This is a genomic window from Streptomyces sp. NPDC005722, from assembly GCF_040630935.1.
GTDB lineage: Bacteria > Actinomycetota > Actinomycetes > Streptomycetales > Streptomycetaceae > Actinacidiphila.
Genome location: NZ_JBEXYN010000007.1, coordinates 1 through 57,671 on the forward strand (window position 1 = coordinate 1; position 57,671 = coordinate 57,671).

The 57,671-nt window shown below is 73.1% G+C and carries 38 protein-coding genes, 1 rRNA gene and 1 pseudogene (1 of these 40 running past the window's edge); 22 read left to right on the top strand and 18 right to left on the bottom strand.

From position 1 onward, the window contains the following. Positions 1-163 precede the first annotated feature (163 nt). Positions 164-280 (top strand): 5S ribosomal RNA (rrf, locus tag ABZ479_RS10990). A gap of 149 nt (positions 281-429) precedes the next feature. Here the strand turns inward: rrf and ABZ479_RS10995 are convergent. From ABZ479_RS10995 to ABZ479_RS11015, 5 genes are read right to left on the bottom strand one after another with little or no spacing between them, the layout of a single operon-like run. Continuing rightward, positions 430-1,740: a DUF58 domain-containing protein gene (locus ABZ479_RS10995; RefSeq protein WP_500461302.1), complete on the bottom strand. Its 1,311-nt coding sequence runs from the start codon at positions 1,738-1,740 to the stop codon at positions 430-432. A gap of 18 nt (positions 1,741-1,758) precedes the next feature. After that, entirely contained in the window at positions 1,759-2,727 is a 969-nt protein-coding gene (locus ABZ479_RS11000) for an AAA family ATPase (protein ID WP_500461304.1), read from the bottom strand. Next, a complete protein-coding gene (locus ABZ479_RS11005) occupies positions 2,724-3,950 on the bottom strand; it encodes a DUF4350 domain-containing protein (protein WP_500461305.1) in 1,227 nt (408 codons plus the stop codon). The genes ABZ479_RS11000 and ABZ479_RS11005 overlap by 4 nt, the downstream gene beginning before the upstream one ends. Further along, complete coding sequence (locus ABZ479_RS11010) at positions 3,947-4,603, bottom strand: DUF4129 domain-containing protein (protein ID WP_500461307.1); 657 nt, start codon at positions 4,601-4,603, stop codon at positions 3,947-3,949. Before ABZ479_RS11010 ends, ABZ479_RS11005 begins: the two co-directional genes overlap by 4 nt. A 5-nt stretch (positions 4,604-4,608) precedes the next feature. Next, complete coding sequence (locus tag ABZ479_RS11015) at positions 4,609-5,862, bottom strand: DUF7847 domain-containing protein (RefSeq protein ID WP_500461309.1); 1,254 nt, start codon at positions 5,860-5,862, stop codon at positions 4,609-4,611. 143 nt (positions 5,863-6,005) lie between these two features. On the opposite strand from ABZ479_RS11015, the gene mtnA reads away from it, so the two are divergent. From mtnA to ABZ479_RS11050, 7 genes are all read left to right on the top strand, one after another. Continuing rightward, on the top strand, positions 6,006-7,136 hold the full coding sequence (mtnA, locus tag ABZ479_RS11020) for an S-methyl-5-thioribose-1-phosphate isomerase (RefSeq protein WP_500461310.1): 1,131 nt from the start codon (positions 6,006-6,008) through the stop codon (positions 7,134-7,136). Next, complete coding sequence (mtrA, locus tag ABZ479_RS11025; RefSeq protein ID WP_078620260.1) at positions 7,133-7,822, top strand: two-component system response regulator MtrA; 690 nt, start codon at positions 7,133-7,135, stop codon at positions 7,820-7,822. The genes mtnA and mtrA overlap by 4 nt, the downstream gene beginning before the upstream one ends. Before the next feature lie 28 nt (positions 7,823-7,850). Next, complete coding sequence (gene mtrB / locus ABZ479_RS11030; RefSeq protein ID WP_500461311.1) at positions 7,851-9,809, top strand: MtrAB system histidine kinase MtrB; 1,959 nt, start codon at positions 7,851-7,853, stop codon at positions 9,807-9,809. Continuing rightward, positions 9,809-11,641, top strand: coding sequence for an LpqB family beta-propeller domain-containing protein (locus tag ABZ479_RS11035; protein ID WP_500461312.1), 1,833 nt, complete (start codon positions 9,809-9,811; stop codon positions 11,639-11,641). The genes mtrB and ABZ479_RS11035 overlap by 1 nt, the downstream gene beginning before the upstream one ends. A gap of 169 nt (positions 11,642-11,810) precedes the next feature. Then, positions 11,811-12,635: a ComF family protein gene (locus tag ABZ479_RS11040; RefSeq protein ID WP_500461314.1), complete on the top strand. Its 825-nt coding sequence runs from the start codon at positions 11,811-11,813 to the stop codon at positions 12,633-12,635. A gap of 524 nt (positions 12,636-13,159) precedes the next feature. Next, positions 13,160-13,843 (top strand): ribosome hibernation-promoting factor, HPF/YfiA family, encoded by a 684-nt coding sequence (gene hpf / locus ABZ479_RS11045; protein WP_500461315.1) that lies wholly within the window; start codon positions 13,160-13,162, stop codon positions 13,841-13,843. Positions 13,844-14,022: 179 nt separating this feature from the next. After that, a complete protein-coding gene (locus ABZ479_RS11050; protein ID WP_499609693.1) occupies positions 14,023-14,775 on the top strand; it encodes a response regulator in 753 nt (250 codons plus the stop codon). Between the two features lie 47 nt (positions 14,776-14,822). On the opposite strand, the gene ABZ479_RS11055 is transcribed toward ABZ479_RS11050, so the two are convergent. Then, entirely contained in the window at positions 14,823-15,992 is a 1,170-nt protein-coding gene (locus tag ABZ479_RS11055) for a winged helix-turn-helix domain-containing protein (protein ID WP_500461317.1), read from the bottom strand. Between the two features lie 145 nt (positions 15,993-16,137). Further along, a complete protein-coding gene (locus tag ABZ479_RS11060; protein WP_499609687.1) occupies positions 16,138-16,728 on the bottom strand; it encodes a GNAT family N-acetyltransferase in 591 nt (196 codons plus the stop codon). Between the two features lie 207 nt (positions 16,729-16,935). Here ABZ479_RS11060 and secA point away from each other — a divergent pair, with 207 nt between their 5' ends. Then, positions 16,936-19,728, top strand: a complete 2,793-nt coding sequence (secA, locus tag ABZ479_RS11065) for a preprotein translocase subunit SecA (RefSeq protein ID WP_500461319.1) — start codon at positions 16,936-16,938, stop codon at positions 19,726-19,728. A gap of 76 nt (positions 19,729-19,804) precedes the next feature. On the opposite strand, the gene ABZ479_RS11070 is transcribed toward secA, so the two are convergent. After that, the gene (locus tag ABZ479_RS11070; protein ID WP_500461320.1) at positions 19,805-20,242 is read right to left on the bottom strand and encodes an Rv3235 family protein; all 438 of its coding nucleotides are present in this window, start codon (positions 20,240-20,242) and stop codon (positions 19,805-19,807) included. A 156-nt stretch (positions 20,243-20,398) separates the two neighbouring features. Between ABZ479_RS11070 and ABZ479_RS11075 the strand changes: the two genes are divergently transcribed. After that, entirely contained in the window at positions 20,399-20,905 is a 507-nt protein-coding gene (locus ABZ479_RS11075; protein WP_499609679.1) for a DUF6912 family protein, read from the top strand. A gap of 81 nt (positions 20,906-20,986) precedes the next feature. Next, a complete protein-coding gene (locus ABZ479_RS11080; RefSeq protein WP_499609676.1) occupies positions 20,987-21,643 on the top strand; it encodes an HAD family hydrolase in 657 nt (218 codons plus the stop codon). A 134-nt stretch (positions 21,644-21,777) separates the two neighbouring features. Here the strand turns inward: ABZ479_RS11080 and ABZ479_RS11085 are convergent, their stop codons facing one another. After that, positions 21,778-22,344 (bottom strand): DJ-1/PfpI family protein, encoded by a 567-nt coding sequence (locus ABZ479_RS11085; protein ID WP_089228808.1) that lies wholly within the window; start codon positions 22,342-22,344, stop codon positions 21,778-21,780. A 305-nt stretch (positions 22,345-22,649) separates the two neighbouring features. Here ABZ479_RS11085 and ABZ479_RS11090 point away from each other — a divergent pair, with 305 nt between their 5' ends. After that, positions 22,650-27,578, top strand: coding sequence for an NAD-glutamate dehydrogenase (locus ABZ479_RS11090; RefSeq protein WP_500461324.1), 4,929 nt, complete (start codon positions 22,650-22,652; stop codon positions 27,576-27,578). 73 nt (positions 27,579-27,651) lie between these two features. On the opposite strand, the gene ABZ479_RS11095 is transcribed toward ABZ479_RS11090, so the two are convergent. The 3 genes from ABZ479_RS11095 to ABZ479_RS11105 form a co-directional block, all read right to left on the bottom strand. Continuing rightward, entirely contained in the window at positions 27,652-29,175 is a 1,524-nt protein-coding gene (locus tag ABZ479_RS11095; RefSeq protein WP_500461326.1) for a hypothetical protein, read from the bottom strand. Positions 29,176-29,274: 99 nt separating this feature from the next. Beyond that, entirely contained in the window at positions 29,275-31,560 is a 2,286-nt protein-coding gene (locus ABZ479_RS11100; RefSeq protein WP_500461328.1) for a bifunctional glycosyltransferase/CDP-glycerol:glycerophosphate glycerophosphotransferase, read from the bottom strand. Positions 31,561-31,577: 17 nt separating this feature from the next. Then, a complete protein-coding gene (locus tag ABZ479_RS11105) occupies positions 31,578-35,267 on the bottom strand; it encodes a bifunctional glycosyltransferase/CDP-glycerol:glycerophosphate glycerophosphotransferase (protein WP_500461330.1) in 3,690 nt (1,229 codons plus the stop codon). A 136-nt stretch (positions 35,268-35,403) separates the two neighbouring features. On the opposite strand from ABZ479_RS11105, the gene ABZ479_RS11110 reads away from it, so the two are divergent. Continuing rightward, a complete protein-coding gene (locus tag ABZ479_RS11110) occupies positions 35,404-37,503 on the top strand; it encodes a bifunctional glycosyltransferase/CDP-glycerol:glycerophosphate glycerophosphotransferase (RefSeq protein WP_500461331.1) in 2,100 nt (699 codons plus the stop codon). A 28-nt stretch (positions 37,504-37,531) separates the two neighbouring features. Here the strand turns inward: ABZ479_RS11110 and ABZ479_RS11115 are convergent, their stop codons facing one another. From ABZ479_RS11115 to ABZ479_RS11135, 5 genes are all read right to left on the bottom strand, one after another. Continuing rightward, positions 37,532-39,745, bottom strand: a complete 2,214-nt coding sequence (locus tag ABZ479_RS11115; protein ID WP_500461332.1) for a bifunctional glycosyltransferase/CDP-glycerol:glycerophosphate glycerophosphotransferase — start codon at positions 39,743-39,745, stop codon at positions 37,532-37,534. A gap of 115 nt (positions 39,746-39,860) precedes the next feature. Further along, the gene (locus ABZ479_RS11120) at positions 39,861-40,781 is read right to left on the bottom strand and encodes a carbohydrate ABC transporter permease (protein WP_499609655.1); all 921 of its coding nucleotides are present in this window, start codon (positions 40,779-40,781) and stop codon (positions 39,861-39,863) included. Continuing rightward, positions 40,778-42,055: a carbohydrate ABC transporter permease gene (locus ABZ479_RS11125; RefSeq protein ID WP_500461334.1), complete on the bottom strand. Its 1,278-nt coding sequence runs from the start codon at positions 42,053-42,055 to the stop codon at positions 40,778-40,780. Before ABZ479_RS11125 ends, ABZ479_RS11120 begins: the two co-directional genes overlap by 4 nt. An 81-nt stretch (positions 42,056-42,136) precedes the next feature. Then, positions 42,137-43,519: an ABC transporter substrate-binding protein gene (locus ABZ479_RS11130; protein WP_500461336.1), complete on the bottom strand. Its 1,383-nt coding sequence runs from the start codon at positions 43,517-43,519 to the stop codon at positions 42,137-42,139. Between the two features lie 221 nt (positions 43,520-43,740). Then, entirely contained in the window at positions 43,741-46,809 is a 3,069-nt protein-coding gene (locus tag ABZ479_RS11135) for an FtsK/SpoIIIE domain-containing protein (RefSeq protein WP_500461338.1), read from the bottom strand. Positions 46,810-47,178: 369 nt separating this feature from the next. On the opposite strand from ABZ479_RS11135, the gene ABZ479_RS11140 reads away from it, so the two are divergent. The 5 genes and pseudogenes from ABZ479_RS11140 (at position 47,179) to ABZ479_RS11160 (ending at position 53,915) form a co-directional block, all read left to right on the top strand. Beyond that, entirely contained in the window at positions 47,179-48,951 is a 1,773-nt protein-coding gene (locus ABZ479_RS11140; RefSeq protein WP_500461340.1) for a serine/threonine-protein kinase, read from the top strand. A gap of 560 nt (positions 48,952-49,511) precedes the next feature. Next, positions 49,512-50,741: pseudogene (locus ABZ479_RS11145) on the top strand (serine/threonine-protein kinase); the annotation flags it as partial. A gap of 54 nt (positions 50,742-50,795) precedes the next feature. After that, on the top strand, positions 50,796-51,659 hold the full coding sequence (locus ABZ479_RS11150) for a DUF8189 domain-containing protein (RefSeq protein WP_500461512.1): 864 nt from the start codon (positions 50,796-50,798) through the stop codon (positions 51,657-51,659). Positions 51,660-51,743: 84 nt separating this feature from the next. Then, the gene (prfB, locus tag ABZ479_RS11155; protein ID WP_499609643.1) at positions 51,744-52,862 is read left to right on the top strand and encodes a peptide chain release factor 2; all 1,119 of its coding nucleotides are present in this window, start codon (positions 51,744-51,746) and stop codon (positions 52,860-52,862) included. A gap of 309 nt (positions 52,863-53,171) precedes the next feature. Next, positions 53,172-53,915, top strand: a complete 744-nt coding sequence (locus ABZ479_RS11160; RefSeq protein ID WP_500461342.1) for a hypothetical protein — start codon at positions 53,172-53,174, stop codon at positions 53,913-53,915. A gap of 157 nt (positions 53,916-54,072) precedes the next feature. Here ABZ479_RS11160 and ABZ479_RS11165 read toward each other — a convergent pair whose 3' ends face one another. Further along, positions 54,073-54,264, bottom strand: a complete 192-nt coding sequence (locus ABZ479_RS11165; protein WP_499609638.1) for a hypothetical protein — start codon at positions 54,262-54,264, stop codon at positions 54,073-54,075. Positions 54,265-54,539: 275 nt separating this feature from the next. On the opposite strand from ABZ479_RS11165, the gene ftsE reads away from it, so the two are divergent. From ftsE to smpB, 4 genes are all read left to right on the top strand, one after another. Beyond that, a complete protein-coding gene (gene ftsE / locus ABZ479_RS11170; protein ID WP_018564091.1) occupies positions 54,540-55,229 on the top strand; it encodes a cell division ATP-binding protein FtsE in 690 nt (229 codons plus the stop codon). Positions 55,230-55,273: 44 nt separating this feature from the next. Further along, a complete protein-coding gene (gene ftsX, locus ABZ479_RS11175; protein WP_018564090.1) occupies positions 55,274-56,191 on the top strand; it encodes a permease-like cell division protein FtsX in 918 nt (305 codons plus the stop codon). A 67-nt stretch (positions 56,192-56,258) separates the two neighbouring features. Then, positions 56,259-57,422: a S41 family peptidase gene (locus ABZ479_RS11180; protein WP_500461343.1), complete on the top strand. Its 1,164-nt coding sequence runs from the start codon at positions 56,259-56,261 to the stop codon at positions 57,420-57,422. A gap of 54 nt (positions 57,423-57,476) precedes the next feature. Continuing rightward, a protein-coding gene (gene smpB / locus ABZ479_RS11185; RefSeq protein WP_500461345.1) for an SsrA-binding protein SmpB crosses the window boundary here: on the top strand, positions 57,477-57,671 show its beginning. 288 nt of this gene lie beyond the right edge of the window; the window shows 195 of its 483 coding nt (coding positions 1-195); it begins with the start codon at positions 57,477-57,479; its stop codon lies beyond the right edge, outside the window.

The window sequence follows — 57,671 nt, forward strand, 5'->3', positions numbered from 1 at the left end:
TTAAGGCTCCCAGTAGACGACTGGGTTGATAGGCCGGATGTGGAAGCCCAGTAATGGGTGGAGCTGACCGGTACTAATAAGCCGAGGGCTTGTCCATAGGTTGCTCGCGTCCACTGTGTAGTTCTGAAACAACGAACCGTTGGTTCGTATGGTTTCATAGTGTTTCGGTGGTCATAGCGTTAGGGAAACGCCCGGTTACATTCCGAACCCGGAAGCTAAGCCTTTCAGCGCCGATGGTACTGCAGGGGGGACCCTGTGGGAGAGTAGGACGCCGCCGAACAATTTTTAGCCTCAGCCCCCGAGTTGATACTCGGGGGTTGAGGCATTTTTGCGTTCACCACCCAGTCGCCCGTGCTGGACTGTGAGAGGCCCCTGCGTGTACGCAGGGGTAGGCGGAACTCCTTCCCGCCCCTCCACCCCCTCCGTCCGCTACAGCCGGCCGGTGGCCTTCAGAGCGAGGTAGGCATCTGCCAGTGCGGGGGCGATGTCGGTGGGCGGGGCGTCGACGACGGTGATGTTGTGCCGGGAGAGGCGCTGGGCGACGCGTCGGCGTTCCGCACGTGCCTGCTCGGCCGCCGAGGCCGCGTACACGGCGTCGACGCTGCCACGGCCCTGTGCCATCTCTTCGATGCGGGGGTCCGCCACGGAGGCGATGAGGACGTTGTGGCGGTGGGTGAGCTGGGGCAGGACGGGCAGCAGGCCCTCTTCCATCGGTGCGGCGTCGAGTCCGGTCAGGAAGACGACGAGGGAGCGCTGCGTGGCCCGTTGGAGCACCGTGGAGACCATGCCGCGGGCGTCGGATTCGACGAGTTCGGCTTCGAGCGGCGCCATGGCGTTGACGAGCGCGGGGAGCATGTCGCGGGCGGCGCGGCCCTGGACGGAGGCCCGCACGCGGCGGTCGTAGGCCAGGAGGTCGACGCGGTCGCCCGCGCGTCCCGCGAGGACGGCCAAGAGCAGGGCGGCGTCCATGGCGGCGTCGAGGCGTGGGGCGTCCCCGACGCGGCCGGCGGCGGTGCGGCCGGTGTCGAGGACGATGAGGATGTGGCGGTCGCGTTCGGGGCGCCAGGTACGGACGGCGACGGTGGCCCGGCGGGCGGTGGCCCGCCAGTCGATGGAGCGGGTGTCGTCTCCGGGGATGTACTCGCGCAGCGAGTCGAATTCGGTGCCCTGGCCCCGGACGAGCACGGATGTGCGTCCGTCGAGTTCGCGCAGGCGGGCAAGGCGCGACGGCAGGTGCTTGCGGCTGTTGAACGGCGGGAGCACCCGGACGGTCCAGGGGACGCGGTGGGAGCCCTGCCGGGCGGCCAGTCCGAGGGGGCCGTAGGAGCGGACGGTCACGCGTTCGGCGTGCCGGTCGCCGCGGCGGGTGGGGTGCAGCACGGTGGTGACGCGTCGGCGTTCGGAGGGCGGGACCGTGAGCCGGTGGCGTGAGGCGGCGACCTCGGTACCCGGGTACCAGCTGCTGGGCGGCCAGGCGTCGCGGAGGTGGGCACGGAGCGAGCGCCGGCTGGGGTTGGTCACGGTGAGGATGACTTCCGCCGTGTCTCCGAGTCGAACTGACGTCTCACCGGATCGGGTGAAATGGAGCTTTCGTACTGGCGCGGCGAGCGCGAGGTCGCACAGAATTCCGAAGAGAAGGACGCCTTCGACGAGCAGGATGCCGTTCCAGCCGGGGAGCAGCAGGCCGACGGCGAGGGCGCCCAGGGCGGCCAGGAGGGCGGTGCGTCCGGTGAGTGCCATGGTCGGTCGTCGCCCGTCTCAGCGCGGTACGGGGACGCGGGCGAGGACCGAGGTGATGACCGAATCGGGTGTGGTTCCCTCCATCTCGGCTTCGGGCCGCAGCTGGATGCGGTGCCGGAGCGTGGGGAGGGCGAGGGCCTTGACGTCGTCGGGGATGACGTAGTCGCGGCCGGTCAGCCAGGCCCACGCGCGGGCGGTGGCGAGCAGGGCGGTGGCTCCCCGGGGGGAGACGCCGAGGGTCAGAGAGGGGGATTCACGGGTGGCTCGACAGATATCGACGATGTAGGCCGTGATGTCGGCGGAGACCTGCGTCTTGGCGACGGCGGCCCGGGCGGTGTCGAGGTCGGCGGTGCCGGCGACCGGTCGCAGACCGGCGGATTCCAGGTCCCGGGGGTTGAAGCCGTCGGCGTGACGGGTGAGGACGTCGATCTCGGTCTCACGGGAGGGCAGCGGCAGGATCAGCTTCAGCAGGAAGCGGTCCAGCTGGGCTTCCGGGAGCGGATACGTGCCCTCGTACTCGACGGGGTTCTGGGTCGCCGCGACGAGGAACGGCTCGGGCAGCGGACGCGGGATGCCGTCGACGGACACCTGGCGCTCCTCCATGGCCTCCAGCAGGGATGCCTGGGTCTTGGGCGGGGTGCGGTTGATCTCGTCGGCGAGCAGCAGGTTGGTGAAGACGGGTCCCGCCTGGAAGGAGAACTCGGCGGTGCGGGCGTCGTAGACCAGGGAGCCGGTGATGTCGCCGGGCATCAGGTCGGGGGTGAACTGGATCCGCTTGGTCTCCAGCTGGAGGGAAGCGGCCAGGGCGCGCACGAGGAGGGTCTTGGCGACTCCGGGGACGCCTTCGAGGAGGACGTGGCCCCGGCAGAGCAGGGCCACGACCAGGCCGGTGACGGCGGGGTCCTGGCCGACGACGGCCTTGGCGATTTCGGTGCGCAGGGCCTCCAGGGAGGCACGGGCGCTGTCGGCGGTCGGGGCGGCGCTCACGGGGTGGCTTTCCTCTCGTTGAGAAGGACGCGGCGTTCCAGTGCGTCGAGGTCGTCGGCGAGACGCAGCAGGGCCGCGTCGTCGGGGGGAGGCGGACCGTGCAGCAGGCCGTGCGGATCGACGGCGGGGTCGTCGAGCCGGCCGGCCACCGCGGTGGCCAGGACGCCCGGGTCGTGGGCCTGGGACGGGGGGACGCCGACCAGCGGGGCCAGTCGGTCGCGTGCGGCGGTTCGCAACACCTCGGCGGCACGGCCGCGGGCTCGGCCGTGGCGGTAGAGACGGGCGCGTCCCTCGGTCGCCTCCGAGGCGCGCACGGTGGCGGGCAGCCTCTCGGCGACGACGGGGCCGAGGCGCCGGGCCCGCCAGAGAGCGGCGAGGGCGGCGGCGATGAACAACTGGAGTACGGCCCAGCTCCAGCCGTCGGGGATGAGGTCGAGGAAGCTTTCCTGACCGCCGCCGAAGGCGGAGGAGTCGGTGAGTGAGGGGAGGTACCAGACGAGCTTCGGGTGGGCGCCGAGGATCTGCATGGCGAGCGAGGCGTTGCCCTGCTCGGCGAGGTTCTCGTTCTGCAGCAGAGTGTGGGTGCCCAGGACGACGGTGTCGCCACCGTCGGGGGCGGGGAGGCGCAGGAGGGTGAAGTCGCCCGCGGCGTCGGGGTAGCAACGGTCGGCGTTCTGCGAGGACGTCGTATAGCTGCCGCCTCCCGTCTCGGCGGCGCCGGCGGTGCGGGCGGCGGACAGACCGCAGCCCGGTTCGAGGACGCGGACGGGGACGGGTCCTGTGTAGCGGACGCCAGGGGCGAGCCGCCCGACGGAGGGCTCGCCGGGGGCGAGGAGGACGACGCGGCCGCCGGAGCGCTCCATCGCGTCGTGCACCGCGCTCTGCTGACGCTTCGTCAACAAGTCGGGCGCGGTCACGAGGAGGGTGGTGTCGGGACCGGCGGCGGCCACGGCCGCGTCGGTGGTGGTGACGACCGTGGTGGTCACACCGTGGTCCTGGAGGAGTTGAGCGACGGCCCGGCTGCCGGACGGGTCGGGAGAACGGGGGTCGAGTGCGTCGTGGTTCTCACCGGAACGCGCGGCGGCGTAGAGGGCGCCGAAGACGATCAGGGCGAGGAGCGCCGCGAGGAGGCCGCGAGAGCGGGTCCACATCTGGCCGGCGGTGGGGGAGGCCGAGGTCGTGGGCGGGGCGGGCACCTGCGCCGGAGACAGGGTGTCGGTCACGGGCGGGAACCTCCGGTGGCGGTTCCGCTCTCGGTCAACCGGGGCTTGGTGCGCTGCACTTCGGTGTCGAGTTCACGCAGGGTGGCATAGGCGTCCGGGGTGCCCGGGCGGTCGCCGTAGGTGACGTCGTCGAAGACGCGTGCGGCGTCCGCGAGGCGGCCGGCGAGACCGGGGAGGGGGCGGCCCGCTTCGGCGGCGGCCTCGTCCGCGGTCCGGCCGGGGCGCGGGTCGAGCAGGGCCCGTTCCTCCAGGGAGCGCACGATCGCGCGCATCCTTTCCTGGACGGCCGGGCCCCACCGACCGTGGTGGGCGTGTTCCTCGGCGGCGGCCCGGTGCTCGCCGGCGGTCCGCGGGACGTCGGCGAACAGCCTTCCGCCCGTCATGGGTTGGGCGCGCAGCTTGCCGAGCCGCAGCCGTAGGGCGACGACCAGCAGCACGACCACGACGATGATCGTCACCAGACCGGCGGTGCCTCCGGGGGTGGCCCCGGAGGCGGCGTCCATCAGGTGGTCGATCTTCTCCCAGAGCCAGTTCAGGGCACGTTCGAACAGGCTCGGGTCGTCGTGGTGGTAGATCCCCTTGGACAGTTCGTCCTCGGCGGCCTCGCGGGCGGGGCCGCGGGGAATGGTGACCGGTACGTCGTCCCCCGACACCGGCGTCAGCCCCCGGTGGGCGTGCTGTTGCCGGCTGCGGTGCCCCCGCCGGGGGCGTCGGTGGAGCCGGGGACGCCCGCGGCCCGGGCGAGTTCGATGTCGAGGGCCTCACGGCGGATCCGCTGATCCATGTAGAGGAGGGCGGTAACCCCGGCCTGGATGGGGAAGGTGATGGTGGATCCGATGACGGCGCCGATGCCGATGACGATCAGATACGTCCAGCCCAGACCGGCCTGGTCGCCCGAGGCGAAGGCCGACAGGCCGTCGCCGCCGGCGAGCATCCCCACCACCATGAAGGGAACCTGGATGATCGACGAGACGATGTAGACGAGGATCATGGTGAGCAACTGGATGCCCAGAATGCGCCACCACGAGCCCCGGACCAGCTTGACCGACCGGGCCATGGACTTCAGGACGCCCTGCTTCTCCAGCATGAGGGCAGGCGAGGAGAGACTGAAGCGGATCATCAGCCAGACGACCACGCCGAGGGCGGCCAGGCCACCGAGGAACGCCAGGCCGACACCCGCGGCTGTGGCGCCGCCGACCGCGACGAGGACGCCGGGGACGATGCCGATGGCGAAGATCCCGCCGCCGATCAGGCTGAGCAGCAGCGTCAGTCCCAACAGGCGCGGCAACTGGCCGCGGGCGTCCGACCATGCCTCGCCCAGCGTCACGCGGTGGCCGAGCACGGCCCTGCTGATGACCATGGTGAGCATCGCCGTGGCGATCACCGACCCCAGCAGGCTGATGACGATGGTGAGCCCCGCGGCGGCCAGGGTGCCGCCGACGGCGTTCATGATCTCGCCGAAGGAGAGGTCGGAACGTTCGTCCAGGGAGTTCAGGGTCGCGTTGTCGTTGAGCATGAAGCCCTGGAGCAGCAGCATCGCGCCCTCGGTCAGCAACGAGACCGCGAGGGCGATGGTGAGCACGGTGCGCCAGTGGGCACGCATCGTCGAGACCGCACCGTCGAGGATCTCGCCGATGCCCAGCGGCCGCAGCGGGATGACGCCGGGCTTGGGCGACGGCGGGGCTCCCCAGTGCGGCTGCTGCCAGCCGGAGGGGGCCGGGCTGCCCCAGACCGGGCCGCTGGGCGGGGGCGGGGCCCCCCAGCCGCCGGTGGCCTGCCACTGGCCGGCGGGTGGCTGCTGCTGGGACCAGTTCTGCGGCGCAGCATCCTGCGGCGTGCCGGGGCCGTCGGTGCGGCCCGGATCGCCGGAGGGTGAGGATCCGGGCGAGGCCCAGCCCGGAGAGTCGTTCATCGTCGCTCCTTCGTTACTGCGCTACCTACCCGTCCAACGGCGGGACGGTGGCCATCGTGCCATGGGTGCAGCGGGCGTGTACCTGCGGATGCGGACTGCCGCAACCGTTCAAAACGTGCTGCCGTTCACGGCAGACTGAGCAGATGGGTGATCAGCACGTGGTAACTCTGGCCAATGATTCCAAGGGCAATCCCGACGAGCCCCTGCCGGCGCTGCGGTGGGAGGAGCCGCCGGAGGGCCCCGTCCTCGTCCTCCTCGACCAGACCCGGCTGCCCGCCGAGGAAGTGGAGCTGGTCTGCACCGACGTCCCCGCCCTGGTCGAGGCGATCCGCGGCCTCGCCGTGCGCGGCGCCCCGGTGCTCGGCATAGCGGGCGCCTACGGCGTCGCCCTGGCCGCCGTACGCGGCTACGACGTGGACGACGCCGCCGAATCCCTCGCCCACGCCCGGCCCACCGCCGTGAACCTTGCCTACGGCGTCCGGCGGGCCCTCGCCGCCTACCGGGCCGCCCTCACCGGCGGCGGCGACCCCGAGCGCGCCGCCGCGGCGGCCCTGGCCGAGGCCCGCAGCCTCCACGCCGAGGACGAGGAGGCCAGCGCCGCCATGGCCCGCCACGGCCTCCAGCTGCTCGCCGAGCTCCTCCCCGGCGGCGGCTACCAGATCCTCACCCACTGCAACACCGGCGCCCTCGTCTCCGGCGGCGAAGGCACCGCGTTCGCCGTCGCCCTCGCCGCCCACCGCCAGGGCCAGCTGCGCCGCCTGTGGGTCGACGAGACGCGCCCCCTGCTCCAGGGCGCCCGCCTCACCGCCTACGAGGCCGCCCGCACCGGCATGGCGTACACCCTGCTCACCGACAGTGCCGCCGGCTCACTCTTCGCCGCCGGCAACGTCCACGCCGTCCTCATCGGCGCCGACCGCATCGCCGCGGACGGCTCCGTCGCCAACAAGGTCGGCAGCTACCCGCTCGCCGTGCTCGCCCGGTACCACAACGTGCCCTTCATCGTCGTCGCCCCCACCACCACCGTCGACCAGGGCACCGCCGACGGCTCGTCCATCGAGATCGAACAGCGCCCAGGGCACGAAGTGACCGAATCGGCCGGAATCCCTGTGGCGCCGCTCGGCACCCAGGCGTACAACCCTGCGTTCGACATCACACCCGCGGCACTGATAACGGCAATAGTCACCGAAAACGGCGTGGTTTCGCCGGTCACCCCCGATGCCCTGGCAGCTTTGTGCCCGTCTCGTGCTCCAGGTCACGATCAGGTAATGGGATGATGGTCGCTATGAAGGGACGCGTCCTGGTCGTCGACGACGACACCGCACTGGCAGAGATGCTCGGCATCGTGCTGCGCGGAGAAGGTTTTGAGCCGTCGTTCGTGGCCGACGGTGACAAGGCCCTCGCCGCCTTCCGAGAGACCAAGCCCGATCTGGTCCTCCTGGACCTCATGCTCCCCGGACGGGACGGCATCGACGTATGCCGCCAGATCCGGGCCGAGTCCGGGGTCCCCATCGTCATGCTCACGGCGAAGAGCGACACGGTCGACGTCGTCGTGGGCCTGGAGTCCGGCGCCGACGACTACGTCATCAAGCCGTTCAAGCCCAAGGAGCTCGTCGCCCGCGTGCGGGCCCGGCTGCGCAGGGCCGAGGAGCCCACCCCCGAGCAGCTCACCATCGGTGACCTCGTCATCGACGTGGCGGGCCACTCGGTCAAGCGGGACGGCCAGCCCATCGCGCTGACCCCCCTCGAGTTCGACCTGCTGGTCGCGCTCGCCCGCAAACCCTGGCAGGTCTTCACCCGCGAGGTGCTGCTCGAACAGGTCTGGGGCTACCGGCACGCCGCCGACACCCGCCTGGTCAACGTCCACGTCCAGCGCCTGCGCTCCAAGGTCGAACGCGACCCCGAGCGCCCCGAGATCGTGGTGACCGTCCGCGGCGTCGGCTACAAGGCCGGACCCGGCTGAGGTGGCCACCGCGTACGAGCGTGAGCGGATGGAGAGCCGGCACGCGGACCCCCTGACGGGTCTGCTGCCGGTACTCCGCTCGTTCGTGCGCTGGGCCCGGCGGCCGCTCCAGCCCGCCGTACGGCTCTGGCGCCGCAACATCCAGCTGCGCGTGGTCGCCACCACCCTGCTGATGTCCCTCGGTGTCGTCCTGCTCCTTGGCGTCGTCGTCATCGGGCAGGTCAAGAACGGCCTGCTCGACGCCAAGCGGCAGACCGCCCAGAGCCAGGCCGTCGGCGGCTTCGCCGTCGCCAAGGAGACCGCCCGCAACGTCACCGGCAACAGCGACACCGACGCCGGTGCCGACGGGCACAGCCAGACCGACACCGCCACCTGGCTCAACAACCTCGTCGAGAACCTCGCCAGCAGCGGCCAGGGCGTCTACTCCGTCGTCGCCCTCAGCTCCGCCCAGGAGCAGCCCACCAGCGTCGGCGTCGACAGCCCCGGCACTCACGCGCCCCGCGGCTCCGGCGGCGTCCGGCCCGAGGAGAGCGTCCCCGCGGACCTGCGCAAGGCACTCGACGAGGAATCCGACGTCTTCGAGCGCTACACCTCGATGAAGAGCGACAGCGTCCCCGACGGAGAGCCCGCCCTCATCGTCGGCCAGCGCCTCAGCGACCCCAACGGCAAACCCTTCCAGCTGTACTACCTCTTCCCCTTCGACCAGGAGGAGAAGACCCTCGGCCTGGTCAAGGGCACCCTCGCCACCGCCGGGATCTTCGTCGTCGTCCTGCTCGGCGCCATCGCCTGGCTCGTCGTCCGCCAGGTCGTCACCCCCGTCCGCATGGCCGCCCGGATCTCCGAGCGCCTCGCCGCCGGACACCTCCAGGAACGCATGAAGGTCACCGGCGAGGACGACATCGCCCGCCTCGGCGAGTCCTTCAACAAGATGGCCCACACCCTCCAGGTCAAGATCCAGCAGTTGGAGGACCTGTCGCGGATGCAGCGCCGCTTCGTCTCGGACGTCTCCCACGAGCTGCGCACCCCGCTGACCACCGTCCGCATGGCCGCCGACGTCATCCACGAGGCCCGCGAGGACTTCGACCCCGCCACGTCCCGCTCCGCCGAACTTCTGCAGAACCAGCTCGACCGCTTCGAGTCGATGCTCTCCGACCTGCTGGAGATCAGCCGCTTCGACGCGGGCGCCGCAGCCCTCGAAGCCGAGCCCATCGACCTGCGCGACGTCGTACGCCGCGTCGTCGACGGCGCCGAGCCGATAGCCGAACGCAAGGGCAGTCGCATCGTCGTCCACGGCGACGAACAGCCCGTCACCGCCGAAGCCGACGCCCGCCGCGTCGAACGCGTCCTGCGCAACCTCGTCGTCAACGCCGTCGAGCACGGCGAGGGCCACGACGTCCACGTCCGCCTGGCCTCCGCAGGAGGCGCCGTCGCCGTCGCCGTACGCGACTACGGCGTCGGCCTCAAGCCCGGCGAGGCCACCCGCGTCTTCAACCGCTTCTGGCGCGCCGACCCCGCCCGCGCCCGCACCACCGGCGGCACCGGACTCGGACTGTCCATCGCCCTGGAGGACGCCCGCCTCCACGGCGGCTGGCTCCAGGCCTGGGGCGAGCCCGGCGGCGGCTCCCAGTTCCGGCTGACCCTGCCCCGTACCGGCGCCGACAGCCTGCGCGGATCACCGATCGCCCTCGAACCCGAGGACTCCCGCCGCAACCGCGACCTCGCCACCGCGCTCTCCCACCGCGGCATGCCCGCGGGCGCCACCGCGCTCGACGCCGTCACGCCCCCGGCACCCGCACACCACGGTTTCCCGGCGCCGCGCTTCGCCGCGCCCGCCATCCCCTCCATGCCGTTCACGCCGCCGCGGCCCCCCGCCGCAGACCCCGCCGCCCTGCCCGGCAACGGCGCACGGGTCGTCGGGCACCGCGCGGGCGGCGACACGGTCACCCACCCCACGACAGAGGACGAAGCGCGGGAGGACGACGACTGATGCGCGCGAAGGGGGGCGGCCTCCGCAGGCCGGCCGTTGTGGGCCTGCTCCTGAGCGGACTCGTGCTGCTCACGGGCTGCGCCTCCATGCCCAGCGGCGGCGAGGTGCACAAGGTCGGCGGTGAGAAGCACGCCGACACCGACCCCCAGGTCCGGGTCTTCGGCGTCAAACCGCAGGGCGGCGAGGCCCCCAGCGAGATCGTCAGCGGCTTCCTCGAGGCCACCACCAGTGACGAGGCCGACTACGCCACCGCCAAGCTGTACATGACCGAGGACCAGGGCAAGCGCTGGAAACCCGGATCGGGGATCACCGTCCTCTCCGGTGCGCTGTCCCAACTGCAGGAGCCCGGCACGACGGCCGACGGCAAGGACGGCGACAGCACCCAGATCACCCTCACCGGCGCCAAGGTCGCCACCGTCGACGACCGGCACGCGTACCACGCCGAGAACGGCACCTTCAGCAGCGGCATACGCCTCACCAAAGAGGACGGCGAATGGCGCATCGCCGGCGTCGCCGACGGCCTGGTGCTGAGCGAGGCCGACTTCCAGCGCTTCTACCGCTCCGTCGACACCTTCTACTTCGCCGCCCCCGGGCCGGGCGTCAAGGACGCGGCCGCCAGCCGGGACGCCCTCGTCGCCGACCCGATCTACCTGCGCAAGCGCATCAACGCGCTCAGCAACGCCGTCAACGCCCTGCTCGCCGGACCCACCGACTGGCTGGAGCCCGTCGTCGTCTCGGCGTTCCCCACCGGGATCCGCGCCGAGGAGGTCGAACTCGACGACTCCCAGCGCGTGACGGTCAAGCTCAAGGGATCCCCCGGCGGCGACGGCACGCGCTGCGAACGGATGGCCGCCCAGCTGATCCAGACCATCCAGGGCATGTCGTCCACGCCCGTGCCCTCCGTCGCACTCCAGGCACCCTCCGGCCGCACCCTGTGCACGCTGCAGCGCGACGAGGCCCGCCGCGCCTACGCGCCCGACAAGCTCGTCGGGGAGAGCAAGGAGCAGTACTACATCGACGCGGAGCACCACCTCGTCAGCTTCGACAGCACGGACGAGAGCCCGCTGCCCGGCGAGGTCGAGGGACCGCTCGGCGCCGGGACGTTCAAGGTCGGCTCCGCCGCCGTACGGCGCGACGAGCAGTACGCCGCCGCCCTCAGCGAGGACGACGCGAGCCTCTACGTGACCGGTCTCAGCGCCGACGCCCAGCTCGGCCCCGTCGTCCTGCGCAGCCAGGCCACCGACCCGAAGAACCGGCTGACGACCCCCAGCTGGGACGGCTACGGCGACCTGTGGATCGCCGACCGCGACCCCGCGAAGCCGCACCTGTACATGCTGCCGGACGGCGTCGGCGGCCCCGTGCCCGTCGACATGCCGGAGCTCGGCGACGGGCGCATCGAGGCGCTGCGGGTCGCGGCCGACGGCGTGCGCATCGCCCTGCTGGTGCGCGACGGCGACCACACCACGCTGCAACTCGGGCGGATCGAGCGCACCGGTACCGCCGGCGACCAGAAGATCACGGTGGCCGGGTTGCGCAGCGTCGCACCGCAGCTCGAGGACGTCATAGCGGCCTCCTGGGCCGGGTTCAGCCGGCTGGTCGTCGTGGGACGCGAGGCCGGGGGAGTGCCGCAGATCCAGTACGTGGACGCCGACGGCTCGGGAACGTCGTCGTCGAGCCTGCCGGGCATCAGCGGCGTGGTGTCGGTGGCCGCCTCGGAACGCCAGGACCAGCCGCTGCTCGCGGAGCTCGACGGCGGCGTCTTCCGGTTGCCGCCCGACTCGAACTGGAAGGAAGTTGCGGGCAAGGGCGGCTCGCCCGTCTACCCGGGCTGACCGGCGGTCCCCGGCACGGGGTTCCTGCGCCGCGAGCGGGGCGCGGGGTGCGGGGCGCCTGGCGCCGGTGCTGGGGCCGTGGGGCCGCGCGGCGTAGGGCGCGGCGGAAGTTATCCACAGGCTGGGGACGGGGCTGGTCGTCGTCGCGAACTCCCGGCATCGTTGAGTCATGCGCGGAGCACGGGGGAGGCGGGGCCTGCGGTGCGGCCGCGCGGTGCGGTCATGGTGGCGGGAGATCGCGGGGCTGCTGCTGCCGGCCGAGTGCGCGGGGTGCGGGGCGCCGCGGACCGTGCTGTGCGAGGAGTGCGGTGCCGCGCTGCACGAGCCGGGGGCGCGGGAGGTCCGGCCGGAGGCACCGCCGCCCGGGCTGCCCGCCGTGTGGGCGTCGACCGTCTACGCCGACCAGCCGCGCGCGGTGCTGCTGGCGCACAAGGAGCGCGGCGCCCTGGGCCTGGCGCGCCCGCTGGGCGAGGCGCTGGCGGGGGCGGTCTACGCAGCGGTGCGGGGAGGGGGAGGGGGTGGGGCCCCCGAGACGCGGCACCGGCAGGACACCCTCCCGGTCCCCCCGCCCTTCCCCCCGGCCCTCGCTCTCCCCCCGGTACTCCTCGTCCCCGTCCCCTCCTCCCGCCGGGCGGTCGCCGCCCGCGGCCACGACGCGACCCGCCGCCTCGCCCTCGCCGCCGCCGCGGACCTGAGGCGGGACGGGCTGTCCGTCCGGGTGGCGGCGGTGCTGCGGCAGCGCCGGGCGGTGGCCGACCAGTCGGGCCTCGGCGCCCGGGCCAGGCCCGCGAACCTCGCCGGCGCCCTGACCGCCGTACGCGGGGCGGGCCGCCTCCTGCGGACCGCGCCGGTGGTGCTGGTGGACGACCTGATGACCACCGGCGCCTCGCTCGCCGCCGCGGCCCGCGCGGTCGAGGACGCAGGGGGGCAGGTCATGGCCGCGGCGGTGGTCGGCGGACCGGCACCGCTGCGCCACACCGAGAGCCGGCGGTAGCGCCCGGCACCCCCACGGCGGCCCGGCACCCGGCGACGGACGCGGTCCGAACCGCGGCCGGCAAGGCGGCCCGCACCACGCCGGACCGCGGCCCGGACAGCGCGGAGGACAGGCTCGTCGCGCGGCCGAACGGGCGGTCGAAAGGGCGGTCGAAAGGCAAGCGGAATCCGAAGGTCAGGGCCGATCTCGCAGGTGGCACAACGGTCATTTCACCCGAAGGGAGGTATAGCGCATCTGGGGGTGCCGACCCCGGGTCCGCGGGTCTATGTTCGGTGGTGAGGGGCGGCGGTGCCCATGGTGGGCCGCCGTTTCACGGACCGCGAGACGTGGTTCACCCACGGTTCAGTGGGTGAAGATCTGTCTCGCGGGGGAGGAGGAGGTGAGAGTCGCGGCTTCGCCGCCCGGAAGCCTCCGAGCGCGCGGAGCGGCAACGAACGTCGACGCCGGGCGGGACCTGGTGCCCGCCGGCCTCAGCGCAAGGGATCGCCCCGTGAGACCGAGGCGATCCGGGAACGGAGTTCTGCGTGGACATCGTCGTCAAGGGCCGTAAGACCGAGGTGCCCGAGCGGTTCCGGAAGCACGTGAACGAGAAGCTGGAGAAGATCCAGAAGCTCGACGGCAAGGTGATGAGCCTCGAGGTCGAGGTGTCCAAGGAACCGAACCCCCGGCAGGCAGACCGTTCCGACCGGGTGGAGATCACGCTGCGCACCCGTGGCCCGGTGATCCGGGCCGAGGCCGCCGCGACCGACCCCTACGCGGCGCTCGACGTCGCCGCGAGCAAGCTCGAGGCGCGGCTGCGCAAGGCGGCCGACAAGCGCCGGGTGCATCGCGGCGGCAGTCGGACGCCGATGAGCGTGGCGGAGGCGACGGCCGGACTGGCCACGACCGAACTGAACGGCACCCCGACCGCCGGGGAGACGTCCACGGGCGTGCCCACCACCAAGATCGGCGGTCGTCTCGAGGTCCAGGGTGAAGGACCCCTGGTGGTTCGCGAGAAGACGCACGCGGCAGCACCGATGACGCTCGACCAGGCACTCTACGAGATGGAACTGATCGGGCACGACTTCTACCTGTTCATCGACTCCGACACGGAACAAGCGAGTGTCGTCTACCGGCGGCACGGCTACGACTACGGCGTCATCCACCTCAAGGCGGACCCGTCCGTCGAGGACGCGCCGGCCGGCGCGGGCGGAGCGCTCCGCCGGTGAACTAGGGGTCAGGGGTCAAGGGCGGCGCTCCCGGGCGGGAAAACGACCATTGCCTGGGGGCGTCGTCGTGCCCGGACGTGAAATCATGGCCCGGCAGCCAATGGACGGGCCGCAGCGCCCGGTTGGCCTGGCAGGGACAGTGCGACTACCGCGGGCGCCGGCCCGAGGGAGGGGAACCGATGGCGGACAGCTTCGAGCCCGCGCCGGCCGGTGGCGCGGAGCCCGTGACGGGTGCCGCGGGGGACACGGGCGTCGCCGGCGCGCCACGCAAGGAGCCGATCAGGGTGCTCGTGGTGGACGACCACGCCCTGTTCCGCAGGGGTCTGGAGATCGTGCTCGCGCAGGAGGAGGACATCCAGGTCGTCGGCGAGGCGGGGGACGGCGCGGAGGCGACGGAGAAGGCCGCGGACCTGCTGCCGGACATCGTGCTGATGGACGTGCGGATGCCGCGGCGGGGCGGTATCGAGGCGTGCACCTCCATCAAGGAGGTGGCTCCCAGCGCGAAGATCATCATGCTGACGATGAGCGACGAGGAGGCGGACCTCTACGAGGCCATCAAGGCCGGGGCGACCGGCTACCTCCTCAAGGAGATCTCCACGGACGAGGTGGCCACGGCGATCCGCGCGGTGGCGGACGGCCAGTCGCAGATCAGCCCGTCGATGGCGTCGAAGCTGCTCACCGAGTTCAAGTCGATGATCCAGCGCACGGACGAGCGCCGACTGGTGCCCGCGCCCCGGTTGACGGACCGTGAGCTGGAGGTGCTGAAGTTGGTGGCCACGGGCATGAACAACCGCGACATCGCCAAGGAGCTCTTCATCAGCGAGAACACGGTGAAGAACCACGTGCGGAACATCCTGGAGAAGCTGCAGTTGCACTCGCGCATGGAAGCGGTGGTGTACGCGATGCGGGAGAAGATCCTCGAGATCCGTTGAGCCGGGACCGGCCCGTCCGCCGGTCAGCCCGTCCGCCGGTCAGTCGGTCAAGGGGTGGCGAGGGCTTCGGTCAGGGCCGCGGCGAGCTTGGGGTCGTCGAGCCGTTCGACGCGGACCTCCTCGCAGCCGACCCATGTGGCGGCCTCGCGCAGTGCCTGCGCCATGGGTTCGACGGCGCGGGCGGAGTCCAGCGAGACCTGACGGGCGATCAGGGTGCCTCCCTCGCGGGCCGGGTCGGCGCGGCCGACGAGCCGGCCGCCGGCCAGCAGCGGCATCGCGAAGTAGCCGTGTATGCGCTGGGGCTTGGGGACGTACGCCTCGAGGCGGTGGGTGAAGCCGAAGACGCGCTCGGTGCGGGGCCGGTCCCAGATCAGGGAGTCGAACGGGGAGAGCAGGGTGGTGCGGTGCCGGCCGCCGCGGGAGGCCTCGGCCAGGGCGGTGGGGTCGGCCCAGGCGGGTTTGCCGCCCCAGCCCTCGACCTGGACCGGGACGAGCCCGGTGTCGGCGACGACCGAGTCGACCTGCTCGCCCTTGAGCCGGTGGTAGTCGGCGAGGTCGGCCCGGGTGGCGACGCCCAGTGCGGCGCCGGCCTGGGCGACCAGGCGGCGCAGGCATTCCGCGTCGTCGATGTCGTCGTGGAGGAGGTCGTCGGGGACGGCCCGCTCGGCGAGGTCGTAGACGCGCTTCCAGCCGCGCCGCTGGGTGCAGACGACGTCGCCGGTGTCGAGGAGCCACTCCACCGCGATCTTCGTCTCGGACCAGTCCCACCAGGGGCCGCCGTTCTTGGCGCCGCCGAGTTCGGTGGAGGTCAGCGGGCCGTCGGTCTTGAGCCGGTCCAGGACTGCGGCGGTGGAGCGGTCGGCGTCCTGCAGCACGTGCCAGCGGTGGCCGCGGGCCCGCCGGGCGCGGCGGCGGAAGGCGAAGTGCGGCCATTCCTCGATGGGGAGGATGCAGGCGGCGTGCGACCAGTACTCGAAGGCGTGGTTCTCCGTCCAGTACGCGGCCTCGACGGCGGTGCGGCCGACGGCGCCGAGGCGGGCGTAGGGGATGAGCTCGTGGGAGCGGGCGAGCACGGAGATGGTGTCGAGCTGCACCGCGCCCAGTCGCCGCAGGACGCCGCGGACGCCGCCGCGGCGGTCGGGCGCGCCGAGGAAGCCCTGGGCGCGCAGGGCGGTGCGGCGGGCGTCGTCGGCGGAGAGGGCCACGGGCGTCGTCATGGGCCCACCCTAGAAGCCGCCACTGACAATCCGGTCCGTGCCGGGTCCGCGGCCCCCGCCCACCGGAGGCCCGGGGAGCGCGGGGGGTGCGGGGCCCCGGCCCCGTGGGGACCCGGGGGGTCTGCGGCCGGGCCGACTGCCGCGGTCATCCGCCCTGGTGCGGGAGGTAGGCCGCGCCGCCGCCCAGGCCGAGGTCGGAGGGGAGCAGGGAGCCGATCCAGGCGTCGCGGCGGGTGCCCTGGTGGACGATCTTGGCGCGCATGGTGCCCTCCATCCGGAAGCCGGCCTTGACGGCGACGGCGCGGGAGCCGGCGTTGCCCGCCTCGGCGAACCACTCCAGGCGCTCCACGCCGAGGTCGTCGAAGGCCCAGCGGGCGACGGCGCGGGCGGCCTCGGAGGTGAGGCCGCGGCCGCGCTGTTCCTTGGCGGTCCAGTAGCCGAGTTCGGCCTGCCGTTCCGCGGTGTTCAGCTGGGCCAGCCGCACCAGCCCCATGGCGCCCACCAGGCGTCCCTCGTCGCGCGTGGTGACGGCGAAGTTGTAGACGGTGTCGTCGCGCCAGCCGTCGGGGCAGGTCCGGGTGACGAATTCCTGCGCGTGTTCGTGGGTGTACGGCGACGGCACCGGGGTCCAGCGGGGGATCTCCGGGTCCTGGCAGGCGAGGCGGACGGCCTCGGCGTCGTCCGGTCCGAAGGGGCGCAGGACGAGGCGCTCGGTGGTGAGGGTTATCGGCTCCATGGGTCGGAGTATCCCCGAGCGGGGGGTGCGTTCTCGACCGGAAAGGACCGGATCGGGCGCGGGATCGGCAGGGAGAACCGCCCGGCTTGGCGACGGACCTCCCGGCCCGCTGGTGTCCTCGCTTACGATGGCCGTTGCAGCGGGGTGTGACCTGCTGTGCCAGCGCGAGAAACCGTGCCAGGCCCGACCGGCAAGGAGCCAGCCTACGTGTCCGTCCTCAACAAGATCCTGCGTGCAGGCGAAGGCAAGATCCTGCGCAAGCTGCACCGCATCGCGGACCAGGTCAATTCCATTGAAGAGGACTTCGTCAATCTGACGGACGCCGAGCTGCGGGCGCTCACGGACGAGTACAAGGAGCGCTACGCCGACGGCGAGAGCCTGGACGACCTGCTCCCCGAGGCGTTCGCCACCGTCCGCGAGGCAGCCAAGCGCGTCCTGGGTCAGCGGCACTACGACGTCCAGATCATGGGTGGTGCGGCACTGCACCTCGGTTATGTCGCCGAGATGCGCACCGGCGAGGGCAAGACCCTGGTCGGTACGCTGCCGACCTATCTGAACGCGCTGTCCGGCAAGGGCGTGCACCTGATCACCACCAACGACTACCTCGCCGAGCGCGACTCGGAGTGGATGGGCCGGGTGCACCGCTTCCTGGGCCTGGACGTCGGTTGCATCCTGGCGAACATGACCCCGGCGCAGCGCCGCGAGCAGTACGCCTGCGACATCACCTACGGCACCAACAACGAGTTCGGCTTCGACTACCTGCGCGACAACATGGCGTGGTCGAAGGAAGAACTGGTGCAGCGCGGCCACAACTTCGCGGTTGTGGACGAGGTGGACTCGATCCTCATCGACGAGGCCCGCACCCCGCTGATCATCTCCGGCCCCGCGGACCAGGCCACGAAGTGGTACTCGGACTTCGCGCGGCTGGTGACCCGCCTGAAGGCGGGCGAGGCGGGCAGCATGGGCAAGGCGGAGACGGGTGACTACGACTTCGACGAGAAGAAGCGCACCGTCGCCATCCACGAGGCCGGTGTGTCCAAGGTCGAGGACTGGCTGGGCATCGACAACCTCTACGAGTCGGTGAACACCCCGCTGGTGGGCTACCTGAACAACGCCATCAAGGCCAAGGAGCTCTACAAGAAGGACAAGGACTACGTCGTCATGGACGGCGAAGTCATGATCGTCGACGAGCACACCGGCCGCATCCTGGCCGGCCGCCGCTACAACGAGGGCATGCACCAGGCGATCGAGGCGAAGGAGGGGGTGGACATCAAGGACGAGAACCAGACGCTCGCCACGATCACCCTCCAGAACTTCTTCCGCCTGTACTCCAAGCTCTCGGGCATGACCGGTACGGCGATGACCGAGGCCGCGGAGTTCCACCAGATCTACAAGCTCGGCGTGGTGCCGATCCCGACCAACCGCAACGTGCAGCGCAAGGACCGGGCGGACCTGATCTACCGCACCGAGGAGGCGAAGTTCGCGGCGGTCGTCGAGGACATCGTCGAGAAGCACGAGAAGGGCCAGCCGGTCCTGGTCGGCACGACCTCGGTGGAGAAGTCCGAGTACCTGTCGCAGCAGCTGAACAAGCGCGGTGTGCCGCACGAGGTGCTGAACGCCAAGCAGCACGAGCGTGAGGCGTCGATCGTCGCGCAGGCGGGCCGCAAGGGCGCCGTGACGGTGGCCACGAACATGGCCGGCCGCGGTACGGACATCAAGCTGGGCGGCAACCCGGACGACCTGGCCGAGGCGGAGCTGCGGCAGCGCGGTCTGGACCCGGTGGAGCACGTCGAGGAGTGGGCGGCGGCCCTGCCGAGCGCGCTGGAGCGCGCGGAGGCGGCGGTCAAGGCCGAGTTCGAGGAGGTCAAGGAGCTCGGCGGGCTGTACGTGCTGGGCACCGAGCGTCACGAGTCGCGGCGCATCGACAACCAGCTGCGCGGCCGCAGCGGCCGTCAGGGCGACCCGGGCGAGTCCCGCTTCTACCTCTCCCTCGGTGACGACCTGATGCGTCTGTTCAAGGCGCAGATGGTGGAGCGCGTGATGGCGATGGCCAACGTGCCCGACGACGTGCCGATCGAGAACAAGATGGTGACGCGCGCGATCGCCTCCGCGCAGTCGCAGGTCGAGCAGCAGAACTTCGAGATCCGCAAGAACGTCCTGAAGTACGACGAGGTGCTCAACCGGCAGCGCGAGGTCATCTACGGCGAGCGCCGCCGCGTCCTGGAGGGCGAGGACCTGCACGAGCAGGTGCGGCACTTCATGGACGACACGATCGACGACTACATCGCGATCGAGACGGCCGAGGGCTTCGCCGAGGACTGGGACCTGGACCGGCTGTGGGGCGCCTTCAAGCAGCTCTACCCGCTCACGGTGACCGTGGAGGACTTGGAGGACGCCGCGGGCGACCGCGCGGGGATCACCGCGGACTTCATCGCGGAGATGGCCAAGGACGACATCCACGAGCAGTACGACAGCCGTGAGCAGCAGCTCGGCTCGGAGATCATGCGTGAGCTGGAGCGGCGCGTGGTGCTGTCGGTGCTGGACCGCAAGTGGCGTGAGCACCTGTACGAGATGGACTACCTGCAGGAGGGCATCGGCCTGCGGGCGATGGCGCAGCGCGACCCGCTGGTGGAGTACCAGCGCGAGGGCTACGACATGTTCAAGGCCATGATGGACGGCATCAAGGAGGAGTCCGTCGGCTACCTGTTCAACCTGGAGGTCCAGGTCGAGCAGCAGGTCGAGGAGGTGCCGGTGGACTCCGGCGCCCCGCAGGACGCCGCTCCGACGCTGGTCAAGCAGGACGCCCGTCCGGAGATCCGGGCCAAGGGCCTGGAGGCGCCGAAGCGGGCCGACCGGCTGCACTTCTCCGCTCCCACGGTGGACGGCGAGGGCGGTGTCGTCGAGGGCGACTTCGAGAGCGACGCCGGCTCGGAGTCGGACGGTCTGACGCGGGCGGAGCGCCGCCGCGCCGCCAAGGGCGGCCGGCGCCGCAAGAAGTAGCGGACGCGTTGACCGGGGCCGGACTCCTGACGGGGTCCGGCCCCGGCGCGTGTCCGGGACGCCTTCCGGGGCGCTGTCAGTGCGCCTCGACGGCGGCGCAGCGCCATCCGGCGCCGCTGCCCGTACGGACGGCGCCCTCGCGCCCGGGCACGGGGCCGTGGCCGGGGACAGGGGCCTCGCGGTCCGTGCGCTCCAGCCGGAAGGCGAGGGCCCGTACGACGTGCGGGGTGAGCAGGACGACGGCGCTGACCTCGACGGCCGTGCCGTCCGGCACGGGCGAGACGCGCGGCGGCTTGAGCAGCCGCGGCAGGTGGCCGCGGGAGACGTAGCGCCAGTCGGCGCGGGCTCCGGCCAGGTCCCAGAGCCGGTCGTAGGCCTCGGGCTGCATCCGTCCGGCGAGGCTGGTGATGGGCCGCCGTCCGGTGAGGACCTCCAGCAGCCGCCCGGCGAACCAGATGTGCGGCGGCAGGGCGGTGACGTGCCGTGTGGACGCGATGGACGCGGTCGTGGGCATGGGTGTGAGGACAGGCATGGTGTGGACCCCCGTGGTCTACCGGCTGGTAACCGGGTTCTACGGGGACGGGTGCCGTGGCGGGAAGCGGGGCCCGCGATGTCCGGGAGGCGGTGCGGGATTCACCTATCAGGGGTGGTGCGCCCGTATGCTGACGCCATGCGCGTCTACATCCCCACGACCCTCCCAGGCCTGGCCGAGGCGCACAAGGCGGGTGAGCTGGGCCCCGGCCCGCTGGACGCCTTCGCCGTGACCCCGAGCCTGCGCGAGTGGTACGTCTCCGACGACATCGAGGAACTGGAGTACGCCGCGCTGACCCGCGCCGCCCAGGCCTCCCTGCGCCAGCTCGCCGCCACGCCGGACGCCCCCAGGCGGCGCGTGGTGGTCGCGGTGGACGTCGCCGACGGCGCCGTCGCCTTCGACCCCGACCGCGGCCTGGACCCCTCGGCGCTGGGCGCGGTGCGCCTGGCCGCACCGGTGCCGATGACGCGGGCGGCCGCCGTGCACGCCGACGCCGACGAGGCCGAGCAGGACGTCACGGCGGCCGCCGACGCCCTCGGCGCGGCCGACGCGGGCGACGACGACGCGCGTTTCACCGTCGACGGCGCGGAGGACCACGAGCTGCTCTGGTACGCCACCCAGGAGATCCCCTCGCTCATCGCGTGAGGTGACCGCGCGAACACGCCGCGATTGTATTTGACCTGGGCACTTGCCTTGAGGACATGGGGTCTGGGTACGGTTTCGGGTGTGAACGCGCATCTCGTGTGGGACTGGAACGGCACGCTGCTCCATGACATCGACGCGGTGATCGAGGCGACCAACGCCTCCTTCGCCGAGATCGGGCTGCCGCGGATCACCCTGCAGCGCTACCGCGAGCTGTACTGCGTGCCGGTCCCGCTGTTCTACGAACGGCTCATGGGCCGCCTGCCCACCGACGAGGAGTGGGAGGTGATGGACGACATCTTCCACCGCCACTACTGGACCCTCGCCGGTACGTGCGGTCTCGCCGAGGGGGCGGCGGAGATCCTGGCGCGGCGCCGCTACGAGGGGCTGACGCAGTCGCTGTGCTCCCTGGCGCCCCACGATCGGCTGATACCGATCCTGCGCACGCACGGCATCGAGAACCACTTCCTGCGGGTGGACGGCCGCACCGAGGGCAGCCACAGCGGCAAGTCCGAGCAGATGGCGCGGCACGTCGCCGCGATGGAGGGCATAGCGGCGGACCGCATGGTGGTCATCGGCGACGCCGTCGACGACGCCGTCGCCGCCCGGCACGTCGGGGCCATGGCGGTGCTCTACACCGGGGGCTCGCACAGCCGGGCCAGCCTGGAGACCGCGGGGGTGCCGGTGGTCGACACCCTGGAGGAGGCCGTGGAGGCGGCCGAGGCCCTCATCGTCGCCTGAACCCGGCCGCCTGACCCGGGCCCACCCGAACCCGGCCGCCTGAACCCGGCCTTCCCCGACGACCCGGCCCCGCCCCGGGCCCGCCCGCGCGGCCCGGGTCCCCGCCGGGCTCCGGGCGGCGGTGCGGCGGGCCGTCAGGTCACCGGCGCCTTGGAGCGCAGCACCGTGAGGAACTCGCGCATCCACGCCGGGTGGTCCGGCCAGGCCCGGGCGGAGACCACGACGCCGTCGACGACGGCCTCGGAGTCCTGGAAGCTCGCGCCGGCCGCCTCCATGTCCATCTCCAGCGCCGGGTAGGCCGTGACGCGGCGCCCGCTGAGGGCGCCCACGGCGGCCGTGAGCAGGGGCCCGTGGCAGATCTGCGCGACGGGCTTGTCGGCGTCGAAGAACGCCTTGAGGACCTTGCGCAGCTCCGGGTCGTTGCGCAGGTACTCGGGGGCGCGCCCGCCCGGGATGACCACGGCCGCGTACTCGCCGGGCTCGACGTCCGCGAAGGACAGGTCGGCCTGCCAGGTGTAGCCGGGCTTCTCGGTGTAGGTGTCGAAGCCCTCCTCGAAGTCGTGGACGACGAACCTGAGCTTCTTGCGGCTGGGCGCCGCGATGTGCACCTCGTACCCCTCTTCGAGGAGCCGTTGGTAGGGGTACATGACTTCCAGCGATTCCGCCGCGTCGCCGGTCACGATGAGGATCTTGGTGGCCATGGCTGGGTGTCCCGCCTCTCGCCGTCTGCTGTCCGCCTGCTGTCCGTCCGCTGCGTACTGCCGCCGTGCCGTCCCGCGCACCGGTCGTGTGAACGTCCCGGAACATCCCCGCGACGTTCCCCTCCTCAACCTGCACCCGCCCGGCCGGACTGTCCAGTTCGTCAAAGATTGGTTCGTGGTTTTGTACACAAAGAGCCCCTGACAGCCCCCCCGGCCGTAGCGATAGCCTTACAGCGTGATCAGCGCTGATCCACCGATCTCCATCACCTACGTCACGCAATGGCGCGCGACAGGAGCATGAGGACATGCAGACCAAGCTGGACGAAGCAAAGGCCGAGCTGCTCGCACGGGCGGCCCGGGTAGCTGAGAACAGCCCGGCGGGGGGACAACCTGGCCAGGGCCTCGAGAAGGAGGCGCTGGAAGCGTTCCTCCAGCGCTACTACCTGCACAGCGCCCCCGAGGACCTGCTCGACCGCGACCCGGTGGACGTCTTCGGCGCCGCCGTCTCCCACCACCGCCTCGCCGAGGTGCGCCCGCAGGGGACGGCCAACGTCCGCGTGCACACCCCCTCGGTGGAGGAGAACGGGTGGACGTGCAGTCACACGGTCGTCGAGGTGGTCACCGACGACATGCCGTTCCTGGTCGACTCGGTCACCAACGAACTGTCCCGGCAGGACCGCGCGATCCACGTCGTCGTCCACCCGCAGATGCTGGTGCGCCGGGACGTGACCGGGAAGCTGCTGGAGGTGCTGGACGCCGTGCCCGGCGACGGCGCCGGAGTGCCGCACGACGTGCTGACCGAGTCCTGGATCCACGTCGAGACCGACCGCGAGACCGACCGCGAGGACCTCAAGCAGATCACCGCGGACCTGCGCCGGGTGCTGTCCGACGTCCGCGAGACCGTCGAGGACTGGCAGAAGATGCGCGACGCCGCGCTGCGCATCGCCGACGAGCTGGCCGCGACCCCGCCCGCGCTCCCCGAGCAGGAGGTCGGCGAGGCCTGGGAGCTGCTGCGCTGGCTGTCCGAGGACCACTTCACCTTCCTCGGCTACCGCGAGTACGCGCTGACCACGGAGACCACCCCGGAGGGCGAGGAGGACGTGCTCACCGCCGTCCCCGGCACCGGGCTCGGCATCCTGCGCTCGGACCCGCAGCACCGCGTGGAGGAGTCCGAGAGCGGCCAGGCGGTCTCGCCGTCCTTCAACCGGCTGCCCGCGGACGCCCGCAAGAAGGCCCGCGAGCACAAACTGCTGATCCTCACCAAGGCCAACAGCCGTGCCACCGTGCACCGTCCGTCCTACCTCGACTACATCGGGGTGAAGAAGTTCGACGCCGACGGCAACGTCGTCGGCGAGCGCCGCTTCCTCGGCCTGTTCTCCTCGGCCGCCTACACCGAGTCCGTGCGCCGCGTGCCGGTGATCCGCCGCAAGGTGCAGGAGGTGCTGGACGGCGCGGGCTTCTCCCCGGACAGCCACGACGGGCGCGACCTGCTGCAGATCCTGGAGACGTACCCGCGCGACGAGCTGTTCCAGACCGGTCCCGACGAGCTGCGCGAGATCGTCACCAGCGTGCTCTACCTCCAGGAGCGCCGCCGGCTGCGGCTGTTCCTGCGCCAGGACGAGTACGGCCGGTACTTCTCGGCGCTGGTCTACCTGCCCCGCGACCGGTACACCACGGGCGTGCGGCTGCGGCTGACCGACATCCTCAAGGAGGAGCTGAACGGCGTCACGGCCGACTTCACCGCCTGGAACACCGAGTCGGTGCTCTCGCGGCTGCACTTCGTGGTCCGTGTCGCGTCCGGCACAGCGCTGCCGCAGCTGACGGAACGCGACATCGAGCGGATCGAGAACCGGCTCGCGGACGCCGCCCGCTCGTGGGCGGACGGCTTCGCCGAGGCGCTGACCTCCGAGTGCGGCGAGGAGCGCGCGGCCGAGCTGACCCGCCGCTACGCGCACGCCTTCCCCGACGGCTACCGCGCCGACTTCACGCCCCGCGCGGCCGTCGCGGACCTGCAGCACCTGGAGCGGCTCAACGGCGAGGACTTCTGCCTCAGCCTGTACGAGCCGGTCGGCGCCGCACCCGACGAGCGCCGCTTCAAGATCTACCGCACCGGTGCCCCCGTCTCGCTGTCCGCGGTGCTGCCGGTGCTGCAGCGCCTGGGCGTCGAGGTCATCGACGAGCGCCCGTACGAGATGCGCCGCGCCGACGGCACCCGCGCCTGGATCTACGACTTCGGGCTGCGCATCGACCCCTCGCTGGGCGACCTCGGCGACGACGCCCGTGAGCGCTTCCAGGACGCCTTCACCGCGACCTGGACCGGGCAGGCCGAGAACGACGGCTTCAACTCCCTGGTGCTGCGCGCCGGGCTGTCCTGGCGCCAGGCGATGGTGCTGCGGGCGTACGCCAAGTACCTGCGGCAGGCCGGCACGGCCTTCTCGCAGGACTACATGGAGGACACCCTCCGCAACAACGTCCACACCACCAGGCTGCTGGTCAACCTGTTCCAGGCCCGGCTCTCCCCGGACCACCAGCGGGCTGGCAGCGAGCTGACCGACGCCCTGCTGGAGGAGGTGGACGCCGCCCTGGAGCAGGTCGCCAGCCTGGACGAGGACCGCATCCTGCGCTCCTTCCTGACGCTCATCAAGGCGACGCTGCGCACCAACTACTTCCAGCGCGCCGGCGGCGGCAAGCCGCACGCCTACGTGTCGATGAAGTTCGACCCGCAGGCGATCCCGGACCTGCCCGCGCCGCGCCCGGCGTACGAGATCTGGGTGTACTCGCCGCGCGTGGAGGGCGTGCACCTGCGCTTCGGCAAGGTCGCCCGCGGCGGTCTGCGCTGGTCCGACCGGCGCGAGGACTTCCGCACCGAGGTCCTCGGCCTGGTCAAGGCGCAGATGGTGAAGAACACCGTCATCGTGCCGGTCGGCGCCAAGGGCGGCTTCGTCGCCAAGCAGCTGCCGGACCCGGCCGCCGACCGCGAGGCGTGGCTGGCCGAGGGCATCACCTCCTACAAGACCTTCATCTCGGGTCTGCTCGACGTCACCGACAACCTGGTCGGCGGCAAGGTCGTGCCGCCCGCCGACGTGGTGCGCCACGACGGCGACGACACCTACCTGGTGGTCGCGGCCGACAAGGGCACCGCCTCCTTCTCCGACATCGCCAACGAGGTCGCCACCTCGTACGGGTTCTGGCTCGGCGACGCCTTCGCCTCCGGCGGCTCGGTCGGCTACGACCACAAGAAGATGGGCATCACCGCCCGCGGCGCCTGGGAGTCGGTCAAGCGGCACTTCCGCGAGACGGGCCACGACACGCAGAGCGAGGACTTCACCGTCGTCGGCGTCGGCGACATGTCCGGTGACGTCTTCGGCAACGGCATGCTGCTCAGCGAGCACATCCGGCTGGTCGCGGCCTTCGACCACCGGCACATCTTCATCGACCCCGCCCCGGACGCGGCGACCTCGTACGCGGAGCGCCGCCGGATGTTCGAGCTGCCGCGTTCCTCGTGGGCGGAGTACGACACCAAGCTGATCTCGCACGGCGGCGGGATCTTCCCGCGCAGCGCCAAGGCGATCACGCTCACCCCGCAGATCCGCAAGGCGCTCGGCATCGAGCAGCCGGTGGCGAAGATGACCCCGGCCGACCTGATGAAGGCGATCCTCAAGGCCCCGGTGGACCTGCTGTGGAACGGCGGCATCGGCACCTACGTGAAGGCGGCCACCGAGTCGCACCTGGACGTCGGCGACAAGGCCAACGACGCGATCCGGGTGGACGGCGGCGACCTGCGGGTGAAGGTCGTCGGCGAGGGCGGCAACCTGGGCCTGACCCAGCTCGGCCGGATCGAGTTCGCGCAGACCGGCGGCCGGGTCAACACCGACGCCATCGACAACAGCGCCGGTGTGGACGCCTCCGACCACGAGGTCAACATCAAGATCCTGGTCAACGCGGTCGTCGCCGAGGGAGACATGACGGTCAAGCAGCGCAACGCGCTGCTGGCCGAGATGACCGACGAGGTCGGCGACCTGGTGCTGCGCAACAACTACGCGCAGAACGTGGCGCTGGCCAACGGCATGGCGCAGTCCGCCAGCCTGCTCCACGCCCACCAGCGCTACCTGCGCAAGCTGGTGCGCGACGGCAAGCTGGACCGGGCCCTGGAGTTCCTGCCCTCCGACCGGCAGATCCGCGAGCGGCTGAGCGCCGGCCACGGGCTGACCCAGCCGGAGATGGCCGTCCTCCTCGCCTACACGAAGATCACGGTGGCCGAGGAACTGCTCGGCACGGGCCTGCCCGACGACCCGTACCTGCGGCAGCTGCTCGACGCGTACTTCCCGAAGGCGCTGCACGAGCGGTTCCACGCGCAGATCGACAAGCACGCGCTGCGGCGCGAGATCGTCACGACGGTGCTGGTCAACGACACCGTCAACACCGGCGGCACCACCTTCCTGCACCGCTTCAAGGAGGAGACCGGGGCCACCACCGAGGAGATCGTGCGGGCGCACACCGCGGCCCGCGCCATCTTCGGCCTGGGCGGCGTCTGGGACGAGGTGGAGGCGCTGGACACGGTCGTCGCGGCCGACGTCCAGACCCGGATCCGGCTGCACTCGCGGCGGCTGGTCGAGCGGGGCACCCGCTGGCTGCTGAACAACCGGCCGCAGCCGCTGGCGATCGCCGAGACGATCGGCTTCTTCCGCGAGGGCGTCGCCACCGTGTGGGCGGTGCTGCCGAAGCTGCTGCGCGGCGCGGACCTGGAGTGGTACCAGTCGATCCACGACGAACTGACGGGCGCGGGCGTGCCGGACGAGCTGGCGACGCGGGTCGCCGGGCTCTCCTCGGCCTTTCCGACGCTCGACATCGTCGACGTCGCCGACCGGACCGGCAAGGACCCGCTGGCGGTCGCCGAGGTCTACTACGACCTCGCCGACCGGCTGCAGATCACGCAGCTGCTCGACCGGATCATCGAGCTGCCGCGCGCCGACCGCTGGCACTCCATGGCCCGCGCGTCGATCCGCGAGGACCTGTTCGCGGCGCACGCGGCGCTCACCCAGGACGTGCTGTCAGTCGGCAACGGCTCCTCCACCCCGGAGCAGCGCTACCAGGCGTGGGAGGAGTCCAACAGCGCGCTGATCGGGCGGGCCAGGACGACCCTGGACGAGATCCAGGGCTCGGAGAGCTTCGACCTGGCGAACCTGTCGGTGGCGATGCGCACGATCCGCTCGCTGCTGCGCGCCCGCCGCTGACGCGTACGACCGCGGCAGGACGACGGCAGGGGCCGGGGAGCGGTGCTCCCCGGCCCCTGCCGCGTGGAAGGGATCAGCCGACCCGGTACAGCCGCTCGCCGGTGCGCGGGCCCCGGGCGACCTCGACGCCGCCCGGCGGTGCCGGGTCGCCGGAGCCGGTCATCACCCACTTCACGTGGTAGCGACGGGCGATGTCCAGGCGCTGCTCCGCGGGCGTCGCGGGGGACAGGTAGGCGCGTACGTCCTGCTCGCGGCGTGCGCGGTCGGCCGCCGTGGTCGACGGGTCGGGCCAGGCGGGTGAGACGAGGAACGCGCCGTAGGCGGGCATGACGTGCTTGGGGTCGTACCCGTCGGTCAGCAGGACGTCCCCGACGGCGACGTGCTCCTGCGCCCACAGGTAGCCGGGCCAGGTGCCCAGCCGCTGCAGGTGCAGCGCGGGCGGCACGTAGCGGGCCGGGACGACGGCGCCCGCCTGCGCCAGCAGTCCCGCGCAGGCCGCCACCGCCGCCAGCGGCGCCAGCACGGAGCGCAGCGGGGTCCACGGCGGGGCCTCGGCGAGTTCGATCGCCAGCGCGAGCTGCAGCGGCACCAGCAGCAGCCCGAAGATCCGCCCGAAGGAGTAGGAGCCGCTGAGCCAGCCGTACGCGGCGACGGTGCAGTCCGCGGCGAACATCAGCACCAGCGGGTCGAAGCGGTTGACCCGCAGCCGGCACAGCAGGGCCGGCAACCCGGCCAGGGCCAGGCCGTACCACTGCCACAGGTCGGCGTACAGCCGCCGGTGGACGTCGTCGACGGTGGGGTCGCCGAGCAGCGAGGAGAGGCTGAAGTACGGCCACCAGGCGGCGACCGCGAAGGCGACCGCACCGGTCAGCGCCCACCGGCCGAGGACCCCGGCGGCGACCGGCATGCGCTGCATGCCGATGACGATGGCGACCACGCCGATGACGGTGCCCATCGCCGTGAAGGGGTGGACCAGCAGCACGGTCCCGATGAGCAGTCCGAGCCAGGCGTGCAGCCAGGTCCCCGCGACGCCGCGGCGGGCGGCCCGCGCGGTGAGCGCCCACACCCAGAACGTCACGCCCACGGCGAAGGCACTGGGGTAGGTGAGCCCGCGGATCATCGACTGCAGGCCGAGGAAGCCGCTCCACTCCTTGTGCTCCGGCCCCCACAGCAGCACGAACGCGGCGAGCGCCAGCACCGGCGCCCAGCGGCGGCGGCTCAGGGTGCGGGTGAAGGCGCCGATGCCGGTGACGACCAGCGCCAGGTTGACCGGGCCGCAGCCCTTGAGCAGTTGCCAGCCCGGTACGCCGGTCAGCTTCGACAGCAGGCCCAGCAGCACGGTGTACGGGGTGAAGTAGGGGCTGCCGGTGCCCGGCACGTCGAGCAGCGGGTTGGCCGGGTGCCGCCAGTCCGCGGCGATCCGCTCGATCGCGGCGGCGTGCTGCCCGAAGTCGGAGGCGATCGGCGCCTGCCAGGTGCGGTAGGCCACGACCGCCCAGAAGAGGGTGCCGAGGATCAGGTACGGGGAGGGCCGGCGCACCTCCCGCAGCTCGTACGTCTGGATCCGCCAGTCCCGCTGGGTCAGCACGCCGGTCACCGCAGCCCTCCCGGCCCTCGTCGGCTCGTCACCTCGTCCTCTCGATGCTTGATCGTGACGGGCGCCGCTGCATCCCGGCGGGGCCCGTACGGGGCGCGGTCAGGGCCGTGCGGCGGCCTCCTGCGGACCGGAGCGCGGCTCCTCCTGCGGGGCGGCGCCGGCCGGGACTCCGGGCGCGGGCGCGGGGCTGCGCTCCTCCAGGGGCACGAAGGGCAGCGGATCGGTCTCGCCGAGGAAGACCCGCCGTACGACGCGCTCGGCGGCCCGGCCGTCGTCGAAGGCGCAGAAGCGGCTGCGGAACGCGGCCCGCAGCCGGGCCGCCTCGGGGCTGTTCCAGGCACCGTCCCGGAAGGTCGCGATCAGTTCGTCGTCACTGGTGGAGACCGCGCCGGGGGTCTCGCCCGGGGCGCCGGAGAGCAGGTCGAAGTAGACGCCGCGGCTGGCCCGGTAGACCGGCCAGTCGTCGGCGTGGACGACGATGGGGCGGTCGAGGAGCGCGTAGTCGAACATGATCGACGAGTAGTCGGTGACGAGGGCGTCGGCGGCCAGGCACAGCTGCTCGACCGAGGGGTGCCGCGACACGTCGACCAGCAGCCCCTCCTCGTGCAGCGCCTTCAGCCGGGCGTCCTCGCCGTGGAAGTAGTGGATGCGGGTCAGCAGGACGAAGTCCTCGCCGAGGGCGCGGCACACCCGCTCCACGTCCAGCCGTGGCACGAAGTTGCGCTGGTAGTCGCGGGTGGTGGGCGCGTACAGGAGCGCGGTGCGGCCGGGGGCGATGCCCAGGGCGGCGCGGGCGCGGGCGACCTCGGCGGCGTCCGCGGTCAGGAAGACGTCGTTGCGCGGGTAGCCGGTCTCCAGGTGCTGCCAGGAGGAGGGGTAGACGCGTTCCCACACCTCGCTGGAGTGAGGGTTGGAGGACAGGCTGTAGTCCCAGCGGTCGACCCGCTCCAGCAGCCGGCGGAAGCTCATGCCCTTGGCGGAGGCCGGGTAGCGCTGCTGGTCGATGCCCATCTTCTTCAGCGGGGTGCCGTGGTGGGTCTGCAGGTGGACGCTGCCGGGCCGCTTGCGCACGTCGTTGGGGAAGTTGACGTTGCTGATCAGGTACGTGGACCGGGCCATCAGCCGCCAGTAGCGCCGGGTGCGCGGTACGACGTAGTCCACGCCCTTGGGCACCCGGGGCACGTCGGACTTGCGGACCAGCCACACCCCGTGGACGCCCGGGGCGATCTCCCGCGCCTTGTGGTAGATCGCGGCCGGGTTGCAGAACACCCCGCGGTCCCAGTACGCCGAGTACACCGCGAGGCCGGGGTCGAGGGGCCGCCGCAGGTGGTAGGCGTACAGGGCGGTCTTGGCCCGCTGCGCGAGCTGCCGGCGCACCCGCCGCCTGCGCCGCGTCAGCTCCTTGCGGACCTCGCGCGGCACGTCGCCGAGCCGGGCCAGCAGCCAGCTGCCGCGGGCCAGCCGCCGGTAGCCGAGGGCCTTGTCCGCGGGGGCGGTGAAGCCCTCCGGGAGGTGGCTGGCGTACCAGCGGGCCGCGAGCCGGAAGAACGCGCCGCGCAGCCGCGGCGGGATGCGGTCGGGGTTGCCGAGGCAGAACAGGAAGTGGCTGACGGCCCGTTCGAAGAGCATCGGCCGCAGCGGCGCGAGGTGCTCGCGGCCTGGCGCGTCGAGGAACGCGAAGAGCCGGGTGTACTGGTCGAGGATGACGAAGTGGTTGCGGCCCGGGCTGCGGGTGCTGGCGCCGCTGCGCCGCTGCCGGTACTCCAGCACCGCCCGGGCCAGGCAGGAGATCCGCTCGGCGCTGAGCATCGTCACGTAGGAGACGAGGGCGTCCTCGTAGATGCCGTCGCTGAAGGAGAAGCCGTGCTCCCGGTAGAAGGCGCGGCGGTAGACCCGGTTGGAGGTCATCGCGAACAGCCGCAGGAACTCGGGGCGTTCGGTGATCCGGAAGACCTCGGTGCCGGCGGAGGCGAGCAGGTCCCCGAAGACGCTCTTCTCGGCCGCCTCCCACCAGTAGGTGCGCACGTGGTCGAAGTAGAGGATGTCCGGGTCGCCGTCCTGCTTCAGCCGCTCGGCGACCGCCTCCAGGGAGCCGGGGGCGAGGGTGTCGTCCCCGTCGAGGAAGAGCAGGTAGTCGCCGGTGGCCCGCTCCGCGCCGGTGTTGCGGGCCCGTCCCACGCCCCGGTTCTCGTCGTGGTGCAGCGCGACGACCCGGGAGTCGCGGGCCGCGTACTCGTCGAGGATGCGGCCGCAGTGGTCCGGCGAGCGGTCGTCGACCGCGATGACCTCGAGGTCGGGCAGTGACTGCGACAGCACCGAGTCGAGGCAGGCGCGCAGGTAGCCCTGCACCTTGTGGACCGGGACGATGACGGAGAAGCGGGGCATGTGGATCCTGGGTTCCCTCAGGGTCGGTGACGGTCGGGTTCGAGCAGCCGGTCGACGGCACGGGCCGCCGCGCCGCCGTCGTCGAGGTGGCAGAACGTCGCGCGGAAGTGGGCGTACGCGTCGGCGCTGTGCCGTGCCACGGCGTCGAGGTCGCGCAGCGCGCCCGCCAGTTCGGCGGTGGACTGCAGCAGCGGGCCCGGGGCCTGCGCCTCGAAGTCGGGGTAGAAGCCGCGCAGGGTGTCGCGGAAGTGCTCCAGGTCGGGGACGAGGAAGAGCATCGGGCGGCCGGTGTTGGCGAAGTCGGCCGCCGGTGACGCGTAGTCGGTGACCAGGACGTCGGCGAGCAGCAGCAGTTCGGCGACGTCCGGGTGGCAGGACACGTCGCGCACGAACCCGGAGCGCGGGGTGCGGACGCGGTCGGCGACCAGCGGGTGGGAGCGGTAGAGCAGCACGTGGTCGGCGCCCAGGGCGCGTTCGGCCTCCGCCGCGTCCAGGTACGGCGACATGCGGTAGTGCTCGCCGTCGTACGCCTGGTCGTCGCGGCGCGTCGGCGCGTACAGCACGACGGTGCGGTCCGCGGGGATCCGCAGCCGGTCGCGCAGCGCGGCGGCGACCTTGTCGCGGTCGTCGGCGAAGAGGACGTCCGTGCGGGGCAGCCCGGTCTCGGCGACCGGGCCGTCGTAGCCGAGCGCGCCGCGCAGCAGTGGGGTGCTGGGGGCGTTCGGCGACAGCAGCAGGCTCCACTGGGCGCCCGGGTCGCGTGGCGGGCGGGGCAGGTGCACCAGGTCGGCGCACAGGGTGCCGGCGAGGTCCCGGCCGGTCCGCTTGAGGGGGGTGCCGTGCCAGGTCTGCAGCACGGTCTGGTCGGGGCGGCGCACGAACCACGGCGGCAGGTGCGTGTTGGTGACGACGTAACGGGCGCGGGCGAGCGCCTCGTACCAGGCGGCGCTGTGCAGGACGACCGGGCGGGCGGTCGCCGGCGGCGGTGCCTGGCCGTCCCTGACCACCCACAGGTGTTCCAGGCCGTCCGCCGCGCGGCGGCGCAGCAGCTCCTCGTGGACGGCGCGCGGGGAGTCCCCGTACGCCCGCCCGTCGAAGGCGCTGTAGAGCACCGCCTCGCGGCGCGGCAGGCCGCGGGTGCGCGGGTGGTGCCTGTCGCGCAGCACCCGCTGCCGGTACGGGCCGCGCTGCGGCTCCGGCACCGTGGGCCGGGAGTCGAGGAACAGCCGGTCGTGGAAGCGCCGGTCGACGGAGAAGGACTTGCCGCCGGCCTCCGCCGCCATCGGCAGCGCCTCGAACACCCCGGGCGCGACCCGCACCGGGGCTTCCGTGCCGGCCCCGTCGCGCAGGTGCAGGTACCAGCGCCCGGCGGGCAGCGGGACGGTGCCGGCGAGGGAGTCCAGCGCGCCGGGGCGCAGGGTGGCGGTGAAGCGGCGCCCTTCGTGCGGGCCGGGCCCCGCGGCGTCCTCCGGCGCCTGCGGCAGCGCCGGGATGGCGCTGGACGGCGGAGGGAATCCGGGCCGCCGCCCCGGGACGCCGTCGGCCTGGACCGGGACGGCGTGCTCCACGCGGTGGGTGCCGTGGCGCAGCACCAGTTCGGCCGGGCCGGGCGCGGAGCCGGGGGCGAGGCGGCCCGCCACGACCAGGGCGCCCTCGGCGGTCCAGCCGATCGCGTCGGCCACCGGCTGCGGGGTGCGGTCGCGCAGCACCAGCTTCCCCGACGCCTTCGCCTCGACCAGCAGCCGCCGCGGTGTGCCGCCGAGGCGGGGGTCGGTGCCCAGGTCGTAGTGCCCGGCGGGCAGCGCGCCGTCGAGGTGGACGGGGTCGGCGTGCCCGGGGCGCAGCAGCGCCACGTCCCAGCTGTCGGTGTCCTCGGGGCGGATCTCCTTGGGCCCGGCGTCCAGCGCGGGCCGGGCGGCCGCCAGGGCGGCGAGGGGCACGAGGGCCCGGCGGACGCCGTCGTCCGCCTCCCCGGAGGCCAGGGGCCGCAGCGGGTACTCCAGCACGGTGGGTGTCCCGGAGTGCGTCAGCCGTACCGCCGTCGCCTGCGGTGCGCCCGTGAAGTCCAGCTCCACCGCGGTGCCGTCGGCGGTCGCCCGGTGCGCGGTCAGCCGCCGTACCTCCGGCTCCACCGACAGGTGCAGCCGTCCCTGCCGGTAGTACGGCACCAGCCGCAGGCCGCCGCCGGCCGCGTACGACGGCGGGGACGCGCCCGAGCCGGTGTCCGCGGCCCGCAGACCCGCCGTGCGGATGACGCCCTTCGCGGCGACGACCACCCCGAGCCGCCAGCGGCCGGTCCCCGGTTCGCCCTGGCGGCGGCCGCCGGTCAGCCGCGCCGGGTCGATCGTGATCTCGAAGCCCGACCAGTCGTAGCAGTGTTCCTCCTGGCGCGAGTTGAGGGTCGCGGCGGGCTCCTGCCGGATCCTGACCGGCAGCAGCACCACCTTGGCCCGGCGGCCGTGGCCGTGGACGGCCACGGCGGTGATGTGGGCCGCGCCCTTGCGGTCCGCGTCGATGTTGCGCAGGTAGGCGTAGCCGCGCAGGACGAGCCGGCCGTTCTCCCGCACCACCTCGCGCACCCGCGCCCGGACCGGGAAGTCCGAGCGCCGCAGCCGGGCGGCCGCGGCCGGCAGGGCGATCCGGCTGCCGTCCGCGCCGCGCAGCACCGCCCGCTTGCGCAGCGGCGGGCCGGCGACGGCGAAGCCGGCGGAGTTGTGCTGCTCGTGGTCGAGCACCGCCAGCAGGTCGTCGAGGCGGTCCTTGAGGATGAGGTGCCACTTGATGCGCAGCGCGGCGGGCAGTTCGGGGAAGAGGGCGGGGTCGACCCGGGTCAGCCAGTCGCGGCAGCGGGCCATGAAGACGCGCCGGTACTCGGGGCCGGCCATCGGCAGGGCGTCGATGAAGTACAGCAGGTCGTCGGTGAGGACCGAGCGGTCGTAGGCCCGCTTGAAGGTGGTCCAGCGGGTGCGGGCCGGGTCGCCGAGGAAGCGGCTGACGTGGTCGACGGCGGCGATCCGGTCGCGCACGCCCCTGACGTCGGTGCGGCGCCGGGTGATGGAGCCCTCGCGGATCCGCCAGTAGTAGACGTGCTCGTGGGCCACGTCGACGGCGTCGGCGAGGAAGTGCGCGGGGATGGTGAGCGGGGTGTCCTCGTAGAGCACGCCCTCGGGGAAGGCGAGCCGGTGCCGCTCCCAGAAGGTGCGGCGGAAGACCTTGTTCCAGGCGACCCGGTCCGAGAGCAGGCTCAGGTCGCGGGTGATGTGGGTGCCGGTGACGGTGCGGGTCATCTCCCGGTGCTGCCAGGCCTGGCTGCGGCCGTCGGCGGTCAGCCGCCACACGTTGCCGGTCGCGAGGTCCGAGCCCGAACCGTCCAGCAGGCCCACCAGCGTCTCGTAGGCGCGCGGCGGCAGGACGTCGTCGCTGTCGAGGAAGCACAGGTACTCGGTGCGCGGGTCGGCGTGCCGGGTGCCGGTGTTGCGGGCGTGGCCGAGTCCGCCGTTGTCCTGCCGGACGAGGCGGAAGCGCGGGTCGCGGTCGGCGAAGCCCTGGGCGATCTCCGGACCGGAGTCGGTGGAGCCGTCGTCGACCATGACGACGTCGAGCGCGTCGAAGGTCTGCGCGGCCACCGAGCGCAGGCACTCCTCCAGCCAGCTCTCGACGTTGTGGACCGGAACGACGACCGTGAGGCGGGGCGTGCGCGACACCATGGTGACGTGGCCCTTTCCGGACGAGGGCGACAGGGGGCGAGGGGTTCAACTCGCGACCGCCTCCTCGGTCACCTCGCCTGCGCCTTTCGGGTGATCCACCGGGCGCCGGGGGCCGCCGCTGCTTACGCTCGGCGCTATGCCTCGGTTCAGCGTGATCGTCCCGGTGTGGAAGGCCCAGGGCTACGTCCGTGCGTGCCTGGAGTCGGTGCTCGGGCAGCGGTACGCGGACCTGGAGCTGATCGCCGTCGACGACTGCTCGCCCGACGGGTCGGCCGCCGTCGTCGAGGAGGTCGCCGCCGCCGACCCGAGGGTGCTCCCGCTGCGGCGGCCCCGCAACGGCGGCGCGGGCCCGGCCCGGAACGCCGGCGCGGCCCGCGCCAGCGGCGACTACCTGCTCTTCCTCGACGCCGACGACCTCCTCGCGCCCGGCGCCCTGGCCGCCCTGGACGCGCGGCTGCGGGCCACCGGCGACCCGGAGGTGCTGCTCTTCGACCACGACCGGCTCGACGTGTGGGAGCACCGCGCGGAGAGCGGGGACGGCCCCTTCCTGCAGGCGGCCGCCCTCGCCGGGCACGCCGTCTTCCGGGCCACCGAGCGCCCCGAGTGCCTGACGGTCTTCCCGGCCGCCTGGAACCGGGTGGTGCGGCGCGACTACTGGGCCGGCTTCGGGTTCGGCACCGGGCCGTACGAGGACGTGCCGGTGGTGTACGAGACGCTGCTCGCCGCCCCGCGCATCGCCTGCCTGGACCGGGTCTGCGTCACCTGGCGCAGGCGCCGCCACGGCAGCTTCTCCAGCACGCCGGGCCCGCAGCACCTGGCGCTGGCCGACCGGTACGACGCCCTGCTGGCCCGGCACGACCTGCCGGTGCTGCGCGCCGAGCGGGACCGGCGGCTGACGGCCGTCCTGGACGATCCCGGGCGGCTGCGCCCGCAGGACCGCGCCGCCTTCTTCCGCCGCGCCGGGCTGCCCGGCAGCTTCGCCGCGCACCGCGCGGCGGAGCTGCGCGCCGACGCGGCCCGGCGGCTGCGGGTCCGCCGCAACGCGGCGGCCCGCGAGGTGTACCGCCGCTGGTACGCCCTGGAGCGCCGCCGCCCGCTCGACGACGACCTGGTGGTGTACGCGGCGTACTGGAACCGGGGGGTGCTGTGCAGCCCCGCCGCGATCCACCGCAAGGCCCGGGAGATCGCCCCGCACCTGCACGGGGTGTGGGTGGTCCGGCGCGGCGCCCGGGACGCCGTCCCCGAGGGCGTCGACCGGGTGGAGGTGAACTCCCGCCGCTACTGGGAGCTGCTGGCCCGCGCCCGCTTCCTGGTGAACAACGCCAACTTCACCGGGGAGGTCGTCAAGCGCCCCGGCCAGGTCTACCTGCAGACCCACCACGGCACCCCGCTCAAGCACATGGGCATGGACCTGCGCGCCCACCCGGCGGTGGCCAAGGGCATGAGCTTCCGCCGGCTGCTGGACCACGCCGACCAGTGGGACTACTCCCTGTCCGCCAACCCCCACTCCAGCGAGGTGTGGGAGCGGGTCTACCCCGGCGGCTACCTGACGCTGCCCACCGGATACCCCCGCAACGACGCCTACTTCACGGCCGGCGCCGACGACGTGCGCCGGATCCGGGCCCGGCTGGGCGTCCCGGACGGCGTCAGGGCCATCCTGTACGCCCCCACGCACCGCGACTACCAGCGGGAGTTCGTCCCGCAGCTCGACCTCGCCCGGCTGTGCCGGGCGCTGGGCCGGGAGTACCTGGTGCTGGTCCGCGCGCACTACTTCCACCCGGGGGCCGGGCCGGCGGCGCTGCCGGAGGGGGCGCTGGACGTCTCCGCGCACACCCCGCTGGAGGAGCTGTGCCTGGCCTCCGACGCCCTGCTCACCGACTACTCGTCGCTGATGTTCGACTACGCGGGCCTGGACCGCCCGATCGTGGTGCACGCCGCCGACTGGGAGGTCTACCGGGCCGCCCGCGGGGTCTACTTCGACCTGGTCTCCGGGCGCCCCGGCGACACACCGGGCGTCGTCGCCCGCGACGAGGCCGGCATCGCCACCGCCTTCCGCTCGGGCGCCTGGTCCTCGCCGGAGGCCGCCGAGCTGCGGGCGGCCTTCCGGGCCCGTTTCTGCCCCTGGGACGACGGCCGCGCAGCCGAACGGGTCGTGCGCCGCGTGCTGCTGGGCGAACGCGAGCTGCTGCCCGTCCTCAAGCCGGACGAGCGCACCCCGGCGCCGCCGCCGGGGTGAGCCCGCGGTGGCCGGGGCGCGGGCGGCGCTATGGGCAGGCCGGCGGGGCCGGGGTGCGGCGCTCCGGGGGGAGGGCGCAGGGCTGTCCGCCGTCCTCGCCGAGGAAGACGCGGCGCACGACCCGCTCGGCGGCGTGGCCGTCGTCGTACGGGCAGAAACGGGCCCGGAACGCGGCGCGCAGCTGGGCCGAACGGGGGCCGCGCCAGGTGCCGGTGGTGAGGATGGACAGGAGCTCGTCCTCGCTGCGGGCGACCGGCCCGGGCGCCTCGGCGGTGATGTCGAAGTAGGTGCCGCGGGCGGCCCGGTAGGCCGTCCAGTCCTCGGCGTGGACGACGATCGGGCGGTCCAGGCCCGCGTAGTCGAACATCAGCGACGAGTAGTCGGTGACCAGGGCGTCCGCGGCCAGGCACAGTTCCTGGACCGAGGGGTGGCCGGAGACGTCCAGCACGGTGTCGGGCAGTTCCTCGGGCAGGGTGGCCGTGCCGGCGTCGCCGTCCGGCGCGCGGTACAGGACGACGTGGCCGGGGCCGAGTTCGCGGACCAGCCGGACCAGGTCGACGGGCGGGTGGAAGCCGCGCCGGTAGTCGCGGTGCGCGGGCGCGTACAGGAGTGCGGTGGACCCGGCCGGGACGCCGAGGCCGGCGCGGATGCGCCGCACGTCGTCGGTGTCGGCGCGCAGCAGGACGTCGTTGCCGGGCCGGCCGTGCTCCAAGGTGGTGTAGCCGGCCGGGTAGGCCCGTTCCCAGACCACCGTCGAGTGCGGGTTGGCGGACAGGCAGAAGTCCCAGCGGTCGGTGTGGGCGAGCATCCGGGCGAAGTCCCGGCCCGCCGAGGCGGCCGGGTGCCCCTGGACGTCCAGGCCCGTGCGGCCGAGCGGGGTGCCCTGGTGGGTGTGGAGGTTCACCTGGCCGCGCCGCTTGCGGTAGGCGTGCGGGAAGTTGACGTCGTTGACCAGGTAGGTGGCGCGCGCCAGCGCCGTCCAGTAGGCGGGCGAGCCGGGCTGGAGCCGGCGTACGCCGCGCGGCAGCGTGTGCGCGTACGCCGGGGTCGTGATCCACGCGGTGCGGACGTGCGGGGCCAGGTCGCGGACGGCGGCCTCCAGGGCGGCGGGGTCGCCGCCGTAGCCGCCGTACCGGCGGGCCGCGAAGACCGCGAGGTCCGGGTCGAGGGAGCGGTGCCGCTGGATCCGGTAGTGCAGCCGCAGGCCCGCCTCCCGGGCCGCCCGGGAGGTGTCCTTCGCCAGCCGCCGCAGCCTCCTGCGCAGCGCGTTGGCGGTGCGTACGGCGTCGAAGACCTGCCGCGCGCCGAGCCGCACCATCAGCCGCCGGACGCCGCCGGTGACACCGTGCGCGCGGCTGCCCGGCTCCTGCGGGCGGTAGCGGCGGAAGTGGACGCTGCAGCGCTGGAAGTAGACGCCCCGGGACGAGCGGGGCAGCCGGCCCGGGGTGTTGTAGACCGCCAGGAGGTGGTCGGTCATCCGGCCGAAGAGGGCGGGCCGCCAGCCGTCGAGCGCGGGGTTGCGGTCGAGGAAGGCGAAGACCCGGTCGTACTGGTCGAAGACGTCGAAGTGCCGGCTGCTGGTGGTGCGCAGGATGCTGCCCCTGCGGCGCTGCCGGTAGTGCACGCAGACCCGGTCGAGGACCGCGATGCTGCGGGCGGCCAGCAGCAGGGGGTAGGTCCAGGGGACGTCCTCGTACCAGCCGGGCGGGAAGGCGGCGTCACGGCGCTGCACGAACTCCCGCCGGTACGCCTTGTTCCAGGCGACGGGCAGCAGCCGCAGCAGGTCGGGGCGGTCGTCGAGGGGTCCGGCGGGGCGGCCGTCCTGGGCGAGCAGCGCGGCGCGCTGGTTGCGCACGACGCGGCCGTCCCAGTAGGTGCGGGCGTAGTCGTAGACCAGGACGTCCGGCTCCGCGGTCTCCTTCAGGCGGTCGGCGAGGGCCTGCAGGGAGCCGGGGGCGAGGGTGTCGTCGCTGTCGAGGAAGAGCAGGTAGTCCCCGGTGGCGCGGGCCGTTCCGGCGTTGCGGGCCGGGCCGAGGCCCACGTTCTCCTTCAGGTGCAGGACGGTCACCCGGCGGTCGCGGGCCGCGAAGGCGTCGAGGATGGCACCGCTCGCGTCGGGGGAGCGGTCGTCGACGGCGATCACCTCGAAGTCCGAGAAGCTCTGGCCGAGCACGGACTCCAGGCACTCGTGCAGGTAGGCCTGCACCTTGTGGACGGGCACGATGACGCTGAACCGGGGCAAGGCAGCACATCCGTAATGTCGGCTTACGCGGCGTATGCCCGTTATATCCCGGGCATGCGCCGCGCACGGCGACCCGTCCGGCGACGGAGTGTTGCCCCCTCTGACCTGCGCGGGGCTACTTGACGGCGCCCGCCATGACGCCGGAGACGAACTGGCGCTGGAAGGCGAAGAAGACGACGAGCGGGACCACCATCGACACGAAGGCCCCCGGCGCCAGGACGTCGATGTTGTTGCCGAACTGCCGGACCTGCTGCTGCAGGGCGACGGTGATCGGCTGCGAGCCGGTGTTGGAGAAGATCAGCGCGACCAGCATGTCGTTCCACACCCACAGGAACTGGAAGATGCCCAGCGAGGCGATCGCCGGGCCGCCCAGGGGCATGATCACGCGGGCGAACAGCCGCAGCTCGCCCGCGCCGTCCAGCCGGGCCGCCTCCAGCAGCTCCCGCGGGATCTCCGCGAAGAAGTTGCGCAGCAGGAAGACGGCGAACGGCAGGCCGAAGCCCACGTGGAAGAGCACCACGCCGATGATGTCGCCGAAGATCCCGATCTCCCCGAACAGCTTGGCCACCGGGATGAGCGCGATCTGCACCGGCACCACGAGCAGCCCCACCACCACGAGGAACAGCCAGTCCCGGCCCGGGAACTCCATCCAGGCGAACGCGTAGCCCGCCAGCGCCCCGATCACCACGACCAGCACGGTGGCCGGCACCGTGATCAGCGCGGTGTTGACCAGCGAGGAGGTGACGGCGTCGTTGCCCAGCAGCTCCCGGTAGTTGGTGACGGTCAGCTGCGAGGGCGCGGTGAAGACCTTCCACCAGCCGGAGTCGGCGATGTCCACCGGCCCCCGGAAGGAGGAGATCAGCAGCCCCACGGTCGGCATCAGCCAGAACAGGGCCACCAGGACGAGGAAGACCCTCAGCACCCCGCCGCCGGTACGGGCCGCGACCCGTGCGGCGAAGGACTCCCGGGCGGCGGCCGTGCCGGTCCGCGCCCCGGCCGTGCCCGCGGGTTCCGCTGTGCCTGCGACGGTCGTCATCGCCGGGCCTCCCTGCGCAGTCGGCGGATGTTGAAGACCATGACCGGGACGACCAGCAGCAGCAGGACCACGCCGATCGCGCTGCCGACGCCCTGGTCGTTGCCGGCCCCGAAGGAGGACAGGTACAGCTGCAGGGCCAGCACGTTGGCCTCGTCCTTCGAGGTGTCGGGCGCGACGATGTAGACCAGGTCGAAGATCTTCATCACGTTGATCATCAGCGTGACGACGACCACGACCAGCACGGGGGCCAGCAGCGGCACGGTGATCCTGCGGAAGACCTGCCACTCGTTGGCGCCGTCGATGCGCGCCGCCTCCATCAGCTCCCGCGGCACCCCGGCCAGACCCGCCGCGATGAGCACCATCGCGAAGCCCGCCCACATCCACAGGTACGACCCGATGATCGCGGGCGTCACCAGGGTGGGGCCGAGCCAGTCGACACCGTTGTACGGCTCCGCGAAGTTCGAGGCGGGCAGCCGCAGCCGGGCCCCCTCGGCCGAGGCGGGCAGCGCATAGGTGCCGTCCTTGCCGGAGGTCGCGGAGGCCACCACCCGTCCGTCCCGTACGGCCTCGACCTTCACGCCCTCCAGGGCCTTCTCACCGGGGTCGATCACCCCGGGCCTGCCGCCCCCGCCCGGCTTGAAGTCCAGCCACACGGTGCCGGTCACCCCGGGCCCCGCGGGTGCCTGACCGGCGTCGGCGGTGCCCGCGGGCAGCTTCGCGGCGGGGACGCCGATCAGCGGCAGCCCCACCGCCGTCCCCGCCCCGGCGGCGTCCCGGGTGGTGAAGGAGCCGCCGCCGGAGGCGGCCAGCGAGCCGTTCGGGCGTGGCCGGGCCCCCGGGTACGCCGAGGACTCGGTGAAGGTGTCGTGCACCCCGACCACGACGGCGTTGGCCGCGCCGCGCGCCGGGTCCTGCTCGTACACCAGACGGAAGATGATCCCGGCCGCCAGCATCGAGATCGCCATCGGCATGAAGACGACCAGTTTGAAGGCGGTGCCCCAGCTCACCCGTTCGGTCAGCACCGCGAAGACCAGCCCGAGGGCCGTGGCCAGCACCGGCGCCACGACCACCCAGACCGCGGTGTTCCGCAGCGCCGTCAGCGTGCCGTCGTCGCTGAAGACCGAGGCGTAGTTGTGCAGGCCCACGAAGCCCGAGCCCGCCTTGTCGAAGAGGCTGCGCCAGGTGGTGTACGCGATCGGGTACACCACCAGCGCGCCCAGTAGCACCAGCGCGGGCAGCAGGAACAGCCCCGCCACCCAGCGCCGGGTACCCATGACGCTCCTGCCCCGGGCGGTGGGCGCGCCGCCGGGAGCGGCCGGCCCCTTCGCCGTGGCCGCCGTCGCCATCGCGGCCGCCTATCCCGCGTACGCCTTGGCGGCGTCCGCTTCCAGCTTGGCCTGCGCGCCGGCGACGTCGGAGGGGTTCCGCAGGAAGTCCTGCAGGTCCTTCCACTCGCCCTTGCCCGCGGTGCCGCCGAAGGCCGCCGGGGCCTGGTCGGACATGTCGAAGCGGAAGTCGTCGCCCGCCGCGACCAGGCCCTGCGCGATGGAGCGGGAGACCTCGTCCGGATAGGCCGACAGGTCCAGCGACTTGTTCGGCGAGACGAAGCCGCCCGAGGAGGCCCACACCTTCGCCGCGTCGGTGGAGGCGAGGAAGGTCAGCAGCGCCTGCGCGCCCTCGCCGTCCTTCAGGGCCACGCCGACGTCACCGCCGCTGACCACCGGCGCCTTGCCGGAGCCCACCGCGGGGAAGGGGAAGACCTTGGCGTCCTCGCCCACCTTCGCCTTGGTGTTGTCGCCGATGAACGCGCCGACGAAGTCGCCCTCGTAGACCATGGCGGCCTTCGGCGGGTTGCCCGTGAAGGTCTGCGTCACCGACGTCGGGAAGTCGGTCTTGAGCGCGCCGTTCTGGCCGCCGGCGATCAGGTCCTTCTTGCCGAAGAGCTGGGCGAGGGTGGTGAGCGCGTCCTTCACCGAGGGGTCGGTCCACTTGATCTTGTGCTCGGCCAGCTGGTCGTACTTCTCCGGACCTGCCTGCGAGAGGTAGATGTTCTCGAACCAGTCGGTGAGGGTCCAGCCGTCCGCGCCGCCGACCGACACCGGGGGAGTGCCCGACTCGAAGAGGGTCTCGGCGGTCTGCAGGAAGTCGTCCCAGCTCCCCGGCGGTTCGGTGATCCCGGCGTTCTCGAAGGCCGCGGTGTTGTACCAGACCAGCGACTTGTTGGCGGCCTTGGCGTACACGCCGTACTGCTTGCCCTCGTACGCGCCGAGGTCCTTCCAGCCGGTGGTGAAGTTCTTGTCGAGCTGCGCCTGCACGTCGGAGGAGAGCGGCTTGAGCCAGCCCTTCTGCGCGAACTGCCGCAGCACGCCGACCTGGGGGAGGAACGCCACGTCCGGCGGTTGGCCGCCCTCGATCTTCGTACCGAGGAAGGTGGAGACGTTGTCCCCGGTGGGCACGAAGCCGACCTCGGCCCCGGTGCGCTGGGTGAACTCGTCCAGCACCTTCTGGAAGTTCTTCTGCTCCGGCCCGGTCCACACCGCCGCGACCTCGAGCTTCTGGCCCTTGAGGTCCGGCAGCGGAACGCTCCCGCTCGCGCCGGAACTGCTCCCGCCGCCGTCGGGGGTGCCCTTGTCGTCGTCGCCACCGCCGCACCCGGCGGCCGTCAGCGCCAGGGCCGCCGCCACGGCGGCGATCACCGTCCGGCGTGTACGTCGCGTGCGCCTGCTGGATGTCCGCATCTGCCTGCCCATCCCCTCAGCGCGGACCCGCGCCGCGGTGGCAGCCCGCCGCATGGCCGTGGCAGCTGCGCCGGGCGTCCCGTCCCCGCGTCATCCGCTGTTCCGCGTTCAGTCCTACGCCCTGTCTGATAACCGCCGCAATAGCGCCTCAGCGCACGGCGGTTGGATCGTGACCGTCATGTGACCGGCCGTTCGGACCGGCGTACGGGACCGGGACGGATTCAGAGCAGCGGCGGCACCGGATCGGCCGCCGCGGACTCCGCGGCACGCTGCAGGGCACTGGCCAGCAGGGCGAGGTCGGTGGGGCCGTTGCCCAGTTCGCGCACCGGCCGGCGGGTCGGCGGGTCGCCCATGCGGTCCCACTCCAGCGGGACCACCGTCGGCCGCAGGGTCGCCGTCCGGGGGATCCGGCCACTGACCCGGCCGGCCTGGAAGGCGGTGACCGCCCCGTCCGGCCGGCGCAGGTAACCGCGGCCCGGCAGCGCGTCGTCGACGGTCGCCGGCTCCTCGACGGCGACCAGCAGCGCGGCCGACTCCGGCTCCTCGGTGCGCAGCGCGATCCGCAGCCGCGCCGCGTCGTCGGCGTCGGTGCCCGAGGTGCGCTCGGGGCGGCCGGTCGCGGCGACCAGGTGGACGCCGAGCCGTTCGCCGTCGCGCGCCACGGCCTCCAGGGCGCGCACCACCGAACCCGCGGCGGGCCGGCCGGGACTGCCGAGGGCGGGGGCGACCAGGGCGTCGAAGTCGTCGACCACGACGACCAGCCGGGGCAGTGGCTCGGTGGTGCGGGTCCGTACCCGCACCGCGCCGCGCACCTGCGGGTCCGCCGCGACGGCGGCGGCCGGGGCGTGGCCCGGCTCGGCCTGCCGGGGCACGACGGGCAGCCGGCGGCGCTCGTGCCACTGCGCGAAGTCCGTACCGTCCAGCAGGTCGTCACGGCGCTTCAGCTCCGCCGAGAGCGCCTGCGCGAACTCGCGCATCCGCACCGGGTCGGTGGCGGACAGGTAGGTGGAGACGTGCGGCAGATCGGTGCAGCTGCGCAGCCCCTCGCCGCGCTCCGCCCCGGCGCCGTCGACGAGGACGAGGGCCAGCCGGTCCGGGCGCTCGCCCGCGGACAGCGCGGCCGCCACCGAACGCAGCAGCTCCGTCTTGCCGGAGCCCGCCGCGCCGCCGACGAGCAGGTGCGGTCCCTCGGCGACCAGGTCGACCAGGATCCGGCCCTCCGGCCCGGCGCCCAGGACGGCCGCGGCGGCACCGCCGGAGGGGGTGGGTGCGGCCCAGCGGGTGGAGATCTTCGCCGGGGTGGCGAGCGCCAGGTCCAGCTCGTCCAGGAGCCGGGCCGTGGGCGGCAGCGCCGAACGCGTACGGCGCGGCGCGGAGTCGCCCTCGCGCAGGGGGGCGAGGGCCCGCGCGAAACGCTCGGCCCAGGCCGCCGACACCGCCTCCATCGTCATGTGGCCGGGGCCCTGCGGTTCCATCCGCAGCGTCGTCGCGACGTCGCCCTCCAGCACGGCGACGGCGCCGCACCGGGCGGCCAGCCGCTCCGGGCTCTCGGCCAGGCACAGCAGGTGCACCCCGACCGACGGCCCTGCGGCCGCGATGCGGTCGGCGGCCTCGCGCAGGTAGGCCGAGCCGGGATCGCCGTCCACCACCAGCAGGGTGTACGGGCCCTCGCGGCGTGCCGCGGCCTCGGCGACCTCCTCGGGGGTCGCCGTCGCCCAGCCCGGGCCGAGCGGGCCCTCCTCGATGCGGCGGACCACCTCGGCGATCCGGGCCTCGGCCTGTTCGCGGTCGGAGGCCGTGAGCAGCCGGCAGTCCTGGCCGTGGGCCGGGCGCAGATGCGGCAGCCAGTACAGCCAGCCCCACTCCTCGGCCCGCTGCTCGGCGGGACGGGAGCGGTCGGCGCTGATCAGCACGACCTCCAGCACGCCGGGCGCGTGCAGGGCGCACAGCTGGGCGATCACCGACCGGGCCAGCCCGGACAGCCGGGGGCGCGGTCCGGTGAGGCCGAGCACCTGGGTGTGCGGGTCGCGCAGGTCGACGGTGAACGGCACGGCGGGCAGCGTCCGGAAGCCGTCCTCCGCGGTCAGGTCGGCGGTGCCGAGCCGGACCGTGAGCAGGTCGGGGTGGCCGGGGGCGCGCTCCCACAACCGCGGTCCCGGCCCCAGGGCGGTGAGCAGGACCGCCGCCGGGTCGGGCCAGCGCTCGCGCAGCGCCGCGGCGTCGGCCCGGTCGTACGGGGTCCCGCCGCCCTCGGACCCGTCGGCGTCCGGGGCGCCGCGTCCGGTGGTCAGGCGCCTGGCCCAGTCCCCTATCGCGCCGGCCATCCGGGTGCCGCCGCGCCGGCCCTGGGGCGGCTCGACGGCGCGGGTCTGCTCGGACAGCCCGCGCTGTGGGGTGTCCCGCCGGGCCGGGGTGCCCGCGGCGGCGTCCGCACGGTCCTCCCCGGGCGCGGGCGCGGGGCCGGCGTCCGCGCCGACGCTCCCGGACCCGGTGCCGGCGGTCGTCGCGCCGTCGGCGGGCGCCGCCTCGCGCGGGGCGGTCCGCTGCGCGGCACCGTCGCCGGGCCGGGCGGGACGCCAGGTCGCCACGCGGCCCGTCTCGGGCCAGGAGGTCGGAGGGAGGGCCACCTGGAGGTGCCCCTCGGCGTCGGGGACGGCGGGGACGGAGGCGGGCGGCGGGGGCACCGTCGAGCCGGGGGGCGCCGGCTCCAGCCGGAGGGTCGACTCGCCGATCCGCAGCAGCGCGCCGGCGGGGAGGGGGACCGCGCGCTCGCCCACGGGAGCGCCGTCCAGGAAGGTGCCGTTGGTGGAGCCGAGGTCGGCGACGGTGACGCGGCCCTCGCCGTCCACGGTGACGGCGCAGTGCAGCCGGGAGACGTCGGGGTCGTCCAGCGGCACGTCCGCGTCGGCGGAGCGGCCGACCCGGATCCGGCCGCCCTGCAGCAGGTGGACCCCGCCCGCGTCGGGGCCGCCGACGACGTGCAGCCGGGCGGCGGCCGTCGGGCGGCCGCCCTCGTGCCCGTCGGCGGGGGCGTGCAGCGACAGCACCGCGCCGTCGAGCAGCGGCGGAACCCCGAGGACGGCGGTCGCCGGGTCCAGCCGCTCGGCGCCCGCGTAGAGCGGCGGCGTGGACTTGCCGGCCCGCGCGGGCTGCCCCGAGCCGCCCGAGCCGGACGCCAGGGCGCCGGCCACGGCACTGAGGGGTGTGCCCGCGGGCGCGGTGACGAGCACGTCGCAGGAGCGCGCCGCGCGGCCGCCGCGCGGCCCGAGAACGGTCAGCCGGATCTGCATCTCCGTCCACGGTCCCTTCTGCCCGGATCCACCGCGGCGCGGGCCCCCGACCCCACCCGCCGCCCTGCCCGGGACGTCGACACGTACAAGAGCGGAACGGTTGCCTCCCCTTGCCCGGCAGGCCCAGCCCGCCCGGCGAAGTGCGATCCGCGACAGGCATCCTCCCACTCGCCGCCGACAGCTCGCCGCCGGTGCCCACCTTTGCGATCTTGAATGGTCGGCTTTGGGCGGAAAGAGCAACCAAACGACCGTACTCCGCGTCCTAACCCCACACCCGCCCCGTACCGGAACGCAGCCCCGCTCCCACGTGGCGGCACTACAGTGGGCGAAACAGGCCACGGACCAGGCCAAGATCCAGGGAGCGCGAACGTGCGGCCGGTAGGCAGCAAATACGAACTGGTGGAGCCGCTCGGGCGCGGAGCCACGGGCACCGTGTGGCGGTCCCATGTGCGGGACACCGGCGAGACCGTCGCGATCAAGGTGCTCAAGGAAGAGCTGGCGAGCGACCCCGACATCGTCATGCGCTTCCTCCGGGAGCGCTCGGTCCTGATGCGGCTGCGCCACCCGCACATCGTCCGGGTCCGCGACCTGGTGGTGGAAGGCGAGCTGCTCGCCCTGGTGATGGATCTGGTCGACGGTCCCGACCTCTACCGCCACCTGCGCGAGAACGGCCCGTTCTCGCCGGTCGGCGCCGCCCTGCTGACCGCCGCCGTGGCCGACGCGCTGGCCGCCAGCCACGCCGACGGCGTAGTCCACCGCGACCTGAAGCCCGCCAACGTCCTGCTCGCCACCGTCACGGGCCCGGACGGCACCCAGCAGATGCACCCGATGCTGACCGACTTCGGCATCGCCCGGCTGGCGGACTCACCGGGCGTCACCCGCACCCACGAGTTCGTCGGCACGCCCGCCTACATAGCGCCGGAGTCGGCCCAGGGCCGTCCGCAGACCTCGGCCGTCGACATCTACGGCGCCGGCATCCTGCTGTACGAACTGGTCACCGGCCGCCCGCCGTTCAGGGGCGAGAGCGCGCTGGAGGTGCTGCAGCAGCACCTGAGCCAGGAGCCGCGCCGTCCCTCCACCGTGCCCGAGCCGCTGTGGACGGTCATAGAGCGCTGCCTGCGCAAGGAGCCCGGCGAGCGGCCCAGCGCGGAGAACCTCGCGCGTGCCCTGCGCGTGGTCGCCGCGGGCGTCGGCGTGCACTCCTCCCCGGCGCAGTCCGAGGCGGCGCTCGGCGTCGCCGCGCTGCTCGCCCCGGACCCGTCCCCGGCCACCGTCCCGGACACCCCGCTCGTCCCGCCGGGCACCGCGGACCCCACCCAGGTGCTGCCGAACCGGGCGCCCGCCGGCGGGTACGACGCGTACGACCCGAATGCCGCCACCAGTGTGCTGCCCGCCTCCGCGGGCGGCGCCGCCGACGCGACCCGGGTGATCCCGGGCGGCTCGGCACCGGTCGGGGCCGGCGACGGCACCCGCGTGATGCCGCCGGTGCCGGACGGGACGCCGGAGTCCGGCGCCCCGCAGGGCCCGCACCCGTGGGAGTCGCAGCTCAACCGTGCCCGTGCGCGCGCCGAGCAGACCGAGGTCCAGTACCTGGACCCGGAGCAGGACCCGCTGCGCCGCAGGCCGCGCCGGCAGGCCGCCCAGCAACCGCAACAACCGCCGCAGCAGCCCCCGCAGGGGTACCAGCAGCGGCCGCAGCAGCCCCAGTACCGGCAGCCGGCGCAGCCCGCCTACGCGCCGCAGCCGCACCCGCAGCAGTACGCCCAGCAGCAACCGCAGCAACCGCAGCCCCAGCAGTACGCGCCGCGGCCGCAGCCCGCGCCGCGCTACGAGCAGCCGCAGCACCAGCGGTACGAGCCCCAGCGCCCGGTGGCGCCCGAGCCCGCCCCGCGCCGAGAGCCGCGGCAGCGCGGCGCCAACCCCATGAAGATCCCGGGCCTGGGGTGCCTCAAGGGCTGCTTCACGATGATCATCGTGCTGATCGTGATCGTCGTGCTCGTCTGGTACCTGACCCCCGTCCCGGAGTGGCTGGACACGGGCAAGAGCCTGTGGGGCACCGTCAGCAGCGGCGTCCAGAACTTCTGGGACTGGGTCTCGGAGCTCGGCGGCTCCTCGGGCGGTTCCTCCGGCACCACCCCCTAGGGCGTGTCGTCACATGCCCGCCTGCCCAGCGACGCCTGGTACGGCACCTCGCTGCGTTGTCGAATCGTCCGAGTAGCCCACTACGAGGACGACTCTCCGCCTTGCGATGCACCGCACCAGACGCCGCTGGGCCCGCCCTTCGGGCGGCCGGCGCTCATTTGACGACACCCCCTAGCAGGGCCGAGTCGTCACATGCTCGCCCCCGGCCTTCGGCCGGGGGCGAGGACGGCCCTCCCTCTTGCGACGCACCGCGCCTGGGGGCACCTCCCGGCGGTAGCCGGGGGAGCCCGGTTGACCACACGCCCCGGCCGCGGGGACGGAGCGCGCGCGAGCACGGCGCCGGGCACCGCCCGCGCCGCACCGGCGGTCGCGCCGGTGCCGTCAACCGCGACTGGCCCACCGTCACCTCCCCGCGGGGCCGGTGTTGGTGATTTGTCGACTTCTGGAGGGTGATTTCTCCCGGAGAAGCCGCACTCACCCCCCGCAGGTTCCCCCAACCGGCTCGCATCCGCGTAGCTTTGTCGCCAACACGACGGCACCTCGGAGGAGTCGGAGCAGCCTTGGGACGCAAGATCGGCAGCCGGTACACCGCGCACCAGGTGCTGGGGCGGGGTTCCGCGGGCACGGTGTGGCTGGGCGAGGGCCCCGAGGGCCCGGTCGCCATCAAGCTGCTGCGCGAGGACCTCGCCTCCGACCAGGACCTCGTCGGCCGCTTCGTCCAGGAGCGCACGGCCCTGCTGGCGCTCCACCACCCGCACATCGTCGGCATCCGCGACCTGGTGGTCGACGGCTCCGACCTCGCGCTCGTCATGGACCTGGTCCGCGGCACCGACCTGCGCTCCCGGCTGGAGCGCGAACGCCGGCTCACCCCCGAGGCGGCCGTCTCCATCACCGCGGACGTCGCGGACGGCCTGGCCGCCGCCCACGCCGCGGGCGTCGTCCACCGCGACGTCAAGCCGGAGAACGTCCTGCTGGACTCCGCCGCCCCGCCCGGACCGGGCGGCGCGCCCCCGGCGCTCCTCACCGACTTCGGCATCGCGCGGCTGGTCGACTCCCCGCGCAGGACCCGGGCCACCCGCATCATCGGCACCCCCGACTACCTGGCCCCGGAGATCATCGAGGGCCTGCCGCCGCGCGCCTCCGTCGACATCTACGCCCTCGCCACCGTCCTGTACGAACTGCTCGCCGGCTTCACCCCGTTCGGCGGCGGCCACCCCGGCGCGGTGCTGCGCCGGCACGTCACCGAGGCGGTCGCGCCGCTGCCCGACCTACCCGACGAGCTGTGGCAACTGCTGTCCCAGTGCCTCGCCAAGGCCCCCGCCTCCCGGCTGAGGGCGGCCGAGGTCGGCGCCCGGCTGCGCGAGCTGCTGCCCGCCCTCGCCGGGCTGCCCGCGCTGGAGGTGGACGCCCCCGGCGACCAGCACGGCGAGGAGGAGTACGACCGGGACCCCGGTTCCGCCGCCGAGCCGTACGACCCGCCGGCCGGCCGGCCGCGCGGCGCGGTGCCCCTGGTCCGCGGCTCCGCACCGGACTCGACGCGCGACACGCACACCAGCATCAAGCTGCCCACCGCGGAGGAACTGGCCGTCGGCGGGCCCTCCGCGGTGCCCGGACAGCGACCCCGGCACCGCCACCGCGCCGTCCCCGACGCGCTGCAGCGCCGCCGCGTCAAGATCGGCGCCGCGGCGGCCGCCGTGCTGGTCGTCGGCCTCGGCGGCTGGGCGATCGCGGCCTCCGGCTCCGACGACGACGGCGGCTCCACCAGCCGCGAGGACAAGCCGTCCGGGCCGGCCTCGACCACCCCGACCGCCCCCACCGGCGCCGCCGCCTCCCCGCAGGGCGCGGTGAGCACCCCGGCGGGCACCGCGCAGGAGGCCGCGCTGCGCTGGTCCGGCTACACGGCGCTGCCCCGCTTCCCGGACCGCGACGTCCACCCGCTCGGCGGGCCCCGGGCGATCTCCGTCTCCGGGACGACGTACGTCTTCAGCCGGGGCAGCGACAAGAACCTCTGGTACCTGGTCTCCGGCACCTGGCACCGGCTCACCGGGATAAGCGTCGCCGACGACCCCTCGGTCGTCTCCTCCCGTCCCGGGCAGCTGGACGTCTTCGCCCTCGGCACCGACCACCGGGTCTACCGCCGCACCCTCAGCGGCGGCGCCTGGGGCGACTGGTACCAGGTGGACCAGCCCGCCCGGTTCACCACGACCCCCGCCGCCGCGTCCTCCGCCCCGGGGCGGATCGACCTCCTGGGCTGCTCCGGCGGTGACCTCGTCACCTCCTCCTGGGTCGACGGCCGCTGGAACGCCTGGGCGCTGGTCCCCACCGCCGGCCGGGTCACCGCCGCCCCCGGCCTGGTCTCGGCGGCGCCCGGCACCCTCGACGCCTTCGCCGTGCGCAAGGCCGACGGCGCGGTGCTGCGGCTGCCGTACGTGAACGGCGCCTGGCGGCCCTCCGAGATCGTCACCGGCCTCGACGCCACCGGCCGCCCCGAGCCCGCCGTGTCCGGGGGCCGGCTCTTCGTCCTCGCCCCCGCCGACGACGGGGCCCTGGCCGCCGCCGTCCTCGACGGCGGCGCCTGGACACCGGTCCCGCTCTCCGCCAGCACCCCCTCCCACCCCGGGCTGACCACGGCGGACGACACCCTGACCCTCTACCTCCGGCGTGCCGACGGCACGCTCGCCCACGCCTCGGCCCCCGTCCCGGCCTGAGCCGCGCGGGGTGCACCGGCCGCCGGCCGGCCCTCCCCGGCTCACCGGAGCGGCAATGCGCGGCGTGCCGGTACGCTGGGGGACGTGGCAGTCCTGGATGTATCCGAAGAGCTCAAGTCCCTCTCGTCGACCATGGCCTCGATCGAGGCCGTTCTGGACCTCGACAAGCTGAGGGCCGACATCGCCGTGCTCGAGGAGCAGGCGGCCGCGCCCTCGCTCTGGGACGACCCCGAGGCGGCGCAGAAGATCACCAGCAAGCTGTCGCACCTGCAGGCCGAGGTCCGCAAGGCCGAGGGGCTGCGCGGTCGCATCGACGACCTCGGGGTGCTCTTCGAGCTCGCCGAGGCCGAGGACGACGCGGACACCCGCGCCGAGGCCGAGAGCGAGCTGGAGTCCGTGCGCAAGGCGCTGGACGAGATGGAGGTCCGCACCCTCCTGTCCGGCGAGTACGACGCCCGGGAGGCGCTGGTCAACATCCGCGCCGAGGCGGGCGGCGTCGACGCCGCCGACTTCGCGGAGCAGCTGCAGCGCATGTACCTGCGCTGGTCCGAGCGGCACGGCTACCCGACCGAGATCTACGAAACCTCGTTCGCGGAAGAGGCCGGCATCAAGTCCACCACCTTCGTGGTGAAGGCGCCGTACGCCTACGGCACCCTCTCGGTCGAGCAGGGCACCCACCGGCTGGTGCGCATCTCGCCCTTCGACAACCAGGGCCGCCGCCAGACCTCCTTCGCGGGCGTCGAGGTGCTGCCGGTCGTCGAGCAGAGCGACCACGTCGAGATCGACGAGACCGAGCTGAGGATCGACGTCTACCGCGCCTCCGGCCCCGGCGGCCAGGGCGTCAACACCACCGACTCCGCGGTCCGGATCACCCACATCCCGACCGGCATCGTGGTCTCCTGCCAGAACGAGCGCTCCCAGATCCAGAACAAGGCGAGCGCGATGAACGTGCTGCAGGCCAAGCTGCTGGAGCGGCGCCGCCAGGAGGAGCAGGCCAAGATGGACGCCCTCAAGGGCGACGGCGGCAACTCCTGGGGCAACCAGATGCGTTCCTACGTCCTCCACCCGTACCAGATGGTCAAGGACCTGCGGACGGAGTTCGAGGTCGGCAACCCGCAGGGCGTCCTCGACGGCGACATCGACGGCTTCCTCGAGGCGGGCATCCGCTGGCGCAAGCAGCAGGAGCAGGGCGCCCGCGTCTGACGCGACGTCACCTCCGCAGGATCCTCACAACTGCCGCCCCATGGGTGGCAGTTGTGCGTTTTGGGTCACAGCCCCATAAGCAAGTGGGTGGCATAGTCAGCCAATTCCGGCATTGAGCTTGGAACGCCCTTGACGACGCTGTGAAATCTGGGAATCGTGATGCGCGGCATGCGTATGACTGGGGCGTGAGCGAACGGGGGCGAGCGCGGCCGGTGGCTCAGGCCCCGGCCTTGAACGTGCACCGCCCCGCAGGACGCTCCCCCTGTGACGCTGCTCCACTGACGAGAAGCTACTGGGGGTAGTTGCCAGATGAGCATGAAGAACACACGGCTGCGGGTGGCGCGTATAGCCGCCGCCGCGGTGATCGCGGGCGGTGCCTCGCTGACGGCCGCCGGCGCCGCACAGGCCGTCGGCCTGGACATCGGCCTGAACGCCGGCGAGGCCCAGGTCGGCGTCAGCGTCAACCTCGGTGACGACGAGAACGACATCTCGGGTGTCGACGGCGGTCCGACGGACGAGCCGACGAACCCGACCGACCCGACGGACGAGCCCACGGACCCGACGGACCCGACGGACGAGCCCACGAATCCGACGGACCCGACGGACGAGCCCACGAATCCGACGGACCCGACGGACGAGCCGACGAACCCGACCGACCCGACGGACGAGCCGACGAATCCGACGGACCCGACGGACGAGCCGACGAATCCGACGGACCCGACCGACGAGCCCACCAACCCGGGCGAGCCGACCAACCCCGGCGGTGACGACGGCGGCAACGGGAACGGCGGCAACGGCGCCGGCGGCTCGGACGGGGACGGCACGACCTGCACCCTCGACGGGGACAGCGTGACCTGCGCCGACAACACCAACACCGACAACGCCGGCAGCAGCGAGGTCGTCACCCAGGGTGACACCACGGAGGAGCTGGCCGAGACCGGTGCCGGCGACAGCCTGTTCCTGCTGGTCGGTGCCGCCACGATGATCGCGGGCGGTGTCGGCTTCCGCCTGATGCCGCGCCTGGTCGGCGGCGGCCGCAACACCGCCGTCTGAGGTCCACGCCCGGACGCCGGCGAGCACACGGGCCCGCACCGCATGCGCCGCATGCGGCGCGGGCCCGCGCCCGTCCACTGGAGGCCCGGGGAACGCCACAGGGGCCCGCAGCGCCGTGCGCCGCGGGCCCCCGTGTTCGCCGTATGTGTACGCCGCGCTACGCGGCGGCCTCGTGCACCACCCACACCACCGCGAGCAGCGCCACCAGCAGCGCGATCAGAGCCGCCGGGGAGATGGCCGCGAAGGGGTTCTCCTGCTGCATGCGGGCGCGGTGGGCGCGGCAGACCGCACAGCGGCCCTCGCTGACGGGGCCGGCGCAGTTGGCGCACACCAGTCGGTCGACTGTCATGCCGTGGCCTCCTCCCAGGCGGCCCTACGGCCGCTCCATGAACAACGCGCGACAGGGGCGGTACGTTCCCGAGCCCCCCGACCACTGTGCCAGTTCCCGGGGCACTCGGCGCGCCCCGCGCGATTCCCGCGACTCCGAAGAGTGACCCATGTGGCCAATGCCTGCTTTGTCCCCCGGTGGTCGGTGAATAAACCCGTCATCCCGGACCGCGGACTGCGCGGGTCGCGGCCGTTCGCGTAAGGTCGCCTCCGATCCCCTGTATCCGGAGTGCGACCGTGATCCGATTCGACAACGTCACCAAGACCTACCCCCGGCAGAACCGTCCCGCACTTCGGGACGTGTCGCTGGAAATCGAGAAGGGTGAATTCGTCTTCCTGGTGGGCTCCTCCGGCTCCGGGAAGTCGACCTTCCTGCGGCTGATCCTGCGAGAGGAGCGGACGGACACCGGCATGGTGCACGTCCTCGGCAAGGACCTCGCGCGGCTGTCCAACTGGAAGGTGCCGCAGATGCGCCGCCAGCTGGGCACCGTCTTCCAGGACTTCCGCCTGCTGCCCAACAAGACGGTCGCGGAGAACGTGGCGTTCGCCCTCGAGGTGATCGGCAAGCCGCGCGGCACCATCCGCAAGACGGTCCCCGAGGTGCTGGACCTCGTCGGCCTCGGCGGCAAGGAGGACCGCATGCCGGGCGAGCTCTCCGGTGGTGAGCAGCAGCGCGTGGCGATCGCCCGGGCGTTCGTCAACCGCCCGATGCTGCTGATCGCGGACGAGCCCACGGGAAACCTCGACCCGCAGACCTCCGTGGGCATCATGCGGCTGCTGGACCGCATCAACCGCACCGGCACCACCGTGGTGATGGCCACCCACGACCAGAACATCGTCGACCAGATGCGCAAGCGCGTCATCGAGCTCGAGAAGGGGCGACTGGTCCGCGACCAGTCCCGCGGCGTCTACGGCTACCAGCACTGAGCCTGGGCCCCGCCCTGCACACCGCAGCCTTCTGAAAGGACAACATGCGCGCCCAGTTCGTGCTCTCGGAGATCGGCGTCGGCCTCCGGCGCAACCTCACCATGACCTTCGCGGTCATCGTCTCCGTGGCCCTCTCGCTCGCGCTCGCCGGCGGCTCGTGGCTCGCCCGCGAGCAGGTCGACTCCATGAAGGGGTACTGGTACGACAAGGTCCAGGTGTCGATCTTCCTCTGCAACAAGAACGACGCCAAGACCGACCCCAACTGCACCAAGGGTGCCGTCACCGAGGAGCAGAAGCAGGACGTCGAGAAGCAGCTCAAGGCGCTGCCGCTGGTGGACAAGTACTTCCACGAGAGCGCGGAGGACGCCTACAAGCACTACAAGGAGCAGTTCTCCGACTCGCCGCTGGCCGACTCGCTCACCCCGGACCAGATGCAGGAGTCGTTCCGGGTCAAGCTCAAGGACCCGACGAAGTTCCAGGTCGTCGCGAGCGCCTTCCAGGGCCGCCCCGGCGTCCAGGAGGTGCAGGACCAGAAGGCCCTGCTGGACAATCTGTTCGGGCTGCTCAACGGCATGACGCTGGCCGCGCTCGTGGTGCTGGCGTTCATGCTCGCGGTGGCGATGATGCTGATCGTCAACACGGTGCGCGTGTCGGCCTTCAGCCGGCGCCGCGAGACCGGGATCATGCGGCTGGTCGGTGCGTCCAGCTTCTACATCCAGATGCCGTTCATCATGGAGGCCGCGTTCGCCGGTCTGGTCGGCGGTGGCCTGGCGTGTCTGATGCTCCTCGTCGGCCGCTACTTCCTGATCGACCACGGCCTGTCGCTCCAGACCAAGGTGCCGCTGATCAACTTCCTCGGGTGGGGCGAGGTGGCCCAGGTGCTGCCGCTGGTGCTGGTGGTGGGCATGCTGATGCCCGCGCTGGCGGCCCTGATCGCGCTGCGCAAATACCTCAAGGTCTGATGTGCGCCAAGGGCGCTGTACGGCCAACTTTCCGTACAGCGCCCCCTTCTCGCCTAGACTGCCCGACGTGCTGAGCCACTGTCCGCCCGGGAGACCACGCCGGCTGTGCCGCGCCGCGGCGCTGACGCTGGTCTTCGGCGCGGTCCTGGCGACCGGCGCGGCGACGGGCTCCTTCGGGGACCTCGGCGGGGACCGGCGGACGCCGCCGCACTCCCGCATCCCGGCCGGCACGGTCGCCGACACCGACGAGATCGCCGAGGCGATCGCGGAGGGCAAGGTCGGCCCGCAGGCCGCGGAGGCCCTGGTCAGCCGGAGCGGCGACCGCTGGTCATCCTTCTACACGGCCCAGGAGTACGAGGGCTTCCAGCAGTCCCTGGACGGCCGGTACGTGGGGGTCGGCCTGTGGGTGCGGCGCACCGAGGACGGCCGCATCGGCATCGACCGCGTCCAGTCCGGCAGCCCCGCGGCCCGGGCCGGCGTGCACGCCGGGGACCGGCTGACGAGCATCGACGGCACCGAGGTCACCGGCCGTCCCGTCACCGAGGTGGTCGCCCGGCTGCGCGGTTCCGACGCGGCCGGCACGCCGGTCGCGCTGGGCCTGCGGCGCGGCACGCGTTCCTGGGAGGTCTCCCCGCGGCGCGCCCTGCTGCCGACGGAGTCCGTACGGGTGCGGCACGTCCCAGGCGGCGCCACCGTCGTCACGGTGGACGCCTTCACCAAGGGCGTCGCCGAGCAGGTCCGTACCGCCCTGGCCGGCCGGCCGGGGCACGAGGGCATACTCCTGGACCTGCGCGGCAACTCCGGCGGCCTGGTCACCGAGGCCGTCGGGGTGGCCTCCGCGCTCCTGGACGGCGGCCTGGTCGCCACGTACGACGTCCACGGCAGGCAGCAGGCGCTGTACGCCGACGACGCCGGTGACACCGAGACCCCGCTCGTCGTGCTCGTCGACGGCGGCACGATGAGCGCGGCCGAACTGCTCGCCGGTGCCCTCCAGGACCGCGGCCGTGCCGTCGTCGTGGGCTCCCGCACCTTCGGCAAGGGCTCGGTGCAGATGCCCAGCCGGCTGTCGGACGGCTCGGTGGCCGAGCTCACCGTCGGCCACTACCGGCTGCCGGCGGGCCGCCGGGTGGACGGCCGCGGGATCGAGCCCGACCTTGCGGTCGCCGGGGGCGAGGACGCCGAGTCCGAGGCGCTCGACGTGCTGGACGGCCTGGGCGCGCCGGCCCGCTGACCGGCGCGCAAACCGGTACCCCAGGCCGCGCCGAGGTGCGAGAATGGCCGCGCTATGGCAAAGGAAACGGGTCGCAAGCTGATCGCGCAGAACAAGAAGGCGCGGCACGACTACCACATCCTCGACACCTACGAGGCGGGCCTGGTGCTCACCGGCACCGAGGTGAAGTCGCTGCGCCAGGGACGCGCCTCCCTGGTCGACGGCTTCGGCCAGCTCGACGACGGCGAGGCGTGGCTGCACAACGTGCAC

Coding starts and splice junctions, on each gene's coding strand:
- ABZ479_RS11125 (WP_500461334.1), bottom strand. CDS start 42,055: ATGGGTACCCGGCGCTGGGTGGCGGGGCTGTTCCTGCTGCCCGCGCTG.
- mtnA (WP_500461310.1), top strand. CDS start 6,006: ATGGGTGATCAGCACGTGGTAACTCTGGCCAATGATTCCAAGGGCAAT.
- ABZ479_RS11120 (WP_499609655.1), bottom strand. CDS start 40,781: ATGACGACCGTCGCAGGCACAGCGGAACCCGCGGGCACGGCCGGGGCG.
- ABZ479_RS11055 (WP_500461317.1), bottom strand. CDS start 15,992: ATGACGACGCCCGTGGCCCTCTCCGCCGACGACGCCCGCCGCACCGCC.
- ABZ479_RS11070 (WP_500461320.1), bottom strand. CDS start 20,242: ATGCCCACGACCGCGTCCATCGCGTCCACACGGCACGTCACCGCCCTG.
- ABZ479_RS11090 (WP_500461324.1), top strand. CDS start 22,650: ATGCAGACCAAGCTGGACGAAGCAAAGGCCGAGCTGCTCGCACGGGCG.
- mtrA (WP_078620260.1), top strand. CDS start 7,133: ATGATGGTCGCTATGAAGGGACGCGTCCTGGTCGTCGACGACGACACC.
- ABZ479_RS11100 (WP_500461328.1), bottom strand. CDS start 31,560: ATGCCCCGCTTCTCCGTCATCGTCCCGGTCCACAAGGTGCAGGGCTAC.
- ABZ479_RS11040 (WP_500461314.1), top strand. CDS start 11,811: ATGCGCGGAGCACGGGGGAGGCGGGGCCTGCGGTGCGGCCGCGCGGTG.
- ABZ479_RS11160 (WP_500461342.1), top strand. CDS start 53,172: ATGAGCATGAAGAACACACGGCTGCGGGTGGCGCGTATAGCCGCCGCC.
- ftsX (WP_018564090.1), top strand. CDS start 55,274: ATGCGCGCCCAGTTCGTGCTCTCGGAGATCGGCGTCGGCCTCCGGCGC.
- ABZ479_RS11085 (WP_089228808.1), bottom strand. CDS start 22,344: ATGGCCACCAAGATCCTCATCGTGACCGGCGACGCGGCGGAATCGCTG.
- ABZ479_RS11050 (WP_499609693.1), top strand. CDS start 14,023: ATGGCGGACAGCTTCGAGCCCGCGCCGGCCGGTGGCGCGGAGCCCGTG.
- ABZ479_RS11015 (WP_500461309.1), bottom strand. CDS start 5,862: ATGAACGACTCTCCGGGCTGGGCCTCGCCCGGATCCTCACCCTCCGGC.
- ABZ479_RS11130 (WP_500461336.1), bottom strand. CDS start 43,519: ATGCGGACATCCAGCAGGCGCACGCGACGTACACGCCGGACGGTGATC.
- ABZ479_RS10995 (WP_500461302.1), bottom strand. CDS start 1,740: ATGGCACTCACCGGACGCACCGCCCTCCTGGCCGCCCTGGGCGCCCTC.
- ABZ479_RS11165 (WP_499609638.1), bottom strand. CDS start 54,264: ATGACAGTCGACCGACTGGTGTGCGCCAACTGCGCCGGCCCCGTCAGC.
- ABZ479_RS11035 (WP_500461312.1), top strand. CDS start 9,809: ATGCGCGCGAAGGGGGGCGGCCTCCGCAGGCCGGCCGTTGTGGGCCTG.
- ABZ479_RS11105 (WP_500461330.1), bottom strand. CDS start 35,267: ATGGTGTCGCGCACGCCCCGCCTCACGGTCGTCGTTCCGGTCCACAAC.
- ABZ479_RS11075 (WP_499609679.1), top strand. CDS start 20,399: ATGCGCGTCTACATCCCCACGACCCTCCCAGGCCTGGCCGAGGCGCAC.
- ABZ479_RS11110 (WP_500461331.1), top strand. CDS start 35,404: ATGCCTCGGTTCAGCGTGATCGTCCCGGTGTGGAAGGCCCAGGGCTAC.
- ABZ479_RS11135 (WP_500461338.1), bottom strand. CDS start 46,809: ATGCAGATCCGGCTGACCGTTCTCGGGCCGCGCGGCGGCCGCGCGGCG.
- mtrB (WP_500461311.1), top strand. CDS start 7,851: ATGGAGAGCCGGCACGCGGACCCCCTGACGGGTCTGCTGCCGGTACTC.
- ABZ479_RS11060 (WP_499609687.1), bottom strand. CDS start 16,728: ATGGAGCCGATAACCCTCACCACCGAGCGCCTCGTCCTGCGCCCCTTC.